The sequence below is a fragment of the Pandoraea sp. PE-S2T-3 genome (assembly GCF_002179965.1).
Taxonomy (GTDB): domain Bacteria; phylum Pseudomonadota; class Gammaproteobacteria; order Burkholderiales; family Burkholderiaceae; genus Pandoraea.
In genome coordinates this window covers 57,083-114,753 of record NZ_NGUQ01000013.1, presented here as the reverse complement: position 1 = coordinate 114,753, position 57,671 = coordinate 57,083, and the positions used below count along the sequence as shown (strand labels likewise).

50 protein-coding genes (2 of these 50 running past the window's edge) are annotated in these 57,671 nt (G+C 63.3%); 28 read left to right on the top strand and 22 right to left on the bottom strand.

Features of this window, described 5'->3' with window-relative positions; translation table 11 throughout:
• The 14 genes from CDV46_RS09695 to CDV46_RS09630 all read left to right on the top strand — a co-directional run.
• Nucleotides 1-324 carry the 3' portion of an ExbD/TolR family protein gene (locus tag CDV46_RS09695; RefSeq protein WP_058376287.1) on the top strand. 87 nt of this gene lie to the left of the window's left edge, so only the last 324 of its 411 coding nucleotides appear in the window; its start codon lies off the left edge, out of view; the stop codon is at nt 322-324.
• A complete protein-coding gene (locus CDV46_RS09690) occupies nt 324-1,136 on the top strand; it encodes a TonB family protein (RefSeq protein WP_087686251.1) in 813 nt (270 codons plus the stop codon). Before CDV46_RS09695 ends, CDV46_RS09690 begins: the two co-directional genes overlap by 1 nt.
• Before the next feature lie 133 nt (nt 1,137-1,269).
• Nucleotides 1,270-3,687, top strand: a complete 2,418-nt coding sequence (locus CDV46_RS09685) for a TonB-dependent receptor (protein WP_087722424.1) — start codon at nt 1,270-1,272, stop codon at nt 3,685-3,687.
• Between the two features lie 48 nt (nt 3,688-3,735).
• A complete protein-coding gene (locus CDV46_RS09680; protein ID WP_058376284.1) occupies nt 3,736-4,365 on the top strand; it encodes a MotA/TolQ/ExbB proton channel family protein in 630 nt (209 codons plus the stop codon).
• A gap of 526 nt (nt 4,366-4,891) precedes the next feature.
• On the top strand, nt 4,892-6,052 hold the full coding sequence (gene wecB, locus CDV46_RS09675) for a non-hydrolyzing UDP-N-acetylglucosamine 2-epimerase (protein WP_087722423.1): 1,161 nt from the start codon (nt 4,892-4,894) through the stop codon (nt 6,050-6,052).
• A 262-nt stretch (nt 6,053-6,314) separates the two neighbouring features.
• On the top strand, nt 6,315-8,465 hold the full coding sequence (locus CDV46_RS09670) for a hypothetical protein (RefSeq protein ID WP_176399045.1): 2,151 nt from the start codon (nt 6,315-6,317) through the stop codon (nt 8,463-8,465).
• A gap of 19 nt (nt 8,466-8,484) precedes the next feature.
• A complete protein-coding gene (locus tag CDV46_RS09665; protein WP_087722422.1) occupies nt 8,485-10,182 on the top strand; it encodes a glycosyl transferase family protein in 1,698 nt (565 codons plus the stop codon).
• A gap of 35 nt (nt 10,183-10,217) precedes the next feature.
• Nucleotides 10,218-12,908, top strand: a complete 2,691-nt coding sequence (locus CDV46_RS09660; RefSeq protein WP_254915986.1) for an NfrA family protein — start codon at nt 10,218-10,220, stop codon at nt 12,906-12,908.
• 38 nt (nt 12,909-12,946) lie between these two features.
• Nucleotides 12,947-13,969, top strand: a complete 1,023-nt coding sequence (locus CDV46_RS09655; protein ID WP_087722420.1) for an alginate O-acetyltransferase AlgX-related protein — start codon at nt 12,947-12,949, stop codon at nt 13,967-13,969.
• Between the two features lie 82 nt (nt 13,970-14,051).
• Nucleotides 14,052-15,098 (top strand): alginate O-acetyltransferase AlgX-related protein, encoded by a 1,047-nt coding sequence (locus tag CDV46_RS09650; RefSeq protein ID WP_087722433.1) that lies wholly within the window; start codon nt 14,052-14,054, stop codon nt 15,096-15,098.
• A gap of 90 nt (nt 15,099-15,188) precedes the next feature.
• A complete protein-coding gene (locus CDV46_RS09645) occupies nt 15,189-16,766 on the top strand; it encodes an MBOAT family O-acyltransferase (protein WP_087722419.1) in 1,578 nt (525 codons plus the stop codon).
• A 27-nt stretch (nt 16,767-16,793) separates the two neighbouring features.
• Nucleotides 16,794-17,033 carry an acyl carrier protein gene (locus CDV46_RS09640; protein ID WP_058376277.1) on the top strand — a complete coding sequence of 80 codons (240 nt, stop codon included), beginning with the start codon at nt 16,794-16,796 and terminating at the stop codon, nt 17,031-17,033.
• 30 nt (nt 17,034-17,063) lie between these two features.
• The gene (locus CDV46_RS09635; RefSeq protein ID WP_087722418.1) at nt 17,064-18,545 is read left to right on the top strand and encodes an AMP-binding protein; all 1,482 of its coding nucleotides are present in this window, start codon (nt 17,064-17,066) and stop codon (nt 18,543-18,545) included.
• Between the two features lie 2 nt (nt 18,546-18,547).
• Entirely contained in the window at nt 18,548-19,222 is a 675-nt protein-coding gene (locus CDV46_RS09630) for an alginate O-acetyltransferase AlgF (RefSeq protein WP_087722417.1), read from the top strand.
• Nucleotides 19,223-19,228: 6 nt separating this feature from the next.
• Here CDV46_RS09630 and CDV46_RS09625 read toward each other — a convergent pair whose 3' ends face one another.
• On the bottom strand, nt 19,229-20,191 hold the full coding sequence (locus CDV46_RS09625; protein WP_176399044.1) for a DUF4434 domain-containing protein: 963 nt from the start codon (nt 20,189-20,191) through the stop codon (nt 19,229-19,231).
• Between the two features lie 79 nt (nt 20,192-20,270).
• On the opposite strand from CDV46_RS09625, the gene CDV46_RS09620 reads away from it, so the two are divergent.
• On the top strand, nt 20,271-20,489 hold the full coding sequence (locus CDV46_RS09620) for a hypothetical protein (protein ID WP_058376273.1): 219 nt from the start codon (nt 20,271-20,273) through the stop codon (nt 20,487-20,489).
• Between the two features lie 75 nt (nt 20,490-20,564).
• Here the strand turns inward: CDV46_RS09620 and CDV46_RS09615 are convergent, their stop codons facing one another.
• The 3 genes from CDV46_RS09615 to CDV46_RS09605 are packed head-to-tail and all read right to left on the bottom strand — an operon-like array spanning nt 20,565 to nt 24,924.
• A complete protein-coding gene (locus CDV46_RS09615) occupies nt 20,565-21,704 on the bottom strand; it encodes an acyltransferase family protein (RefSeq protein ID WP_140413335.1) in 1,140 nt (379 codons plus the stop codon).
• Between the two features lie 5 nt (nt 21,705-21,709).
• The gene (locus CDV46_RS09610) at nt 21,710-22,681 is read right to left on the bottom strand and encodes a DUF6492 family protein (RefSeq protein WP_087722415.1); all 972 of its coding nucleotides are present in this window, start codon (nt 22,679-22,681) and stop codon (nt 21,710-21,712) included.
• Between the two features lie 47 nt (nt 22,682-22,728).
• Entirely contained in the window at nt 22,729-24,924 is a 2,196-nt protein-coding gene (locus CDV46_RS09605) for an exopolysaccharide transport family protein (protein WP_087686238.1), read from the bottom strand.
• 205 nt (nt 24,925-25,129) lie between these two features.
• Between CDV46_RS09605 and CDV46_RS09600 the strand changes: the two genes are divergently transcribed.
• The 4 genes from CDV46_RS09600 to CDV46_RS09585 all read left to right on the top strand — a co-directional run bounded on the left by CDV46_RS09600 (nt 25,130) and on the right by CDV46_RS09585 (nt 30,304).
• On the top strand, nt 25,130-25,846 hold the full coding sequence (locus tag CDV46_RS09600) for a polysaccharide biosynthesis/export family protein (protein WP_087686237.1): 717 nt from the start codon (nt 25,130-25,132) through the stop codon (nt 25,844-25,846).
• Between the two features lie 103 nt (nt 25,847-25,949).
• Nucleotides 25,950-27,242 carry a hypothetical protein gene (locus CDV46_RS09595; RefSeq protein WP_087686236.1) on the top strand — a complete coding sequence of 431 codons (1,293 nt, stop codon included), beginning with the start codon at nt 25,950-25,952 and terminating at the stop codon, nt 27,240-27,242.
• Nucleotides 27,220-28,926, top strand: coding sequence for a glycoside hydrolase family 44 protein (locus CDV46_RS09590; protein WP_087722414.1), 1,707 nt, complete (start codon nt 27,220-27,222; stop codon nt 28,924-28,926). The genes CDV46_RS09595 and CDV46_RS09590 overlap by 23 nt, the downstream gene beginning before the upstream one ends.
• A 1-nt stretch (nt 28,927) precedes the next feature.
• Nucleotides 28,928-30,304 (top strand): lipopolysaccharide biosynthesis protein, encoded by a 1,377-nt coding sequence (locus CDV46_RS09585; RefSeq protein WP_249277352.1) that lies wholly within the window; start codon nt 28,928-28,930, stop codon nt 30,302-30,304.
• Here the strand turns inward: CDV46_RS09585 and CDV46_RS09580 are convergent, their stop codons facing one another.
• Nucleotides 30,305-31,234, bottom strand: a complete 930-nt coding sequence (locus tag CDV46_RS09580; RefSeq protein WP_087722413.1) for an NAD-dependent epimerase/dehydratase family protein — start codon at nt 31,232-31,234, stop codon at nt 30,305-30,307.
• A 13-nt stretch (nt 31,235-31,247) separates the two neighbouring features.
• Entirely contained in the window at nt 31,248-32,951 is a 1,704-nt protein-coding gene (locus CDV46_RS09575; RefSeq protein ID WP_087722412.1) for an FAD-dependent oxidoreductase, read from the bottom strand.
• Between the two features lie 221 nt (nt 32,952-33,172).
• On the opposite strand from CDV46_RS09575, the gene CDV46_RS09570 reads away from it, so the two are divergent.
• On the top strand, nt 33,173-33,994 hold the full coding sequence (locus CDV46_RS09570) for a WecB/TagA/CpsF family glycosyltransferase (protein WP_087722411.1): 822 nt from the start codon (nt 33,173-33,175) through the stop codon (nt 33,992-33,994).
• Between the two features lie 82 nt (nt 33,995-34,076).
• Here CDV46_RS09570 and CDV46_RS09565 read toward each other — a convergent pair whose 3' ends face one another.
• The gene (locus CDV46_RS09565; protein ID WP_249277351.1) at nt 34,077-35,492 is read right to left on the bottom strand and encodes an undecaprenyl-phosphate glucose phosphotransferase; all 1,416 of its coding nucleotides are present in this window, start codon (nt 35,490-35,492) and stop codon (nt 34,077-34,079) included.
• A gap of 253 nt (nt 35,493-35,745) precedes the next feature.
• Nucleotides 35,746-36,261 (bottom strand): glycine zipper 2TM domain-containing protein, encoded by a 516-nt coding sequence (locus CDV46_RS09560; RefSeq protein ID WP_058376263.1) that lies wholly within the window; start codon nt 36,259-36,261, stop codon nt 35,746-35,748.
• 441 nt (nt 36,262-36,702) lie between these two features.
• On the opposite strand from CDV46_RS09560, the gene CDV46_RS09555 reads away from it, so the two are divergent.
• A complete protein-coding gene (locus CDV46_RS09555) occupies nt 36,703-38,181 on the top strand; it encodes an MFS transporter (RefSeq protein ID WP_087686231.1) in 1,479 nt (492 codons plus the stop codon).
• A 109-nt stretch (nt 38,182-38,290) separates the two neighbouring features.
• On the opposite strand, the gene CDV46_RS26785 is transcribed toward CDV46_RS09555, so the two are convergent.
• Together CDV46_RS26785 and CDV46_RS09545 are read right to left on the bottom strand one after the other, a co-directional pair.
• A complete protein-coding gene (locus CDV46_RS26785) occupies nt 38,291-39,082 on the bottom strand; it encodes a hypothetical protein (protein ID WP_140413334.1) in 792 nt (263 codons plus the stop codon).
• Between the two features lie 190 nt (nt 39,083-39,272).
• Nucleotides 39,273-39,746, bottom strand: a complete 474-nt coding sequence (locus CDV46_RS09545) for a CBS domain-containing protein (protein ID WP_087686229.1) — start codon at nt 39,744-39,746, stop codon at nt 39,273-39,275.
• Between the two features lie 609 nt (nt 39,747-40,355).
• On the opposite strand from CDV46_RS09545, the gene infA reads away from it, so the two are divergent.
• Nucleotides 40,356-40,577, top strand: coding sequence for a translation initiation factor IF-1 (infA, locus tag CDV46_RS09540; protein ID WP_058376259.1), 222 nt, complete (start codon nt 40,356-40,358; stop codon nt 40,575-40,577).
• Nucleotides 40,578-40,880: 303 nt separating this feature from the next.
• Here infA and CDV46_RS09535 read toward each other — a convergent pair whose 3' ends face one another.
• From CDV46_RS09535 to CDV46_RS09525, 3 genes are all read right to left on the bottom strand, one after another.
• Complete coding sequence (locus CDV46_RS09535) at nt 40,881-41,177, bottom strand: acylphosphatase (protein WP_087686228.1); 297 nt, start codon at nt 41,175-41,177, stop codon at nt 40,881-40,883.
• 177 nt (nt 41,178-41,354) lie between these two features.
• Nucleotides 41,355-42,467: a metallophosphoesterase gene (locus CDV46_RS09530; protein WP_087722431.1), complete on the bottom strand. Its 1,113-nt coding sequence runs from the start codon at nt 42,465-42,467 to the stop codon at nt 41,355-41,357.
• 142 nt (nt 42,468-42,609) lie between these two features.
• Nucleotides 42,610-42,930 carry a nucleotide pyrophosphohydrolase gene (locus tag CDV46_RS09525; protein WP_058379925.1) on the bottom strand — a complete coding sequence of 107 codons (321 nt, stop codon included), beginning with the start codon at nt 42,928-42,930 and terminating at the stop codon, nt 42,610-42,612.
• 461 nt (nt 42,931-43,391) lie between these two features.
• On the opposite strand from CDV46_RS09525, the gene CDV46_RS09520 reads away from it, so the two are divergent.
• From CDV46_RS09520 to CDV46_RS09500, 5 genes are all read left to right on the top strand, one after another.
• Nucleotides 43,392-43,745 carry a 2Fe-2S iron-sulfur cluster-binding protein gene (locus CDV46_RS09520; RefSeq protein WP_249277350.1) on the top strand — a complete coding sequence of 118 codons (354 nt, stop codon included), beginning with the start codon at nt 43,392-43,394 and terminating at the stop codon, nt 43,743-43,745.
• Nucleotides 43,746-43,806: 61 nt separating this feature from the next.
• Entirely contained in the window at nt 43,807-45,474 is a 1,668-nt protein-coding gene (ettA, locus tag CDV46_RS09515) for an energy-dependent translational throttle protein EttA (protein ID WP_087686226.1), read from the top strand.
• Nucleotides 45,475-45,612: 138 nt separating this feature from the next.
• On the top strand, nt 45,613-46,410 hold the full coding sequence (locus CDV46_RS09510) for a 3-hydroxybutyrate dehydrogenase (protein ID WP_058376256.1): 798 nt from the start codon (nt 45,613-45,615) through the stop codon (nt 46,408-46,410).
• Nucleotides 46,411-46,516: 106 nt separating this feature from the next.
• Entirely contained in the window at nt 46,517-47,698 is a 1,182-nt protein-coding gene (locus tag CDV46_RS09505; RefSeq protein ID WP_087722409.1) for a patatin-like phospholipase family protein, read from the top strand.
• 35 nt (nt 47,699-47,733) lie between these two features.
• Nucleotides 47,734-48,399: an HD domain-containing protein gene (locus CDV46_RS09500; protein WP_254915985.1), complete on the top strand. Its 666-nt coding sequence runs from the start codon at nt 47,734-47,736 to the stop codon at nt 48,397-48,399.
• A 136-nt stretch (nt 48,400-48,535) separates the two neighbouring features.
• Here CDV46_RS09500 and CDV46_RS09495 read toward each other — a convergent pair whose 3' ends face one another.
• The 6 genes from CDV46_RS09495 to CDV46_RS09465 form a co-directional block, all read right to left on the bottom strand.
• Nucleotides 48,536-50,386: a chemotaxis protein CheW gene (locus tag CDV46_RS09495; protein WP_087722408.1), complete on the bottom strand. Its 1,851-nt coding sequence runs from the start codon at nt 50,384-50,386 to the stop codon at nt 48,536-48,538.
• Nucleotides 50,383-50,910 (bottom strand): chemotaxis protein CheD, encoded by a 528-nt coding sequence (locus CDV46_RS09490; RefSeq protein ID WP_087686223.1) that lies wholly within the window; start codon nt 50,908-50,910, stop codon nt 50,383-50,385. The genes CDV46_RS09495 and CDV46_RS09490 overlap by 4 nt, the downstream gene beginning before the upstream one ends.
• Nucleotides 50,894-51,736 (bottom strand): CheR family methyltransferase, encoded by an 843-nt coding sequence (locus tag CDV46_RS09485; protein ID WP_087686222.1) that lies wholly within the window; start codon nt 51,734-51,736, stop codon nt 50,894-50,896. The genes CDV46_RS09490 and CDV46_RS09485 overlap by 17 nt, the downstream gene beginning before the upstream one ends.
• Before the next feature lie 62 nt (nt 51,737-51,798).
• Nucleotides 51,799-53,862: a methyl-accepting chemotaxis protein gene (locus tag CDV46_RS09480; RefSeq protein WP_087686221.1), complete on the bottom strand. Its 2,064-nt coding sequence runs from the start codon at nt 53,860-53,862 to the stop codon at nt 51,799-51,801.
• A gap of 1,132 nt (nt 53,863-54,994) precedes the next feature.
• Nucleotides 54,995-55,300: a hypothetical protein gene (locus CDV46_RS09470; protein WP_087686219.1), complete on the bottom strand. Its 306-nt coding sequence runs from the start codon at nt 55,298-55,300 to the stop codon at nt 54,995-54,997.
• A 174-nt stretch (nt 55,301-55,474) separates the two neighbouring features.
• On the bottom strand, nt 55,475-55,768 hold the full coding sequence (locus tag CDV46_RS09465; RefSeq protein ID WP_087686218.1) for a hypothetical protein: 294 nt from the start codon (nt 55,766-55,768) through the stop codon (nt 55,475-55,477).
• 221 nt (nt 55,769-55,989) lie between these two features.
• Between CDV46_RS09465 and CDV46_RS09460 the strand changes: the two genes are divergently transcribed.
• Nucleotides 55,990-56,526, top strand: a complete 537-nt coding sequence (locus tag CDV46_RS09460) for a VOC family protein (RefSeq protein WP_058376248.1) — start codon at nt 55,990-55,992, stop codon at nt 56,524-56,526.
• Nucleotides 56,527-56,567: 41 nt separating this feature from the next.
• On the opposite strand, the gene CDV46_RS09455 is transcribed toward CDV46_RS09460, so the two are convergent.
• From CDV46_RS09455 to prmC, 3 genes are all read right to left on the bottom strand, one after another.
• Nucleotides 56,568-57,176, bottom strand: a complete 609-nt coding sequence (locus tag CDV46_RS09455; RefSeq protein WP_058376247.1) for a UbiX family flavin prenyltransferase — start codon at nt 57,174-57,176, stop codon at nt 56,568-56,570.
• A 32-nt stretch (nt 57,177-57,208) separates the two neighbouring features.
• Nucleotides 57,209-57,523 (bottom strand): Grx4 family monothiol glutaredoxin, encoded by a 315-nt coding sequence (grxD, locus tag CDV46_RS09450; RefSeq protein ID WP_087686313.1) that lies wholly within the window; start codon nt 57,521-57,523, stop codon nt 57,209-57,211.
• A 119-nt stretch (nt 57,524-57,642) separates the two neighbouring features.
• Nucleotides 57,643-57,671 carry the 3' portion of a peptide chain release factor N(5)-glutamine methyltransferase gene (gene prmC / locus CDV46_RS09445; protein WP_087722405.1) on the bottom strand. 817 nt of this gene lie beyond the right edge of the window, so 29 of the gene's 846 nt are visible here — the last part of the coding sequence; its start codon lies off the right edge, out of view — the gene reads right to left on this strand; its stop codon occupies nt 57,643-57,645.

Genomic DNA, 57,671 nt, shown 5'->3' with positions numbered 1-57,671 from the left:
TTCGTGTTGCTCAGCATCAACGTGATCCCGTCGCGCGGCCTGTCGACCACGTTGCCGCAGTCGTCGAGCGCCGCGCAGGTCAATCCCGAGAAGCCCGTCGTCGTGACCATCACGCGCGATGGCGCATTGCAGGTCGACGGTGCCGACACCACGCTCGAAGCGCTCGGCGCACGCGTGAAGGAGAAGGCCGGCGACGTCGAGAAGGCGCAAGTCACGCTCAAGACCGATGAAGGCACGTTGATGCAACGTGTGATCGACGTCATGGATGCGTTGAAGGCAGCGTCGGTGAGCAAAATCTCGATCGCCACGCGAGCGAAATCGTAATGACTGCGACGAACGCCACCCCAGCTTTCTGGATGCCCACGCCGATCTATCGCCGCCGCGACTGGGTGGCGGGCGGGTTGACGCTGTTGCTCGCACTTGCGGCCACGGTCGGTCCGAGCCTGCGAGCGCTGACGCCGCCGCCAGGCGAGAAGCAGGCAGAAGTGCTCACCGAAATCGATCTCGCACCACCGCCGCCCGAGCCGCAACCGCAGCCGAAGGCGGAGCCGCTGCCTCAGCCCAAGCCGGAACCGAAGTCTCAGCCGAAGCCTGAGCCCAAGCCCGAACCGAAGCCCGAGCCGAAGCCGCAACCTCAGCCGCAGCCGCGTCCTCAACCGGCGCCGCAACCCACACCGACGCCAACGCCGACACCGCAGCCAGTCGCCGACAGCGCACCGGCGACGTCAAGCGCGACGCCGACAGCGAACACCGCGACCAACGCCGCACCGTCGACGCCTACCGCTGAGTCGAAGCCCGTACAGAAGGCAGCGGCACCGAGCAAGGGCGACCCCGACCGTGAGTACGAGCGGTCGTTGCGCGCGCTGGTGGAGTCGCGAAAGAAGTATCCGACGAGCCGTCAGGCCATGACCGAGAAACCCACGGGCACGGTCGAGCTGTGCGTGATGCTCGATCGCAGCGGCAAGGTGAAGGACGTGAACCTGACCAACGGTTCGGGCTCGCTGCTGCTCGACAACACGGCCACGCGACTCGTTGAGGGCACCACGTACCCGGCATTTCAGGACACCCACTTCGCAGGCCAGGCGCAACACAGGTTCTGCATGAAGCTCGATTACCAGCTCCCGAGCAATAGCTGAGGAGCGACCCAGGCAACACAGAAGTCCCGTTGCACTCACGCTGACCACGCGGCCCTGCGCCACGTGAAAAAAACCGCGGCGGCGTTTTTGCCGCAGCAATCCAGGCACCCGTAACCATAACGAATAGACCGAGATGAACGATCTACATACGACGGCCGGCAAGCCGTTCAAGCATCCCGCATTGCGTCTGTCCATGATCGCTGTTCACGTGCTGCTGCTTCAGGCTGGCGTCGCACACGCACAGAGCGCCGATACCAATGCCGCACCCGCCGCTGCCACGGCGTCCCCCAGTGCCTCGGGCACGTCGAACATCGGCACGGTGACCATCACCGGCGACGGCGACAACCTCGGCACCGGCCTCATGGTTCGTGAAGACGAACCGAAAACCCGCAGCACGGTCACGCGCGCCGAAATCGAAAAGGAACGTGCCACCGGCAACGTGTTCCAGTCGATCGGCCTGCTGCCGGGCGTGTCGACGTACAGCTACGACGCGTCGGGCCTGTTCGGTGGCGGTCTGTCGATTCGCGGCTTCAACTCCGACCAGATCGGCTTCACGATCAACGGCGTGCCGGTCAACGACTCGGGCAGCTTCGCCGTGTATCCGCAGGAATTCCTCGACAACTCGAACACCTGCGGTATGTCGGTGACGCAGGGCGCGACCGATCTCGACGCCCCGCACGTCGGCTCGACCGGCGGTAACGTCAGCATCGTCACGTGCGAACCGGAAAACGAGAAGCGCGTGCGCGTGTCGCAAACGGTCGGTGGCCTGAACCTCACGAACTCGTTCGTGCGTCTGGACTCGGGCCGCTTCGCGAACGACATGGCGAAGATTTTCGTGTCGTACTCGCACGCCGAAATCGACAAGTGGAAGGGTGAAGGCAAGGCCAAGCGCGATCACGTCGACTTCGGCTTCCGACTGGATCTCAACAAGGAAAACTACGTCACGGGTACGTTGAACTACAACCGTGCGATCAACAACAACATCTACAACCCGTCGCTCGCGCAGCTCAACCAGAACGGCTACTACGGCGACTACGCTTCGCAGTTCGCCGGTCACCTGCCGCCTGTGAAGGGCACGGCGCAGAACGAAGCGTCGCAAAGCCCGGCGTACTACAAGCTGTCGCAGAACCCGTTTGAAAACGTGATCGCGTCGGTCACTGGTGTGTTCCGTCTGACGCCGACCACGCAGGTGAAGATTCAGCCGTACTACTGGTATGGATTCGGCACCGGCGGCACGCAGCAGTACGTGCTCTCGGAAACCGGCTTCCTGAACCCGGCCACCGGCAAGACCGGTCTGGGCCGCGATCTGAACGGCGACGGCGACACGCTCGACAAGATCATCGTGGCGAACAGCAGCGTGACGCGCACCGACCGCCCGGGTATCACCACGACCGTGACGCAACAGCTCGGCAACCACCAGATTCAAGCCGGTGTGTGGTTCGAGCGTGCGGTGCACCGTCAGACCGGCCCGGCCGTGCTCGTGAATGCCGACGGTACCGCCAGCGATATCTGGCTGCAAGACAACCAGATCACCGGCCCGACGGGACAACCGTACGAATCGCGTAACTGGAAGACGGTGTCGACGTCGTGGCAGTTCTTCGCCGCCGACTCGATCTCGATGCTTGCCGACAAGCTCAACGTGACGGCCGGTTTCCGTACGCCGCACGTGCGCCGCGACTTCACGAACTTCGCCAACGAGGGCAGCAACTCGGGCACGTCGTACAACGTGGTCAAGGACTACAACGCGTTCCTGCCGCAGGCCGGCGTGCGTTACTCGATCGACGACGCGAATCAGGTCTATGCCAGCTACGCGATGAACTTCCGTGCGCCGCCCAACTTCGCGTTCTCGCCGACCAACGGCAACGTGACGTTCGTGAACGGTCAGGCGACCGTGACGGGCAACGTGAAGGCCGAAACGTCGAACGTGTACGACATCGGCTATCGCAACGAAAGCGGTCTGGGCGTGTTCTCGGGCTCGCTGTTCTACGTCGATTACAAGAACCGTCAGGCCACCGCGTACGACCCGAACCTGAACAATTCGGTCTACACGAACGCCGGTCGCGTGCGTAATTACGGCTTCCAGCTCGAATTCGGCACGGTGCCGTTCCACGGCTGGTCGGCGTACGCCTCGATCACGAACAATCACAGCCGCCAGCTCGACAACCTGCAAACGTCGGCGACGACCACGATGCAGACGTCGGGCAAGGATTACCCGCTGGATCCGTCGTGGCTGCTGGGTCTGTCGATTCAGTACGCCCAGCCGAAGTGGTACGTGCGTGCGCAGACGAAGTTCACGGCGCGCCAGTACGCCACGCTCATGAACGACGAAGTCGCACCGTCGTACACCACCGTGGATCTGGATGCAGGCTACCGGTTCAACAACACGTTTTTCTTCAAGAACCCGACCGTGCGCGTGAACGTCAGCAACCTGTTCAATCGCCAGTATCGCAACCCGTCGAGCGTGCAAGTCGGCGGCGGCAGCGGCACGGTTTATTACTACCTGGGCGCACCGCGACTGCTGTCTGTGTCGTTGTCTGCCGACTTCCAGTGAGGCGAGCCGCTGCTTTCGCACTCACGAATTTGAAAGAGGAACCTTCGTATGAACACTCAGGTGCTACATGATCTGTCGTTTTTCCTGATGTACGCGTGCCTGGTCGTGGCGTTGTTCATCAGCATCGAACGTCTGATTTTCTATCGCTACACGAACAAACACGCTCGTGAGCTTGACGCGATGCTGCTCGGCGAAGGCCGTACGCTCGACGATCTCACGCAACATCTCGAGAGCAATGACAGTGTGCCGGCCGATGCGCTGCGTGCACTGGCCAAGGCGCGCGCCGACGCTCATTCGCGTGAAGACATGGAGCAGCTCTCCGCTGCGCTGTATCTCGCGATGAAGTCCAAGCTCAAGCAGCGTCTGTGGATGCTCGACACGATCGTGACGGCGGCACCGCTGATCGGCCTGCTCGGTACGATTCTCGGCATTATCGATACGTTCTCGTCGCTCGCCGCGTCGGGGATCTCGGATGCCAAGGGCGTGTCGGCCGGTATCGGGACGGCGCTGTACGCGACCGCACTCGGTATCTCGACGGCGTTGTTCGTGCTCGTGTTCCTCAATCACTTCAACGATCGTATCGAGCGCATCGGCGATCACCTGAAGATCCTGCTCCTGCGTGCCGGTATTCAACCGGGTTCGCAAGACAATGTGGTGCGGTTGCAGCGGCAGGCGTGATGAAACGCATAAGACGGTGACCCCGTAGGTCAGGTCGCCGATCAGCCTTTGCCGTACCGATGTTCGCCCCGTGCGATGCCGTTTTCGCGGCCATTGCACGGGGCTTTTTCTTTTGTTTTGACGCCCGTCAACCCTTGATTTCCCAGTGAAAAACGCTGTTGCTCATGCGCGACAGCGAGAGGCACATCGCAAATGGGGGGACTGTATGGGGACGGTTGATCGATACCATCCGGAAAATCAAGTTCGCACTGTAGAAAAAACGAGCCGCTGAATCCGGTGCGAAACAAGTGGCAGGAGGAGGTATTGCGACACTGGCCGCACGGCCGGCGTCGTCTGTTGGTCTTCGCCGCGCAGGCAGCCGATACCAATGTATCGGACAACGAAGTACGTGTCATAGCGTCGCCACTACCATTCCGACCTCATGTCTGAGAGCCCCATGTCCGAAGTCCCCGGGGCGAGATAACGTCTGCACGCCATATGTCTTATGCCGTATGGCGCCAGCAGGCGATGACCGGAACACATAACGATGAAAGTCCTGTCGATCTTCGGTACACGTCCCGAAGCCATCAAGATGGCACCGCTCGTGACGGCGCTCGATCGCGAGCCCGGCATAGATAGCGTGGTTTGCGTGACGGGGCAGCATCGCCAGATGCTCGACCAGGTGATGTCGATTTTCAATCTCTCGGCCAAGTACGACCTTGAAGTCATGGTGCCCAATCAGACGCTCAACGGTCTGTTCTCGCGCGCCATTGCCCGGGTAGACGCTGTGCTCGAGGCGGAAGTGCCGGATTACGTGCTGGTGCATGGCGACACGAGTACAGCGTCTGCGTGTGCACTCGCCGCCTTTCATCGGCGCATTCCTATCGGGCACGTGGAAGCGGGGTTGCGCACCGGCGATCTGGCCAAACCCTTTCCCGAGGAAATGAACCGCCGCGTGGTCGATGCAGTCGGCAACTGGCTGTTCGCGCCGACGGCAACATCCCGAGCGAACTTGCTGGGCGAGAACCTTCAGGGCCGGATCGCCGTGACCGGTAACACCGTGATCGACGCACTGGCGACGCTTATGGAGCGGCTACGCGACGATTCGCCGCTGGCCAAGGAGGTCGCCGCGCGTTACCCGTGGCTCGACAGTTCGCGCCGTTTGCTGCTTGTCACAGGGCATCGCCGCGAGAGCTTCGGCGATGGCTTTCGCAATATCTGCGCCGCGCTCGCCGATATCGCCAAGCGCGACGACGTGCAGATCGTCTACCCGGTGCATCTGAATCCGGCCGTTCGCGAGGTCGTGATGACGGCGCTCGCGGGATTCGACAATGTGCATCTGATCGATCCGCTCGATTACGTCGATTTCGTCTGGTTCATGCAGCGCGCGTACGTGATTCTCACTGACTCGGGCGGTGTGCAGGAAGAAGCACCGTATCTCGGCAAACCGGTACTCGTCATGCGTGATGTGACCGAACGCCCGGAAGCGGTAGCCGCCGGCACGGTTGCACTCGTCGGCGCCAACCGTGATCGCATCGTCGAGGCCGTGACCCGTCTGCTCGATGACATCGCGTACCACGTGTCCTTCTCGCGGCGAGTGAATCCCTACGGTGACGGTCATGCCTCACAGCGCATCGTGGCGGCCCTTTGCGGGCGCACGGTAAGCGAGTTCGATCCGGATGCGCCGGCCACCGGCCTTGTGTCCTGACAGGCGGGGGACTCACGCGATGACTGCTCTGCCGACACCTGCGCTGCCACCTGTTCCGTCCAACCCCGCATCGCCCGCCCCCGCGGACCGTGCGCCCCACTACGGATATTCCATGCCGTTGCTCAACACATTGACTGCACGCCGCCGAATGACCCGCGACCTTTCCCGTTCGGTATCTTCGGTATCGCCTGCGACGCGTGCACCCCGTACGCCCCTGGGCCGCCTGCGTGCGACGACGGCGGGCGTGCTTGCCGTGCTCGGCATGTGCGCGCCGCTCGCGTCTCACGCCAGCGCACTGGGCGACGGCGTGCGTGCCCTTGGCTCGGGTGTGAATCTGCAACGCAGCATCGCACTGGCCGACTTGGGCATCACGGCGCCTATCGTGCTGTCGGGAGATGCGAGTCAGGACTTCTATCTGCCGGTGCCCAAGGGCTTGCCGCTTGCCGATGCGTCGATCACGTTCGACGGCCGCTATCTGAAGGGGGAGCCCGGTGCAGCGTCGGTGGTGCTTTCCATCGACGGCCAGCCCATGACGTCGCAGTCGGTGCCTGATGGCGACGGGCCGCTGCAACGCAATCTCGCGGTGTCGGCGCGTCCTCGCGACACCGGTTTCGTGCGCTTCTCAGTGAACTGGCACTCCCGCACGGGCACCTATCGCTGCGAGCCCGATCGCTCGATTGCGAACTCGGTCACGATCACGCCGCAGACGCGGCTGACCTATCGCATCGATCAGAAATCGGTGTCGAGTCTCGATGACGCGTGGGGCACGCTCCCCGGTGCACCGGCACTGCTTATCGCATCGAAGACGCTGGGTCAGGAAGCGTTCGACAGCGCCTGGCGTATCGGTGTAGCCCTTGAGCGTAGCGGCAAGCGCGTGCAGGTAAGGGCACTGCCCGCGGTGGGCGACGTTGTCGATACACGCGGCGTCAACGTGCCGGCAGCACTCGCCGGCGTGCCGGCTTTTGCCGCGCTGCGTGACAGCACCGCGACACACAAGCTGGCCAACGACGCCGAATTGGGTGCGTTGCTGGCAATGAACGCGCCGTCGGTCAGCGGTGACGTTGTGGTGGCCGACGCGGCGATGCGTGCGCGCCTCGCCGCTGCGTTCGACGCGCTGCAAGGTCAGCTCGCCTCGGATAGCGATGCCGCTGCGGCCTTCAAGGCATGGCGCGATCAGCGTGCGCCGCTGGCGAATGACGCGCTGGGTGCAAAGCAGATTCGCCTGCTGTCCATGGGCAGTCAGTCGGTGATTGCCATCGCGGGCGACGCAGGCGCGCAGGCAGCGGGGCTCTTCGACAACTCGCTGCGCCGTCTGTTGCTCTCGAACAATGTGACCGTGCCGGTCGCCCGCACGCCGGACATCGCGGACAAGCAGGTAGTGCGCTTGTCGAGCCTTGGGGGCTCATCGGATAGTTTCGACGTGCTCGCCCGCGGCGACTGGACCGTGAGCTTCCCGCTGGGTGCGGTGGCGTCAGACGGCCGCATGCCGGGCGAGATTTCGCTGTATCTCGCCGCTGCGCCGGGACCTGCGGCGTCAAAGCCGGTGGCGACGGTGTTCTGGAACGGCATTCTGCTGGCCGCGAAGCAACTCGACGCCAATGGCCGCCCCGAGCAACTCAAGGCCCGTGTGCCGGGCTACGTCCTCGGCGTGAACAACAACCTGCGCGTGTCGGTGCAACGTCAGCCGTATTCGGCGAACTGCGATGAAATTCCGCAGGCCTATCCGGTCAATGTGCTGCCTTCGGCGAGCTACATCCGCCCGGGCAAGGCCGAACCGGACGGCACGTTCGTGGGCTTGCTGCCGCTCATGGCCGGTAACCCGCAACTGATCGTCCCCGCGCGCTATCTCGAAGACGCCCCGGCCAATATCCGCCGCGTGATCGGTATTGCGTCGGCCAGCGGGCTCGCCCCGTCTCGCACCGAGCTGACGGTTGCTGCTGCCGACAAGAGCGTGAAGCCGGCCAAACCGTTCGTCGCGATGGAGGTGCCGATCGATGGCGCGAAGCCGACAGTGAGCGTGTCGGATGGCAAGCGTCTGGAAATCGGCGGCAAGGATGCCAAGTGGCTGGACATCACTGGTTTGGAGAATCTGTCGACCGCAGAGGTGGTGCGCGGCGGCGGTGAGGACGGATTGTTGTGGTACGCCGTCGGTGCGCCGCAGGTCGAAGTGGGTGAGCCGTTCCTGCTCAATCGCGGCAATCTCGCGATCATCGGGCCAGCAGGGCCGGTCGCGTGGATCGACAGCAGCAACCCCGATGCCAGCCTGCCGCCGGGCGCGGGAGAGAGTGCGTTTTACGAGTGGCGCCGCTATGTCTCGTGGGGCGTGCCGGCCGTTGCCATTGCCCTGTTGGTGCTGCTGCTGATTCTCGTGCTGGCGCTGCGCGCCGGTCGCAAGAAACAAGACAGCCATTGACCGGTAGAGACGCGCCGCCGTGATCTCCTCGCTCTATTGGCCGTATCTGGTCGCCGACTACTATCACGCGCTGGAAATTGCCAGCGCGGTGGTCGGTGTTCTCATCCTGCTATCGAGCATCGACGATCTGTTCGTCGATGCCTGGTACTGGGTGCGCCAGGTCTACCGCTCACTGTTCATCAAGCGACGCTACACGCCGTTGCAGGCGGCGCAGTTGCGCGACGTGCGAGAGCAGCCGCTCGCGATCATGGTGCCCGCGTGGCTCGAATTCGACGTGATCGCCGCCATGCTTGAGAGCATGGTGGGCACGCTTGAGTACAAGAACTACATGATTTTCGTCGGTACTTATCAGAACGACGAGCGGACCAAAACGGAAGTCGAGCGCATGCGCCGCCGCTATCGGCAACTGGTGCGCGTGGAAGTGCCGCACGACGGACCGACCTGCAAGGCGGACTGCCTGAACTGGATCGTTCAGGCGATCTTCAAGCAGAACCAGCAGCAGCCGGAGCCGTTCGCGGGCGTGATTCTCCACGACAGCGAAGACGTGCTCCACCCGCTGGAGCTCAAGTATTACAACTATCTGTTGCCGCGCATCGACTTCATTCAGTTGCCTGTGACGTCGCTGGAGCGTGAATGGTACGAACTTGTCGCGGGCACGTACATGGACGAGTTCGCCGAATGGCACACCAAGGATCTGGTGGTGCGCGAGAGCCTGTCGAAGATGGTGCCGTCGGCGGGCGTGGGGACCTGCTTTTCGCGCCGCGCCCTTGAAGAGCTCGCTGCCGAGACCGACAACCAGCCGTTCAACACTGACACGCTGACCGAGGATTACGACATCGGCGCCCGTCTGGCGCGACGCGGCATGAAGCAGATTTTCGGCAAGTTCCCGGTCGAGTATGTGATCAAGCGGCGGCGGATGTTCGGCTTTGGCAAGGAGAAGATCTCGACGATCCGCATGCCGCTCGGCATTCGTGAGTATTTCCCCAACACGTTCAGAACCGCGTACCGGCAGAAGGCACGCTGGACACTGGGCATTGGGCTGCAAGGCTGGGTGCAGGTCGGCTGGGCAGGTTCGCTCGCGACGAAATATCTGCTGTTCCGTGACCGCAAGGGGTTGGCGACATCGTTCATCGCCATCATGGCCTACGTGTTGCTGATCAACTTCGCGCTGTTCCTGCTGGCAGACCGCATGGGTTGGTGGACGATCTACTACCCGTCGATCTTTCCGCCCGGCGGCTGGGTCATGACGCTCATGAGCGTGAACGCCGTGGCGCTCGCGTTGCGTGTGTGTCAGCGCAGCTTCTTCGTGTATCACATGTACGGCTGGGAACACGCGCTCTTGGCCGCACCTCGCATGGTGATCGGCAACTTCATCAACGCGATGGCGGCTGCACGGGCGTGGCGATTGTTCATCGTGCATCTCATCACGGGCAAGCGTCTCGTGTGGGACAAGACGATGCACGACTTCCCGTCGACCGATCAGCTCACCCAGCAGCGTCAGCGTCTCGGTGAGTTGCTGCTGTCGTGGCAGGCCATCGACGAAACTAAGCTGGCATTCGCACTGGAGACACAGGCGCGCGAGAAACGTCCGCTCGGCGAAATTCTCATGCAACTGGGCTGGCTCGACGAAGCCACGTTGCATGAAGCCATCTCGTTCCAGCAGGGCGTGATCGCGCCGTCGCTGCCGCCTAACGACATTTCCCCCGCTGCGACATGATGCCGCCTTTCCGAACGCTTCTTCTCGTCACGGCCATGGCCTGCTGCTGGCCGGCCTCGGCCGCCATGGCGCAGGCGACGGCACACGCCGTCAAACCGTCTGGCGAAGCGCCGCTGTCCGGGCAGGCCTGGAAGTTGGCCGATCAGGCCTACAAGCACTATCAGGCGGGACGCTTCGAGCAGGCGGCGACGGCGGCCGCAGCCGCGGTTCGCCTGCGCCCCGATGTGTTGCGTCTTCGCATGCTGCTCATCTATTCGCTGCAACGCGCAGGCAAGATCGACGACGCCCACAAGGCCGTCGACAGCGCGCTCAAGTACGGCTTCGATACGCCCGCTTTGCGCGACGCGAATACGAATCTGAGCGGCGCACAGGCGGGCGGGCCACCACCGACGGAGGCTTATCGACGCGCTTTTCCGATTGCGACACAGGCGTACTCGGAATACAACGCGCAGCAATACGTGGAGGCGTCGACCCATGCGGAACAAGCGTTTCGTATCGATCCGTCGCGCGGCGAATGGGCATTGCTCTGGATCGCCGGACTGGAGTCACAGGAGAAGTTCGACGCTGGCGTGAGTGCCGCCGAAACTGCGATGTCGCTGGGCGCACCGAATACGTCGGATCTGAAAGCGCGTATTCAGGTGCTGCGGGCGCGCATGGCCGTGGACCCGGCGAGCGCCGGCTATCAGGCCATCATCGACAACAAGCCGAAGGACGCCATTCCGCTTGCGCAGGAGGCCGTGCGTCTGGCCCCCGAGGACGACAGCTATCGCCTGCTGCTGATTTCCGCGTTCATGCTCGACAATCAGTTGCCCGAGGCGGAAGACGCCGCCAGCAATGCGCTCACTCAGAACGACGAGAACACGGTCGCACTCGAGATGCGCGGCTATCTGCGACAGCTTCAGGGCAAGAAAACACTGGCTGACGCCGACTTCGACGAGGCCATCAAACAGGACTGGCTCGACGATGGGCAGGTGCGCAACGTTCGGCTTATCGCCGCCGATGCTGCCCTTGCGGCGGGCGATCATGCGCGTGCCATTGCGCTGGTGGCGCCGCTTGACGCGAAGGACGACGCCGTCAAGAAGCGTCTGAAGCTCGCGCGTTCCGGTGCGCGTGCGCCCAAGGCACTCACGCAGATCAATTTCCCGGCACCGATTCAAGACCCGCGCGAAACCCCCTACGGCACGGTCTACGAGTTGCTGCCCTACGACACGGTCGGCTACGGCGGGCCGTCGGCGCAAGCCTATGCCGCGTACGACCGCGAGGACTATCAGGAAGCGATCAAGCAAGCACGCCGTGCGGTCGAGCTTGATCCGAAGAGTCCGATCTACCAAAGCCTGCTGACGACAACGCTCGCTGCCGGTGACTCGGCGCAGACGAAGGAAGCGGGTGAGCGCATTGAGAAGGCGCTGGCGGAGAAGCCGGGCGACCCGGATTTGCTGATTCAGCGCGGCTACCTTCGCCAGCGCATCAACGAACCGGCACTGGCCGTCGACGATTTTCGGGCGGCGCGAGCGACCGGCAAAGCCTCGCCGGATGTGGTGCTCGCCGAGGGTTACGCGCTGTCGGCCGCCGGTCAAAAGGCCGAAGCCGAGACCACCTTCCGTCAGGCCATCGACGATTACGACGCCAAACGGTTATCGCTCACACCCGAGCAACTGCTGGACACGCGCAGCGCCATCGCCGATGTGTCGCGCCAGTGGGGCGCGACGGTCTCCGTGGGGTATCGCGGTGCGCGCCCGGCCGGGGGCAGTTTGGGCGGTGCGGCGATCTCGGTGCCGGGCAATGCCGTGTTCAGTACGGCAGAAGTGTTCTGGCGCCCGCGTGGCTGGTTGAACGCGAACAATCACGCCTTCGAAGTTTATGGCCAGTTGTCGAACACGCTGTACGACGCAGGCGGCAATACGATCGCGCAGACGGGCCTTGATCCTTGCAGTCAGGCACCCATCAACATCGACCCGACGTCGAACCGGGGCAGTTCGGGTTTTCCGACGACCGTGGGCATTCTCGGCATGCGCTTCACGCCGTCCACCGATCTCGGTCTGACGTTCGGTCTGGAGCGCCAGTTCCTGCTCGGATCGGCGACGCGCTCGGGCACCTTCCAGCCGCTGCGACAGGATCTTCAGTGCGCGCTCAATCAGCGTAACCAGACCGCGAACTACCACTCGAATGCAGGCAACGGCGGCTGGCAGGCGTACGCCACGTACGGCCACTACATCGGCAGTGAGCTGCGCATGGACCGGCCGAGCTGGTTCACGCTGGAGAGCTATGTGCAGGCCGGTTACTCGTGGCAAGACCTGCCCTCCGACCTCTGGCTCACGAACAACGATACCGGCGCTACCGATGCGCGCACGTCCGGCAAGGTCAAGCGGCGTCAGTACTTCGCTGCGTTCGAAGTGCGTGCAGGGCAAAGCTTCCGGATGGACCAGATCGACGAGCATCTCGTGCTGTATCCGTACGTCGTGCTCGGGGGCGATTGGCTGAAGAACGCCGACCGGGTCGAGGGGCTGCCGATCAATGGCGTAGACGACTATGAACTGCTCGGCAACAGCAGTTCGTGGTCGCTGGGGGCGGGCGTCGGTTTCAACGTCCGGTACTACTTCCGCTCGGACCACTACAACACGGCGAGGTCGTACGTCGACTTCGCTACGCAGTATCGCTTCAACATCGGCGGCGGGCAGGCGGATCGGGCGAAGGGCCTGTTCATGACCTTCACGCTGTCGTACTGATGCGGGACAGATTTCAATCGATATCGAGGAGTTGCAACATGACGCCGTACGCTTCCGAACCTCGCGCTTCGCGACGCCCATTGCGATATTTCTCCGCGGGCGTCGTACGTCGCCTGAGCCTCTGTGTGCTGACGTTTGCCTTGGGGGCTGCACAGGCGCAAGACGCGTCTACGCTCATCTTGCGCGGCAAGGACAACTGGCTGTTTCCCGGCTGGGGCAGCCTCACGCAAGTCGACACGCGCGGTATCGACGCGAACACGGCGCTGGTGATCGAGGCGCGCGACGCGCTCGCGGCACACAACATCAAGCTCGAAGTATTGTTGCTGCCGGACAAATCGCTGTTCTATCAGGACAAGCTGCCCGACGGCAAAGTCATGAGCCCCGAGGTCAAGGCGCGCTATACGACGATTCTGGGCAAGCTGAAGGCCGCAGGCATTTCGACGTTCGACGACGAGGTGATTCTGCGCCGCATCAAGGACGGCGGTCAGGATGTCTACTACCGCACCGATCAGCACTGGACGCAGGTCGCTGCCGATGCGACGGCGCAGGCGACGGCGGAAATGATCAGCAAGGACGTGCCGGAACTGTCGGGCAAGCCGGGCACGGGCATGCCGCTGGGCGGCATGGTCAACGACCGTCGCTATGGCGATCTGGCCGAACTGTTTTTGACGCCGGAAGATCGCAAGAAGATCGGGCGCGAGGTGTTTACGGTACGTCGCCCGTCCGACGGCCAGAATCTGCTCGACGATGCGCCGGCGCCGGTGCACATCACTGGCCACAGCATGATGCAGCCGTACTTCGGCTTTCCGCAGAAGCTCTCGAACTTGCTCGATCGTCCCGTCTCGGTGAACTGGAAACCCGGGAACGTCGGGCAATGGGTAATGCTGCTCGAATACGTCGAGTCGCCGGCCTTCAAGCAAACCAAGCCGCAAGTGCTCGTCTGGCAGATTTTCGAACCCGCGTATTCGCAGGGTCCGGATGCCGCCGGTCTGTGGGACAACGCCTCGATCATGACACCTGATGTCTGGCGCAAGCGTCTGAAGGCCGCATTGGGGAACTGAGCACGTGCCAGACATCAAGCCCCCCTTGTCGGCATCGGCGTCACCATCGTCAGTGCCATCGCACCGTCTGAACGCGCTCGTCATGGCCGCATTGCTTGCCGCAGGTCTCGCGTGGGGCGCGTGGACGCTCGCACACGCGCAACTCGATCGCGATCAACTGAATGGGTCCGCGTGGCTCGACGGGACGGCGGGCCATGCGCTCAACAAATCGTTGCGTTTGCCGGCGCAGGAGACGGTTGAAACGTGGAATGCGGCCGTGCGCTACCGGATGCTTGGTGACGTGGGCGAGCAGGTCGCGATGGGGTGCCCGCAATGGATGTTCTATCGCGACGGCATGCGACCGAAGCCCGGCACGAAGGATGCCGTGTTCGAGGATCGTTTGCGTCTCATGCATTACTGGCTCGGCCAGGTGCGCGAGCAAGGCATCAACGTGCTGGTGGTGGCGGTGCCCGACAAGGCGCGCATCGAGTCGTCGCATTTGTGCGGTCAGCCCGTGTCGGCGGCGATGCTCGCTCGCATGGATATTATGAAGGCGGCCTTGCAGCGCAATGGCGTGCCGTTCGTCGATCTGCGTCCGACGCTCGCCGAGCACGACCGGCCGATGTTCTTCCGCACCGACGTCCACATGAATGCCGAGGGCGCGAAGGCTGCTGCGGCCACCGTCGCGCAAGCCGGTCTGGCATTGCTGCCGGGCAAAGGCGCACAAGCGTTCGATGTCGGTACCCCCGCGCCCGCCCAACCGCGCGTGGGCGATCTGCTGTCGCTCTCAGGTCTTGAACATGCACACGACGGCTGGCGGCCGCGTCCCGATCAGGCATCGGCGCAGCACATTGCGCCGTTGCGCAGCGGCGGCCTGCTTGATGAAACACCACCGGTCGAAGTGATGCTCGCCGGCAGTTCGCATGGGCGACGAAGCAATTTCGCCGAATGGCTGGGCGTCGATCTGGGGCGCGAGGTCTGGAATATGAGTATGGACGGCGGTGATTTTGCCGGGGCACTGACCGTGGCGCTCAAGCAGCGCGCGCAGTGGCCCAAGAGCTTGAAGCTGGTGATCTGGGAGTTCTCGGAGAACGCGTTGTCGCTGCCGCTCAGCGACGACGAGAAATCCGTGCTGGCCCGTTTGCCCTGACGGGCAACGTCTGACGATACGACACGAAACAATACCAAACGATTCCAAACGATTCCAAACGATTCCAAACGATACCAAGCGCGATATCCGATGCTGTTCAACTCTTACCTGTTCCTGCTGTTGTTTCTGCCGGTGGCGCTGGCGGGACACTACCTCAGCGGTGCCATCAACCTGCGTCTCGCAGCGTTCTGGCTCTGCCTGACGTCGTTCGTGTTCTACGGCTGGTGGAACCCGCAGTTTGTGGCGCTGCTGGCCCTCTCGATTGCGTTCAACTACGTCGTGAGTCAGGGCGTGTTGCGCAATGTGGGGCGTGCGCGCGTACAGAACGCCATTGTCACCGTCGGCGTGGGTGTCGACCTGATTGTGCTGTTTCACTACAAGTACTTCGCGGCGCTGTTCGGCTTTCTGCACGATCTCGGCCTCACGCATTCCAGCGTCGATACGCTGGTGCTGCCGCTGGGAATTTCGTTCTTCACGTTCACGCAGATCGGTTATCTGCTCGATTGCCGTGCGGGGCTCGTCAAAGAGCGCAGCCTGCTCAGCTACGTGCTGTTCGTGACGTTCTTCCCGCACCTGATCGCGGGGCCGATCCTGCATCACAAGGAGATGATGCCGCAGTTCGCGCAGCGGGAGAATTACCGCTTCAAGGCCGAAAATCTGTCCATCGGCGGCATGCTGTTCGTGATTGGTCTGGCCAAGAAAGTGCTGCTGGCCGATGCGATTGCGCCCTATGCCGATGCGGGTTTTGCGTCGCCCGGCGACTTGCAGTTCTGGGCGGCTTGGGGCACTAGCCTGTGTTACGCGCTACAGGTGTACTTCGACTTCTCCGGCTACTCCGACATGGCGCTGGGACTGGCAAAGATGTTCGGCATCCGGTTTCCGCTGAACTTCAATTCGCCGTACAAGGCGACGAGTGTGATCGATTTCTGGGCGCGGTGGCACATCACGCTCACGCGCTACCTGACGTCGTACCTGTATTACCCGGCGGCGATGGCCATCTCGCGATACCGCAGTGCGCGCGGTCTGCCGGTGGGCTCGGAAGGCGCGCGCACACCGGCGGGCTTTGCGAGCACCATCGTCGTGCCGACACTTTTCACGATGGGGCTGGCCGGGGTGTGGCACGGTGCCGGCTTTCAGTTTCTGGTGTTCGGTCTGCTGCATGCCGCCTATCTGTCGGTCAATCACGGCTGGCGCATCTTCGTCGTCGGCCGTCGGCCCAAGTCACATGTCCCTCGCTGGCCGGCGCACGTCGCGTCGGTGGGATTGACGTTCGTCGCCGTATTGGTCGCACAGGCTTTTTTCCGCGCAAACGGCGTCCATGACGCCCTGTCGCTGCTGAGCGGCATGACCGGGCTGCGGGGTTTCGAAGCCTGGCCGTCGCTGAGCTATCTCGACGGTGCGAGCTTCGGCGACGCATGGCGTCTGCTCATCGGACACCACTTGCAACTGGCCTATGTGGTCGTGCTGCTCGGCATTGTCTGGTTCACACCGAATGCGCACCAGATTCTGGGGCGATATTCACCCGCCTTGTTCAAGGTTCAGGAAGCGGCACGCCGCTTCATGCGCTGGCAACCCAACCCGGCATGGCTGTCGGTCACGCTCGCGCTGCTGTTTCTTTGCCTGGTGAATCTCCATAAGGAAACGCGTTTCCTTTATTTTCAATTCTGATTTCGCGTCATTCGCGGGAGTCGTTTCATGAACATCAATGACATCGAAAGCAAACTCGCCGACATCGTCGGCAACATCGTGCTCACGCAGGTCGAACCCGACACGCTGCTAATCGATTCGGGGCTGGTCGATTCGCTCTCGGCCGTGGACGTGGTGCTGGCGGTCGAGCGCGAATTCGGCGTGAAGGTGCCGCCGTCGGAGATCGACGTGTATCTGCAATCGGTGCAGACGCTTGCGGCATTCATTGCCGAACAGAAAGGCGCCTGAGCGCCGGCCGCCTCGCCGGAGGGTTAGACCATGTATTTCGATTTCGAACGGCTGGCATTCGCCGACATTGCGCACGCGCCCGACGTGCCTGCGGTAACGGATCTGCAAGGCGCGCTCACTTGGGCGCAATTGCACGGCGCGACCGAACAATGGATGACGCAGGCCACGGCAGCCGGTGCGCTGCCTGATGTGCCGATGGTGATTTCGGGTCACAAGGAATCGGCCTTTCTCGTGGCGATGCTGGGGTGCCTGTGTCTGGGCGTGCCGTTCGTCCCCGTGGACGTCATCAATCCGGAGTCGCGCATTGTGCGCATCGGTGAGCTCGTACAAGCGCCGTTGCGCTTCGATGCGCAGTCCCGCGAGTTCGTACCGACGGGACAGCACGGGGCGGCGCTTGCAGAGCGCGGACTCGCCTACATCATGTTCACCTCGGGCAGTACGGGCGACCCGAAGGGCGTGCAGATCGGGCGCGAAAGCGTTGCGCTGTTCGCGGGATGGATTCGCGACGACGTGAAGCCGGGCCCGGCGCCCGCCTTCATGGACCAGATGCTGTTCAGCTTCGATTTCTCGCTGTTCAACTGGGTCGGTGCGCTGGCCACCGGTGGATGCTGCGTTTTGTGCCCGCGAGAGGTCATCGCCGACCGGGTCGCGTTTGCGCGTTATCTCGCGACGGCGCAAGTGAACGTGTGGGCGTCGACGCCGTCGTTCGTGCGCCAGCAGTTGCTCAATCCCGAGTTCGACCATGCGCATCTACCGGACCTGCGGATGTTCGTCTTCGGTGCCGAGTCACTCACGCCCACCGTCGCCGAAGCGCTTTGGCAACGCTTTCCCGAAGTCCGCGTCGTCAATTCGTACGGGCCGACGGAAGCCACCTGTTCCACGACTTGGGTGGAAATTGACCCCGCGCTGCGGGCGGCGGCACCGTTGCCGTTCCCGATCGGACGGGCCAAGCCCTATGCCGAGGTCTTCATCGACGACGGCGAGATCTGCATGGCGGGCGATCACGTCATGCGCGGTTATCTGAATCGACCCGATCTCAACGAGACGCGTCTGTTCCTGCATCGCGGCAAACGGGCCTACCGCAGTGGCGATCTTGGTGAGATCGATGCGCAGGGGCTCGTGACCTTTCGCGGTCGCCGCGACGATCAGATCAAGATGCACGGGTATCGGATAGAGCTGGCGGAGGTCGACGCGTCGCTCGCCACGCTGCCCGGCATTCGCGCGGGGGCTGCGGTCGCGTTGCGTCGCCCGGACGGCGTGATCGTGCGCATGATCGGCTTCGTGGAGCCGGAGACGAGCGGTCCGGTGGGCCTGCATCCGATCCCGGATGCACTGGCCGACTGGAAGGCCCTGCTGAGCCAGCGTCTGCCGCCGTACATGATCCCCACCGAGTTGCTCGTCTGTCACGGCTTTCCGACGACGAGCAGCGACAAGGCCGATCGAAAACAATTGGAGCGGATGTATCTGGCGGCGCGCATGCGCCCCGGCAATACCGCGAATACGGAGTCGTAAGAATGAAGATGTTGCGAACGATGGCACTTGTGTGTGCGATGACAGCTGCCGGTACAGGGGGGGCCAGTGCCGAGGGAATTTTTGCCCAGCTCTACGCTGCCCGGCCGCCCGCGGGTTCGTCGTTCGTCCGTGTGGTTAACCCGGGCGGCGCGCCGATGCGCGCACAGGTTGCCAAGGGGCCTGTTCAGACCCTCTCGGGCGAGAAGGTGGCGAGCACGTATGCCATCGTCAAGGGCAACGACGCGTTTCCGATCGTCATCGACGGGAAGCCCGCGGGCACGCTTCAGGTCGCGCCCGACACGTTCAACACGCTGGTGCCACGCCGTGAAGGCGGCAAGCTCACGTTCACGGTCCTGACCGACGCGGGCGGCACTGAAGATGGGCTCAAGGCCGAGTTGCGCTTCTACAACCTGAGCGCGCAATGCGCAGGCGGGCAACTCAGCGTCAGTCCGTCCGGCCCGACACTGTTCGACAACGTGGGGCAGGGCGCATCGGTGGCGCGTGGTATCAATCCGGTGAAAGCGACGCTGGTGTCCGCGTGCGGCGCGGTCTCGTCGAAAACGCTGGCGCTGCCCGCGTTGGCCCCGGGCGACCACTACAGTTTGTTTCTGGTGGGTACGCCCGGCGCACCGGTGTTGCGCGGACAGTTGAGTGCGACGGATCCTTATCAGCGCTGAGGCCGGTCAGGACAATGCCGCCTGCCATTCGCGCAGCAGCGCCTTCGAACCGGGGGTGTCGTCGAGCACCCAAGGATCGATGGCGAACGCAACCAGCCGTGTCGCGCCGTAGTGTCGTGCGATTTCCCATTGCCGTTTCACGCGGGAGAAATCAGCCGCCTTCGCGTTGAAGGTGGTGCCGTCGTCTTTCTCAGACGGCAGTTCTTCGAACAATTCGATGACCAGATCGAACGGCGCGCCTCTGGCGAGAAGCATGTCGTGCAGCGGCGCCAGCGCGGTGTAGTTCGACATGCCGGCGACGCCTACGCCGTCCTGAATCATCGGGTGCAGCGTGACGCGGTCCAGCAGGGTGCTCCACATGCCGGCGAGCGTGCCGGCCGTCGGCAGCCGGCTGAAATAGGTGGAAATCGCCGGGGGCTGGCCGCTGGTCGCCTTCGCAACGTCGGACATGCCGCCGAGCCAGGTGGCAAGCTTGTCCAGTCGCGCGGGGATGGCCCAATCGTACTGTTCCAGTTCGTAAGGCAGATACCAGCCGCGAAAGGCGGCATGTTTCGGCCACGCGGCCTGCTGCATATAGCGCGCAGCGTTATTGCCGGTGCGTTGCAGGAAGGTGGCAAGCGAGGCGTCGTCCGGGGCACCGATGGCGGTCCACCAGCGCTCGTCGTAGGGCACCCCCAGATGCACGCCCATGCCGAGCGCAGCGCTTTCGTCGAGGAGCGTGCGGATCAGGGGATCGGGGGCCATCCATGTGTTATCCGGCTCGCCGTCGATACCGGCCCACTGCACGAAGATCTCCTTGCAGCCGAGCGCGTGCGTGGCGGTGAGGCGCTCGCGCCATTGTTGGGGCGTCCATTCCAGATGGCTGCGCCAGAGCTGGACGAAGCTGCCGCCGAGTTCGGGCGGCGGTGTGCAGGCGGCGAGCGGCAGGCAGGCCGCCAGCGCGGCGGCTTGCAGAAGGCGGCGGCGCATCGGCGAGTGAGCGGACACTACCGGTACAATAGCGGTTTTACGCGTGGCGTCAGGCCGTGCGTGCCGTCGCGAATTCATCATGAGCAAACTCGCCCTCACTCTCAAGTTCAAGTGCACGAAGTGCGCCAAACCCGTCACGCTGTATTTGCAGAAGACCTCGGCGTGCTCACACATTACGCCGTATCAGGGTTGGTGCAAGTGCGGTCAGTTGATGCGTCATGCGACCGGCGACAAAGCTGCCGTGGCCTCGTTCGTCGACTCGATGGACCCGCTGTGGTCGCATCACCACCATCATTGAGCGACGCGTAACGCACGATACGCATCGTGCCTGTCAGGCGTCCCCGATGCGTCCCCTCACGTCCTTCCAGTCCACTCAGTTCACGGGTTTAACCGCCGAGCGCTTGTCCAGCCACGCCATGCGGCGCCGGATCAGCGTTTGCGCCGGGGCTTCAAAGCCGCGGTAGACCAGATGCGCCAGCACGAACACCACGATCAGGTAGGCCGCGAGGAACCCCGCGTTCATGGCCACTGAGGCGCTGGCGATGCCCCACTGCTGCAACACGATCACGGTCGTCAGTTGCAGCGGGAAGTGGATCAGATAGCTCGAATAGGTCGTGTTGCCCAGATGGACGATGGGCGCCGCCAGCCGGTCGGGAATCCACGGTTCGATCACCTGCAACAGCACGATCGACACCGGCGCGATGACCGTGGCCGCAAGATACTTCGTGCCGCCGAAAACGGCGCAAAACCAGAACAGCCCGGCATAGGCGGCGCAACACAGCGCAACCGCCGCGAGACGATGTTGCTCGATCACCGTGCGCAAGCGCTGGTAGATCAGGTGAACGGCGCCACCCATGAAGAAATAGAAGGCGCAGTAGACGATGTTCGACTCGCTGCCCTTGATCTGCTGGAGAATCAGCCAGCCCCCCGCCGCCGCCGACAGTCCCATGAGCAGGAGCGTCGAGACAAGGCCGATGCGGCAGAACCGCGCGAGCAGGAAGAAGGCGACGTAGATGACGATTTCCGTCGACACGCTCCAGACCGGCCCGTTGAACGAGTCGGTGTAAGGCGTGAGCCAGCCCGAGGCGAAGATCACGTTCACGAAGAAATCGTACGGCGTGTTGTACGGATACACGAAGTACGCGTGATTCTCGCGCACGTAGTACGCCTGAAGCGCCGCAACGGCGATCAGCGTGACGATGTGCAGGGGATACAGCCGCGAGAACCGGTTCAGGAAGAACAGGCCGCCGGACACGCTGCGCTCGGCGATTCTGCCGAGGTAGCGATTGAAGAAGATGAAGCCGGAAATCGTCCAGAAGACGTTGACCCCGAGCCAGCCGAAGTCATAGAACGGGTGCAGCAGCCCGTAAAGCGGCTCGGTGCTGCGCACCACGTCGATCGAGGCCGTCGCAGGTTGAAAGAAAAAGTGCTGGTAGTGCCAGATGAGTACCGCGAATGCACTGACAAATCTCAGAATCTCGATACCGACCAGCTTGTTCTTGCCACTGCTCATCAACCTCAGCCTCGCAGCTTTTTCAACATCTTGAGTCCGCGCCGCACCACAGCGGAGTAAAGCTCGGCGCCCTTGAGCACCGGGTCAACGTGGCGCTCGTAAGGCTGAATGGTAATCGGGAAATAAGGCGAGAGCTTGGCGACCACCTGATCGAGCGGAATCTGCGTGTTGCTTTGCACGACCGCGAAGAGGCCATCGCTGTCCGGCGCAAAGTAATGGGCGGCGTCCCACTCCTGCATCTTTTCGGCAAACCACACGCTCTCGGTCGCGTGCAGCGTGCGCTGCGGCGGCACGGCCTGCGTGTGATAGCGCTCCAGCAACCCTTCATGCTCGGCATTGAGCCAATACAGGGTGTATTCGGTCCAGTCGACGGCATAGTTCGCAAGCAGCACGCGCTTCCAGTCGGTGCCGTGCACGGCTTCGAGTCGCTGTTGCAACGACAGGCACAGCGTGCGTGAGAGCGTGGCAGGCGTCCACCAGACGCCGTCGCGCTCCAGGTGCGGCTCGACGTCGAGCAGTTTCGACGAGGCTTCCCAGTAGTAGGGCTCGACATTGCGCGGCTGGAGGTGCGTGACGGCACGGCCGTCGACGACGAGCGAATTCACGTCGAACGCATGGGTGGCGAAGCAATCCGGATCGAAGATCAGGAAGTACTCGGTCTCGATCCACTCCGGCGCATTGATCTTGATGATCTGCTGGCGGTGCCAGTTGCGAATCTGGTGACGTTGCGAGAATTCCGCGAACGCGCCCATATACAGCGATTCGTCGATGACCTGGATGGGGAAATCCGACCACGCCTTGGCATAGCCTTTGACCTCGTCGACTTCGTCGTGCGGCACGATGATGACGAACCGATGGAACAGATCCGGCGTCGTGAAGTGACGCAGCGACGAGAAGAGGATGTCGCAGCGGCCGATGTTGTCGGCGTAGTGTCGTCCCCGGGTCTTGATCGGCAGGATCGCGCTGATTTGTTGCATGGTCGTCGTGTCTGAGTCCGAATCCGAATCCGAGTCTGGGCCGGTGGCTAGAAGAAGCGGTAAATCGCTGCGGGGATGTACCCGCGGCGGTGCGTGAGCGCCACGCCGATCAAGTGTCCGCCTGCATCTTCGACCTGCGACTTGAGACCGGCGATGACCGGCTTGCGAGTCGATTCGGCACGCACCACCAGGACCGTTGCGTCCGCCAGCGATGCGTTTTCGATGCCGGTGAAGGACTGGCTCGACGGCGGGGCGTGCACGACGATGTAGTCGTGCGACTCGCGCAGCGCGTCGAACAATTGGGTCACCTGCTGCCACGAGGACGGAATGCCCCCGCTGCGCGGTTGCGCCACGACGATATTGTGACGATCGACGCGGGTAAATACCAGCGTCTCGAGCGTGCCCGTGTTGACGATGGCGTCGGCGCTGGCCGTATCGCTGCCGCCGCTACCGGCGCCATCTGGCCACGCCAGCAGGCCCTGAGCGTTGGGCTTGCCGTACAGCGGCGCACCCGGCGTCGAAGCGAAGTCGAGAATGGCGATCGGCTTGGCCGAGCGGTGTTCGAGTTCGACCGACAGCCCCTGAATCACGGCCGCCTGACCGTCGTTCTGGCTCGCTGCCAGCACCATGACGACCTTGGCGTGGGCGTCGGTGCTGCTGTTGATCGCCGCGATCATGCGGCCATAAGCCATGTAGGCCGGGCGACTGAGGGTTGGCTCGGCGGCCGCTGCGGCCGCAGGGCTTCCCGCACCCGCTGCTCCCGCCGCTGCGGCAGTCACGCCCGCACGTCGTTCTGCGCCCAGCATGACCGGCGCGTTCACCACCGGCAGCAACAGCGCACGTTCGACCTGTTCCGGGCTCAGGAACGTTTCGCGCAGGCTGGCGAGGATCAACACCGTCAGTGCCGAGATCAGCAGACCGGCGGCAACGGCGGCGGCGATCACCAGACTGGCGGCAACGCTGCGCTGCGACGGCGGGAACGGGGCCTGAATCACGCGCACGTTCGTGCCGTTGATCTGGCTGGCCTGACCTTGCTGCACGCGGGCCAGCTCGACCTGACGCGAGCGCTCCTTGAAGCTGTCGGCGAGGATGTCGCGGCGCGCCTGCAACTGGCTCAGCTGGCTCGAGACGTCGCTCAGGCCTTGCAGCTTGGTGCGCGTGTCCTTGATCTGCTCGTCGAGCGCCTTCTGCTGCGCCAGACCGCCCGCGATGCTGGCGTTCAGCACGGACAGACGCTCCTGCACCACGTCGTAGTAATTGTTATGACCCAGACGCGTCGCCGTCATCATCTGCTGCTTCTGGCTCGCGATATTCGCGCGCATATCGGCAATCTGCTTGTCGATGTTCTGCACGAAGGGCGACGTCGGCAGATAGCGTGAGGCGAAATCGGCGCGTTTGGTCTCGAGTTCCGACAGCGTGGTCTGCATGCCGTTCAGCGCACGGCTGGCTTCCGAGTCGTCGGTATAGATCGGAATGGTCGAGCGCACGTCCTTCGTCGAGGCCTGCATCGACTGAAGCTCGCTGCGGTCCTGCAACAGCTTGGCGTCGGTTTCCAGCTTGCGCTGCACCAGTTGGCTTTCGAGTTGCACCGCGCGCGAGGTCTGGTCGTCGATCTTGACGATGCCGTGCTTCTTCTGGAATGCGAGCAGATCGGCGTCGGCCGTGTCGAGTTGCTTGCCCACGTCGTCGCGCTGACTCACCAGCATGCTGACCCGGCCCGACGTGAAGATCGAAGCGCGCTGACGGAAGTATTTGTCGAGCAGCCGGGCCAGCGCATCGGCGGCCACCTTCGGATCGGTATCCGAATAAGTCAGCGTGATGGTGTTGGCGAGGTCGTTCTGCTCAATATGCAGCTTGCGCTCGAAACTCTGCAACTCGCGGTCGATGTCACGCTCGGTGGCAGCCGGTCCGAGCTTGGACAGGACGACATCGCGGTGCAGCTCCGGGCTGGCGAGAATCTGCGCTTCCACACCGTTCAACTGGCCGACCGGTGGCTGGAGCGCCACGCCGGCGTTGGCGTTGTTGGTCTGGTCGTAGTAGCCGGCGTTGAGCACCAGCAGCGTGGCTTGTGCGCGGTACGGAATAGGTACCAGCAGGGCTATCAGAATGCCAAGAGCGACGATCCCCAGAAATACTGCCGTCGCAATTTTTCGGTAATAGAAGAAGGTATTGAGATAGTCCCGGATCGTCAAATCGACGACAGCGGCGTGCCGGTCAGGCCTTGTTCTGGTCGTAATTGCCATAAGGGTGCGAGTAGCGGTAGCGTTGCCGGGCCATCAAGTGTGGCTTCAAGGCGCATATCTTACGGAAGATCGTCCCCCTAAAGTCTCCCAAGAAGCACTTTTTTCCCCTAAATCCGACAAACATTCTTCGCGCTTGGCGAGAACGCTCAAGTGCACTAGAGTACGGTCCAAACCGACCAATCCCGGCTTCCTGCCATCATTACCGATGAACATTTTCCGCCCGGCCTGCGTTCTGGCACTGATGACGCTGACAGCCTGTTCCCATACCTGGGTTGACACGAAATACCAGCAGCCGGCCAGTTTTGCGACGTGGGTCGACGCAGCACCGTCCCCCTACCGCCTGCTGCCGGGGGACGATATTTCCGTTGTCCTGCCGTTCAACATCGAGCTCAACTACAAGGGCCGCGTCGCGCCTGACGGCACGATCGCGATGCCGTTTGCCGGCAACCTGCCTGCCGCCGGCAAGACGCTTGCGCAGTTCGGCGAGACCGTCGACCGGGCGCTGGCGACCGGTGGCATGGTCGCGAATGCCCGTGCCCAGATCGCCGTCACCCAAACGGCCGCACACATCTTTGTGGGCGGCGAAGTCGGCAAGCCGGGTGAGTTGGCACTCACGCCGGGCATGAGCGTCATGCAGGCGATCATTACCGCGCAAGGCCTGCTCGACACGGCCCGCACCGGCGAGATCGTGCTGATTCGCCGCAGCCCGGACGGCCGTCCGATGCTGCGCACCATCGACGTCAAGGCACTGACGCAACAGGGCGACCCGGCGCAAGACATCGTGCTGACGTCCAACGACACGATTTTCGTGCCGAAGTCGTCGATTGCCGAAGTGGATCTCTGGGTCGACCAGTACATCAACAAGGCACTGCCGTTCAACAAGAACGTGAACTACGACATCAACGGCGCACGTTCCTTCTGATCGTTCATGACCGGCTGTCGCAGGGACACTGCGACAGCCGGGTTTGCCAAGCTTACTCACCGAATTCAACCGCTTCGTGACAGCCGGGTCGCACTCCCTCGAAATGACAGCCCGCCACGCCGATGCACCGGTGGGCGAACTGCCGCCCGTCTTTGCCGACAGCGCCTCGCGGTCCTATGTGATCTGGTGCCTGGTGCTGGTGCTGCCGATGTTCGGCCAGACCTTTCACTACATTACGGCGCTGTATCCGCTGTGGGCCTTGTCGAAAGCGTTTCCGGTGCTCACGCTGCCGCTGGTCCTGCGTCTGGGCAGTCAGCCGCGCTTCCCCATGACGCGGCAGGTGCTGCTGAGTTTCGCGTGGCTGCTGATCATCCCGAGCTTCGCGGCCGTCATCTATTTCAACGAGAGTTTCTTCGTCAGCCTGACGGCGCAAGTCAAACTGCTGCCGATTCTGTATTTCTTCTCGTTTCTCGCGCTGCTGCTCATGCTCAAGCCGACGCTGGGCGAGCTGGGCCGGAGCTTCGTGATTCTCGGTGCGGTCGTGGTCGGTGCGTTGATCCTGATGTGGCTGGTGGTGCCGTCCAGTTGGTACAAGGAAACCTACGTTTTCGGTCAGGCGCCGTTCTTCACCGCCGACAGCCGGGGACACCGTATCCGGATGTCGATGTATTTCCCGTTCATCCTGCTGTTCTTCTGCTACCGCCGCGCCTATTTCGAGCGGAGTTTCCGGTATCTCGTCGGCGTGCTCGTCGGACTGGCGGTGGCGCTGCTGATCGTGAAATCGCGCGCACTGGCCATCGGCATCGTGGCGGTGCTGGTCATCAACACCTTTGTGTGGGCCCGCCCGCGTGCGCGGATCGGGCTGCTGCTCGTGGTGCCCGTGGTGCTGGCGTCGGTGTTCTCGATGGGCTATCTGGCGACCATTTTCAGCGCGGGCGCCGAGACCGGCTTTGATACGCGCCGCATTTCCGCACAACTGGCGACACGCTTCCTCGGTAACGAGCCGATGCGCTGGCTGTTTGGCGTGGGCACCATCAGCCCCGCGAGCGGCGATAGCCTGATCGGTTACTTCCACCACTTCTTCTTTCTGGCGGACATTACCTGGCTGGGGATCGTGTTCGAGTTCGGCCTGATCGGTGCGCTCATCATCCTGGCCCTGCAACTGCGCGGACTCTTCTTCTACCGGCGCCTGCGCGCGGAGGTCGAAGACGACTTCCTCGGTGCGCTGTTCGACTATTTGAAGTTTGTTCTGCTGGCCTCGTTCTTCTACCCGCCGACGCTCGCGCCGGGCGAAACTGCCGTCATTCTGGCGATTTTTGCCTATATCTGGCGCGCGGGCGGCTTCGATCGGCGGGCCGATCCCCGGAGTTTCCATGCGCGTTTTGCGGCACCGTAGCCCACGCTCCCGTTTGATTCAACTGGCCGGGGTGGCGCTGCTGCTGTCCGCCGCAGCGTGCACCAAAGCCACACCCGGTGAGTTGCTGCCGGTCGCCATCGCGGTGGATGCGGCGGCAAACCGTCATCCGATCAATCCGTATGTCTACGGTATCAACTTCGGCACGACAGCGATGTTGCAGGACCTGCGCGTGCCGCTCAATCGCTCGGGCGGTAACAGCGCTTCGGCCTACAACTGGCGGCTCGACGCGCGCAACGCCGGGCGCGACTGGTACTACGAAAGCCTGCCGGTCAATCCCGCCGACATCAACGATCAGTTTGGCGACCGGTTTGTCGCGCTGACGAAGGCGGGCGGTGCGACCCCCATCGTGACGATCTCGATGCTGGGGCGCGTAGCCACGTTGTCGCGTGCCCGTGAGCGTCTCGCCAGTTTCTCGATCGCCAAATACGGTCTGCAACAGAATCACGACGTGGACGGGATGACCGACGCGGGCAACGGCATTCTGCGCGACGGTACACCGGTCGTGAATGATCCGAACGACGCCACGGTGCCCGATGACCCCGGCAGCCAACAGGCACGCGTGGCGGCGCTGGTGCAGCAGTTCGGGCCCGCGCGTGCGGGTGGCGTGCGTTATTACGCGATGGATAACGAGCCGAGCCTCTGGCAACTGATTCATAACGACGTGCATCCGACAGGCGCGCACGCGAGTGAGATCGCCGCCAAGGTGATCGCCTATTCGCGTGCCGTGAAGGCAGCCGACCCGGGCGCGCAGGTGATCGCGCCCGAAGAGTGGGGCTGGAACGGCTATCAGTACAGCGGCTTCGACCAGCAGCATTCCATCAAACATGGCTATGCGCAGGCGCCCGACCGCCAACGCGAGACCGGTGGCATGGCTTACGTGCCGTGGCTGCTGGCGCAGTGGAAGAAAGCGGGCCGTCCGGTCGATGTCTTCAGCCTGCACTTCTACCCGCAGAGCGGTGAGTACGAGGAAGCGCCCACCGGCAATTCGTCCACGATTGCGCTGATGCGAAACCGTTCCACGCGCAATCTGTGGGACCCGAATTACAAGGACCCGACGTGGATCAACAGCGTGGTGGCGCTGATCCCGATGATGCGTCAATGGGTCGACACGTATTACTACCCGGGCACGCCGATCGCCATTACCGAGTACAACTGGGGCGCGGATACACGCATGAACGGGGCGACGGCCCAAGCGGATGTGCTGGGCATTTTCGGCCGCGAAAAGCTGGATATGGCGACGCGCTGGGGCACGCTCGATCCGTCGATGCCGGTCTACAAGGCGATCAAGCTTTACCGCAACTACGACGGACACGGCGGTGCGTTCGGTTCGACCAGCGTGGCGGCCACTGTCCCCGATCCGGATACCGTCTCGGCGTTCGCGGCTTTGCGTGATGACGGCGCGATGACCGTGGTGGTCATCAACAAGCAACTCGATCGTCCCGCACAGACCGCGATTTCGCTGGCCAATTTTGCGGTCAGCGGCGCAGGCGAAGTCTGGCAGTTGGTGAACAACGAACTGACGCGCGCCCCTGACGTCGCGGCCACCGACGGTGCGCTGCGCGTCGATTTGCCGCCGCAAAGCATCAAGCTGCTGGTGTTGCGAGGCGCGGCGCAGCCTGCATTGAAGCCCGCAGGCAAGCCAACCTCGAAGCCGGCGAATTGATATGACCGACACGCGCCCGCCGCCCGCCAAGACCGGGGCTTCGATGATTCGCGGCAGCGTGATCAGCCTCGGCGTACGCCTGCTCGATCTGCCCAGCCGCTACGGTTTTCACCTGCTGATCGCTGCGGCGCTCGGCGTGGTCGAGACCGGCAATTTCTACATCGTGTTCAGCACGATGGTGGCGCTCGCCGGGTTTGGGCGTCTTGGCGTCGATCAGGCGCTGACGCGGCAACTCGCCATGGACGTGGCATCGGGGCAGTTCGGTGCCGTGCGCCCGACGATCCGCCGTGCGCTCTGGCTGGTGGTGCTCACCTCGGTCGCCGTGTCGGTGCTGCTCGCCGCCGGTGCCGCGCTGTTTGCCGACGATATTCTCCGCAAGCCGGGCCTCGCCTTGCCGCTCATGCTGGGGGCGCTCTCCTTCGTTCCGCAGAATCTCGGTGCCGCCGTCGCCGGGGCGCTCGCCGGGTTGCAGCGCGTGGGCTTCAGCCAGATGATTTATTCGTGGCTCTGGCCTGCCATCTTCTGCGTGGCCGTCATCCCGCTGGTTGTCACGGGCCACCTGACGGTGATCAATGCCTTGATACTGATTGCCGCGAGCTTCACGCTCACGGCGATTGTCGGTGCGGTGCTGCTCCGGCGGTTTCTGCGCGATGTGCCGAAGCAGACTCTGACGAACACCGCGCCGTCAGCGGCACCGCATCCTGCCGCCAAGGGGCTGCTCAAGACGGGGTTGTCGCTGTTCTCGCTCGAACTCACCAAGCTGCTGATCACCTCGGCGCCCGCCATCGTGCTGGGCATCGTCGCGTCGTCGCGCGAGACCGGTTTGTTTGCGCTTGCGTGGCGCTTGGCGCTCGTCGTCAATCTGTTGATCAGTGGCGTGACAGGCATGGCCGCACCGCGCTTCGCCAGTCTGTATGCGCGTCACGACACGCCGGGGCTGGAGCGCAGTGCGGCGCAAGCGATCGGGTTGGTGCTTTGTCTGGCGCTGCCGGTCACGGTGGCGATGCTCGTCATTCCGCAGCACCTGCTGGGCCTGTTCGGGCACGGCTATGACGATGGTGCGACCGCGTTGCGCGTGCTGGCGCTCGGGCAGATTGCCGCTGCGTGCTTTACTGCCATGCCGGAACTGCTCGGGATGACGGCACACACGCGGGCGCTTATGCGGATCAACGCCGTGTCGGTGGTGGTGCTGCTGGCCGGGTTGGCGTTGCTGGCACCGTCAGGCGGCAGCGTCGGCGCCTCGGCCGCCGCATCGCTGGCGATTGCCGTGAATGGCGCGGCCGCGACGTGGGCCGCGCATCGACTGCTCGGGGTGTCACCGCTCGCTGCGCTGCGGCGTTGGGTGACAGGTCTTCTCGCCCGGAAGGCGCGCGGCTAATTACGCGCGCGTGGCTTCTGCCTTGACGGCGTCGCGCCAAGGGGTCCAGTTGAGGCCAAAGGTTTGTTCGGCTAACTGAGCATCGAGGCAGATGTCTTGCTGCCAGAGCCGGGCGAGCGACGGCGGAATCGGCGGCGGCAGGTTTTTCAAGCCGACCTTGCGGCCTGCGATCTCGGCGATCTTGAGGGCAGGGCCCAAGAGCTTCGTTTCGAGCTTCAGTTGCTTTGCCCCGATGCGCTTGACCGGCGTCGCGCCCAGCGCTATCGCGTAAGCGGTGAAATATTCGTTCCAGCGCGGGGCCTCAGCCATGGCGAGGTTATACGCGCGCCCACCCGCGCCCGGCGTGCGCAGTGCACTCAGTGCCGCGCTCACGACATCGTCCACATGCACCAGATTGCTGTGCGCATCGCCCGCGACGCCGAGGTCGCCGAGACGGCCTGCGCGCAGCAACTCCGCGATACGCGCGGACCACTGCGGGCTGCCACCTCCGTAGACACAGCCCGGGCGCAACAGCGTGACGCTCGGCAGGCCTGCGAGCGCTTTTTCCGCTTCCACCTTCGCGATGCCGTAGGCGCTTTCACCCGCGAGTGTCGCCGTCTCATCGATATGTCCTTCGACGCCGCCATACACCGCCATCGAACTGAAATACACCACAGGCACCGGCGTGGTGCGCGCGTTCAGGGCATCGCGCAACGCATGCGCGTTGGCCACGATGGTTTCCGGTGAACCAGCCACGCAATTGACGAGACCGTCGACGTCTTCGAGGGCGGCACCGAGCGAGGCGGAGGAGAGGGCGTCGACGACGCGCAGCCCCGGGCCGGCGCGGCGCGAGGCGGCGACCGGTTCGGCCCAATCACTGGCGGCAAGTGCCTGAACGACGTGGCGGCCGATAAAGCCGGTCGCGCCGGTAACGAGGATGCGGGCTTTCATGTGGCGGACGGACTCACGAAGAAGTGGACGGACTGGCTGACGGCGGCATGGGCAAGTCGGAGACGTTCCCCTGCTGCTGGAGATGATCGGCAAGGCGCAGGGCCATCGCCACGATGCTCAGTGTGGGGTTGGCCTGCCCGGAGGTCGGGAAGACCGCAGCGCTCGCGATAAAGACGTTGTCGGTCTCGTGCAAGCGGCAATCGGCATTGACCACGCTGGTCTTCGGGTCGAGGCCCATGCGCGCGGTACCGATATGGTGGCCGCCGTAAGCGCCGTAGCGCGTCATTTCGGCTTCCACTTCGGACGGATCGTACGAGAAGCGGCCGACGCCGGTGCGTTCGACTTCCTGCGCGAGTGCTGCGAGTGTCCGGGTCACGGTCGCCACGTCTTCATCGCAGTAGCGCCAGTCAATGTGAATGCGGTGCTGGCCCAGCGTATCGACGGTGTCGCCCAGCATCACGCGGCTCGCCGGGTTCGGCGCTTGCTCGGCATGGAAGTCGAGACTGAAGCGCAGGTTGGCCGGGCGCACGATGATCGACGGGAATTTGCGGGCCGCCAACGTGCGCTTGAGCGTCCAGTGCGTCAGGAACCGAACGGTGTTCGGCGCATCGACGATGACGTTGCGCAAGTGCGCGAGCCAGTTCGCGAGCGAATTGTCGGGCGAGTCGCCATAGAGGCGCTTGGCGTATTCGTAAGGAACGATGGGGCGTGCGAGATACAGCGACGACAGAATGCCGCTGCCATGGCCCGCTTCGGGAATGCGCGGGTGGTGCAGCCGCGCGACGAAGTTGCCGACCCGGAGGTCGTGCTGAGCTTGCGGGCGCAAGGCGAAACGGCGGCGGCAGTAGATACCTTCGTCCGAGACTTCGTAGCCGTGGTACACCGACGCTGCTGCGGCGAGGTCCATCGTGCCGATGGTGCCGGCGATGTGGCACATGTAATAGCGGCCTACGACGTCGTGCGCATTGCCGAGGCCTTGACCGCTGGCACCCGGGCTATCGAGCAACAGTCGCGGGACTTCCAGACCGCCGGTGGCAAGTACGTATGCACGCGCGGCGACCGTAAAGACCTTGCCATCCAACGTGCGGACTTCGGCCGGGCCGACCAGACGTGCCGTGTCGTCGCGCTGTGGCAGGCGGCACAGGTTGGCGTGCTGCACGACGCGCACGCGTCCCCGGGCCAGACGCGCCCGATAGCGGCCGCCAAAATCGGTCGGACAACTGAATCGTTCCAGCGTATTCGTGGTGAACAGATCGCTCTCGAAGTTGCCGATCATCGGCGGCGACGGCTTCGTGAATGCGCGCTCGGCGGTGTAGGCGAACTCACCGGCCTCGCACAACGTATTGGCCTGTGCGTACCACGGCATCAAGTCGTCGAGGGCGATTGGCCAGCCGCTGTGCGGCATGTAGTCGCGCGCTTCGAAATCGATGGCATCGAGCGGCATGCAGCGTCCGCCCCAGAGCGTGGTCGAGCCGCCGAAACGGCGTACCCGGTAGCTCTCCGTAGGGGGATGAAGACGCGTGTCGGCGACGGTGCCGTCGTAGAGCGCCTGCGTGGCGGGCTCGGGGGTGTCGCTGCCGCTTTCGAGCAGGATGACGTCGAGTCCGCTGGCTTCAAGTGCCAGCGCAAGGGTGATGCCGGCGGCACCTGCACCGGCAATGCACAGGTCGGCTTGCAGGCAGGTGCCGGAAGGAATGTCGTGGGCGTCGAGAATCATCGTCTGCGGCAACTCGCGGCGTGCTTACGGCAGTTAGGGAAAGGGCAGGACGGATAGCCGCTGCGATGGTAGCTGATCCACGACGTCAAGACGACGACTTTCCGCAACAAGTGCGCGCGCGTGTGGCGAAAAGTGTCACTGACGTCATAGGCCCGCTGATACTATCGTGCCTGCCACCCGAACGGATCCGGCTTCGCCGGACGACAGGAATACGATAGGTCATGACCAGTGACACGGATCTGAACGCCGCACCCGTCACGCGCTCGCGCGACGTCTTCGAACCCAGCGTTGCCCTGTTCGGGCTGAATCTCGCTGCGGTGCCTTTCGACACCGCCGTCGATGTGCTCGCACATGCCAGTGTGCAGCGCGACGGGCGCGCGCGAATCGTAGTGACGCCGAACGTCGATCACATCGTGCGGCTCGATACACAGCCCGAGTTCAAGCGCGCCTATGCCACCGCCGACTATCTGTTCGCCGACGGTATGCCGATCATCTGGGCCAGCCGCCTGTTCGGCACACCGTTGCCCGGACGCGTGACTGGCGCAGATTTGCTTCCCGCGCTTTGCGACCGCGCCAGTGCGACGGGCGGCAAGGCAGTCTTTGTGGGCGGTCATCCCGAATTTGAAGCCCGAATTCGCGAAGGGCTCGCTGCGCGCTTCCCGGGGCTGGACTTCACGCTGATCGTGCCGTCGATGCGCTTCGATCCGACGGGCCCCGAAGGCGATGCGATTGCGGAGCGTGTTCGCGAGATAGCGCCCGATTTGATTTTCGTGTGCGTAGGCATGCCGAAGCAGGAGCGCTGGGCGATGGCCAACGCAGGCAACATGCCGGGTGGACTGATGCTGTGCGTGGGCGCTGCGATCGAGTTCGCCGCCGGGATGCAGCGGCGTGCACCGAAGTGGATGCAACGCACGGGCTCCGAGTGGATCTGGCGCATCTTGCAGGACCCGGGCAGGATGTGGCGGCGCTATCTGGTCGATGACCGGCGCTTTGTCGGCATCTGCTGGCGGCAGTGGCGCAGCATGGCGCGTAGCGGGCGCTAGGGCGCTAGCCGCTAGCCGGCGCAGCACGTGCCTGCGCCGAAGCGCGCGCAGGCACTGGCGCGCTAAAAGACTACAGCGCGGACTACAGCGCGTTGTGTCCGGTGACCATGACCGGAATAGTCTTGAGCAGAATCTTGATGTCCAGCCACAGCGACCAGTGAGTGATGTAGTAACGGTCGTACTCGACGCGGCGCTGCATCTTGTCGGGTGTCTCGGTCTCACCGCGCAGGCCGTTGATCTGCGCCCATCCCGTAATGCCGGGCTTCACGCTGTGACGCAGCATGTAACCCGGAATCAGACGCCGGTACATCTCGTTGTGCTCTTCCGCATGCGGACGCGGGCCCACGAGACTCATCGCGCCCCCCAGCACATCCAGAAGTTGCGGCAGTTCGTCGAGCGACGTCCGGCGCAGATGCCGGCCAAGTGTCGTGATGCGACTGTCGCCCGCGTGTGCCTGACGCAACCCGCCGGTCGCCGCTGCCGCCGCATCCTCAGGTTGGACGACACGCATCGAGCGGAACTTGCGCACGATGATCGGCTGGCCGCGTTCGCCATAACGGCGTTGACGGAACAGGATCGGACCCGGTGAATCGAGCCGTACGGCGATCGCGATGCCGATCATGACCGGCCACAGGAAAAACAGCAGCAGCGACGCCCCGGCGATATCCATGCCGCGTTTGATCATGCGCAGGAAGCCCTGCACGGTGATGTCATGCAAAGCGAGCAACGGTACACCGGCCAGATCGGTGCCGGTCAGCGGCAGATCGCCGGGGAAGCGGAACTCGGGCAGCAGGTAGATGGCAGCCGTCGAATCGTACAAGCGGTTGACGATGTCGGCGGTGAGTTCCTTGTTGTCCTGTTGCCCGATGGCGATGAAGACGATTTCGTAGCTGCTGGCTTGAATATGCGCCGCCGCGTCGGCATAACGGCCAAGGTAGGGCGGCAACACTTCACCGTCTTCCGGCTCGACAGGCGCGTCGTTGTAGTAACCGGCAACCTGAATGCCGAGAATCGGCGAGCGGCGCAGGCGCAGATTCAGCTTGCGCGCCTCGGGGCCGAAGCCGAAGAACGCCGCGCGGCGCTGATTGCCCGGGGCATTGTTGATGCTGTGGGCCGCACCGCGCAACGCGGCCAGCCCCAGCATCTGCAACGGCAGCGCGAGCCCCGCCCATTCGGCGAGCATGACGCGCACGTCTTCCGGACGGTCATAGGTCAGGAACAGCAGCACGATCATCGTGAGCAGCACCCGGCACCAGCGCATGGCGCCGCGGCCGAGCATCCACTTGGCATCGCGGGCGCTGGCCAGCAGATGGAAGCGGGCAAAGACGATGAAGGCTGCCACACCCAACGCGCTGACAAGTGTCAGGCCGTACGGGGTATAGGGGTTCTGTCCATTGAATAGCAGGACAGCAAAGAAGGCGCCGGCATTGAGTACTGCACTAATGCCGCCGACCACCGCCATGAAAAGCCGATGGTGATAAGTCGTCTGGGTCGACATGACGGATGCGAAGGGTTGCGGTAACTGACGGATTCGACAAAGTTCCGGAACGGCGCACAGCCCTCCGATGGTCGCGCGTATCTTATCAGGCCAAATAGTCTTTGCGTATGGCGCCTGACCCCTCGATCGACGCGACTGTGTCGCGTTTGACACGCCTTGAAAATAAAACGCCCGCCGGGCAAAACCGGCGGGCGTTTCACTGTAGCGAATCGGACTCGGCCCCTTGCAGGCCTTCCGATATTTCGTGCTTAGCTTAGTACGGATACACCGTGTCGTTGGAGACGGCAGCACGTTGGCCCTGTTGCACACGCAGCGGCGGGGCTTGGGTCACGGTGGCGACGCGGCCATCGTCCAGACGCACGGTAATGCGGTACAGCACGTTCGGCTGGCCCATGCCGTTTTCGATGCGGTTACCTGCGATGGCACCGACCACCGCGCCACCGATGGTGGTGGCCGTGCGTCCGCGTCCGCCGCCGATCGTGTTGCCGAGCAAACCGCCGGCGGCACCACCCAGCACCGTACCGAGAATGTTCGGGCTGTTATTCGCGCCGTTCATCTGCTCGATCGATTCGACCCGGCCATACAGCGCGCCCTGCGGTGCCTGCTGCGGCGGTTGCTGATAGCCCTGCTGGTAGCCCGGCTGTTGGTAACCCGGTTGCTGATAACCCTGTTGGTAACCGCCACCGTATTGCTGGCCCGGTGCGACGCAACCGGCGAGCAGGACTGCGGCCAGTGCCGCGCTGATTCCCGTAAGTGCTTTGATCTTCATTTTCAGTCGTTCCTCGTGAGCGTGAGGTAAATGCGCCGTCACCATGGAGGTCGGTGACTTCGCGCACTATGTGCCACATATCTTGCGACCACGTCGCGGAATGTAGGGTTCCGCAGACATTCGTGCTGTAAGAAACGGTAAGCATTTGTAATGGCGCCGAGCCCGGTGCGGCGCGGGTTCGCGCGGATCTCGCCGCTTTTGAAGCATGCCTCGATCATATTCCCATGGGGTGGGACTTGGGGTCATGCCCTGTCAATGCGGGTGGGGTGAGGGGAAGCCACTATATATGGCGGTGATAAGTGGATGATGTTGCTGGTAAATTCGCAAAATATGCCGGTTGGCGCGGGAATCGTCTAAGCATATAACCAGAAAGCACTTGGTTGACACGGTACCAAGCGGTAACATCGCGACCTTTCGTCCCTGCTTTCCCGGTTCCGCATCATGTCTGTCGACGTTTCCCTGTCTCCTGCCGCGTCTGCTCCCGCAGCGACTGCGGCATCTACGGCTGCCCGCCCTTCCGGCCCCGCTGTCATCCGCTCGGCGGGCGACGTAGCGCAGCTCGTCAACGAAGGCGGCGCGCGTGTCTCGAATGCCCGCTGGATCGTGGCCATCGCCCTTGGCGGTGTGTTCCTCGACGCTTACGATTTGGGCGCACTCGCTTTCGGTCTGAAAGACGTCGCCCGCGAATTCAATCTCACGCCTGCCGGCACCGGCATGGTCGCGTCGGCGATCACGTTCGGCGCCATCGTCGGTGCGTTTCTCGGTGGCTATTTCACCGACCGCATCGGCCGCTATCGCGTGTTCATGGCCGACATGCTGTGCTTCGTCATCGCGGCCATCGCCTGTGCGTTCGCGCCGAACGAGTACGTGCTCGCCGGTGCGCGCTTCGTGATGGGGCTGGGCGTCGGTATCGATCTGCCCGTGGCGATGGCGTTCCTCGCCGAGTTCTCGAAATTGAAGGGACGCGGCAACAAGGCGGCGCGCGTGGCGATGTGGTGTCCAACGTGGTACGCCGCGATCTGTGCGTCGTATCTGCTCGTGCTGCTGTGCTACTCGGTGCTGCCGTCGTCGCATAGCGCGCTGCTGTGGCGGATCATTCTCGGCTTCGGCGCGATTCCGGCGCTGGCCATCATCGCCGTGCGCAGCCGTTACATGAGCGAGTCGCCGGTGTGGGCCGCGAATCAGGGCGATCTGGAAGGGGCCGCGAAGATTCTCAAGCGGTCGTATGGCATCGATGCCGTGGTGGCTGCCGACGCCGAGCGTGTGACGGCCAAACGGCCTGCGGCATGGAGCAACTATGGGGCGTTGCTGCGCGGTGTGTATCTGCGCCGCACGACGCTCGCGACCATCATCGCGGTGGCCTCGTCGTTTGCGTATAACGCGGTGGCATTCGGTTTGCCGGTGATTATTGCGAGTTTCCTCGCGCAGTCGATGCTCACGACGATTCTGATGTCGCTGGCGCTCAACCTGCTGTTTGCGTTCACGGGTGGTTTGCTCGGCGTGCGTCTCGTGCCGAAGGTCGGTGCTTGGAAGTTGACCGTCATCGGTTATGCCTTCCAGTTGACCGCACTCGTCGGGTTAGCGCTGGTCGGCAAGCCCGCAGGCGGGGTGCAGGTGGCGTGGGCGTTGGGCTTTCTCGCGCTGTTCCTGCTGGGGCAGGGCTTCGGTCCGGGCGCGCACTCGATGACGTTTGCGTCGCTGAGCTACCCGACGTCGCTGCGCGGCGTGGGCGTGGGCTTCAATCAGACGCTGATGCGTTCGAGCTCCACCGTGTCGCTGTTCCTGTTCCCGGTGCTCGCGGCGGCGCTGGCGACCAAGGTCTTCTGGGTGATCGCGATCGCCCCGGCTGTCGGACTGCTCGCGCTGCTGGCGATTCGCTGGGAGCCGTCGAACTACGACGTCGACGCCGAAGACTTCTGATTCGCCTTTCGCGTCAGTCGAGTGGGCGCAGCGGTGGTCTTGCCGCTCGCCCACGGTGAAATTTTCTGCGACGTCGATTGCGAAGGTTTCTGCGAAGTTTTTTGATGTCTCAACGCATATCCGGCGAGAACAATCGTTCTCGCTTCATGAACGGGTCGATGTCTGCGGCCTGGTTGCGATAGCGCGCGCAGCGCTTCTTGCCATTCATCTCGATACATTCCCGGGTGCCCAGTGGGTTGCCGCCTTCGCGCGTCGCCGATGGGCCGCTGACGGACGAGCGTCCGCTACCCAACGCATTGTCGAACGCACGCTGCGCGGCCGATCCGGGGGCGTTGGCATCGTCTCCGGCACCGGCGGGGCGATGCGACTGATCGGTAATCACACGCTCGGCGGATGCCGCCGGTGCCGAGGCCCGCGAGGGAGGTAACTGACCGACACCCCGTGCGATGTCGGCGCGCCAGTCGGGTGGCGGTACGGTGAGTGTTGGCGGCGTGATGGCGCGAGGTGAGGGTGGTTCAGGTGTGATCGGTTTGGACTGAATGCTGGGTGTGGCGGGTGCCGTTTGTGTTCTCGGCGAACGGGCGGCGGGCGAGGTCAAGGATTGCGCCGGTTGAACGGATTTCGTGCTGGCCGGCGGGGTCACCGGCGCCGGTGTTGTTATCCAAGTCACCCGCATCGAAGGCCGTTGCGTGTCGTCGCGCAGGTCCGGCAAGTCAGGCAGCCATTCACGCAGTGCCATCCCCGCGAGCCCATGGACGACCAGCACGGCAAGCGCCATCCAGCCGATACGGCGACGCCAGCGCGCACGATCGATTTCGCTCGCACGGGGCGCGAAGGTTGCGAATGTCGGGGCAGCGAGGGAGGGGGCGATGGCGGGCGCGAATGGAGAGAGGGGCGGCAAGGTCAGGCGTCGCGACGCCAGGGGCCGTCAGGGAAGTGCATTCTGGCACACCCCCGTGTCGGGTCGCAGCGCAGGATGTTCGAGGCGAAATGAAAAGGGCGCTTCAGGGGAAGCGCCGGGAGGTTCAGGCGAGGTGCGAAGGCTCGTCAGCTCCGCCTTTGACGGGTGGCTACCGGCCCATGATTCGTGATCAGTTGGGGCGAGGTGTGCGGGTGGCAAGTGCGGCGCCGCCGCCCATGATGTAGTTTTCGAGCTGATCGATGGTGAACTGTTGCTCGGAGATGATCGCCTTGACCAGATCGCCGATCGACAGCAGGCCGACCAGTTCGCCGTCTTTCATGACCGGCAGGTGGCGAATGCGGTGCTCGGTCATAAGCGACATGCACTCTTCGTTGGTCTGTTCCGGGCTCACATAACGCACGGCGGAGGTCATCACGTCACGTACGGGGGTCGTGACCGACGTCCGGCCCATGAGCGCCACTTTTCGCGCGTAGTCGCGCTCGGTGAAGATGCCGATGATCGTGCGGTCGTCCTCGCTGACCAGTACCGCGCCGATGCGCGCTTCTGCCATCAGGGTCAACGCATCGAGTACCGAATCGGACGGGCGCACTTTATATACCGTGTCTGCCGACTTGGACTTCAGGATCTGAGCGACTGTTTTCATGGTCATCCTCCTGCGGGGTACGGGTACTTACAGCATAGTAGAGGCCACGTTGCGCGTCACGCCCGCGTTGTCCCGGAGGGCCGGCCCGGTGGAATGCCGGAGGAATCCGGGAGAAGCACGCTGGGAGGCGGGGGCGCTGGATGCCCCGAATGATGCATTGCGCCACAAGTTGACGACAAAAGCCTCCAAAATGGCACAATCCGGACAACTTTTCCCCACGAGCAACACAGATAGGGGTATCCTAGCGGGATCGGCGAAAATTCGCCGATCATCGCCTGACGATCGCGAAATGCTTTATCGGCGCCGCTGACAGCCTTGTCCTGCGAGCCGAATCACTCGCTGTGCCGATGGCGCGGACCGACCGGTCTCCGCCCTCCCGACACGCACTGCTCGTCATTGTGGCACTGCCGCAATGTGCCTTGCTCCTTCGAACTCTCGCCGCGTTTCGGTGCGCCGCCATGACAGTCATGGCAGGTCCGCCGGGTAGGCTCGTTTGGCTTCGATGGATGCCCTGCAACCCACAGGGCGTGGCGACGGTATTGGCGAACGAACCTTCAGTAACACCGGTGCTGCGCTCATCGCGAGCGGCACCTACAAGAGGACACGATATTGGCCAAGGAAGAATTGATCGAATTCGGCGGAAAAGTCGAAGAGGTATTGCCGGACAATCGCTTTCGCGTCACGCTTGAAAATGGCGTGGGCGTGATTGCGTACGCGAGTGGCCGTATGCAAAAGAACCGCATCCGTATTCTCGCGGGTGACCGCGTGACGCTGGAAATGTCGCCCTACGATTTGACGAAGGGCCGCATCAATTACCGTCACAAGAATTAAGGTCAGCGCTCAAGTCTGACCGGCGCGCCAAGCGTTGCCCGTCAAGGGCATAGCCATGGCGCGCATAGAAGCGATGCGCAGCGACTCGATGGTCGCTGCTCGTCACTTCGAATCTCTCAAATCCCCACTCGTTGCATCCCGTGTGTGCGGCCGCCATTAGCGCGTGACCGACGCTCACGTGGTTCGTTCACGTGGTTCGCTCCCGTTTCGTACCTGCGTCCTGTTGTTGCGCCTGTTGGTGCACACTTCTCAGCTTCCGCAGCTGCCCCAGCTTTCCCTGCATCCCCAGTACTTCCCGCTTTCTCAGAGCTGTTCGAAACGGTCAAAGCGACGGCCGGTGTATTCCACTTCGCTCTCGAAGTCGAGCACGCGTGCGGCGGGCGGGCCGCGCCGCATCCATTCCAGCATCTTGTCGACCTGCTCGGGCGTGCCTTGCACGACGGCGATGATGTCGCCCTCCGGCAGCGCCTGCACCCAGCCGCGAACGCCGATCAGATGGCCCTCGCGTACGGCGGCATGGCGGTACCCGACGCCTTGGATCTTGCCGCGCAGGCGCACGGCAACGGTTTCAAGCGCGGAGGCAGGAGGCAATGACTTCATGGCAGCAAAGACGAGTACGGAGATTGAATCGCGAAAACGACCGCAGGCGCGGCGACGGAATACGCGGAATGCGCAGAACGCAACGGAATGCGGTGGCGGAGGGCGATTGTAGCCTCATCGCGTGTCCGTGCCTGCCGAACGCTGCTCAAACGGCACCCAATCGTCACTGAACGCCAATCAGACCTTCCCCGGCACCAGCCGGATGCGCGTAATTTCGGACGGCGCCCCAAAGCGCTTGGGCGGGCCCCAGTAGCCAGTGCCCCGGCTTACGTAGATCGCCAGACGTCCCAACCGGTGCAGCCCATGGACGAATGGCTGCTGGAGCGGCACGAAGTACATCCACGGCCAGAACTGGCCGCCATGCGTGTGGCCCGACAACTGAAGATCGATGCCCGCTTCGGCCGCTGCCGGTGCGCTGCGCGGCTGATGCGCGAGCAGCACACGCGGCACATCCTCCGGCGACCCTGCGACAGCCGCTTGCGGGTCGGTGCGCTTCTCCGGATCGAAATGATGCGCACCGAAATCGGTGACGCCCGCCACCGTCAGCGCAGCCCCTTCGTGATCGAGCACGACGTGCTGATTTTCGAGCACCGTCAGGCCGATACGGCGTAGTTCTTCCACCCACGCCGGCGCTCCCGAGTAGTACTCGTGATTGCCTGTGCACACATAGGTGCCGTGGCGTGACTCAAGTCGGCCTAGCGGCGCGATGTGGTCGCGCAACGCGGGCACGCTGCCATCGACCAGATCGCCGGTGATGGCCACGAGATCGGGCTTCAATTCGTTGGTCGCGTCGACGATGGCGTCGATGTAGCGGCGGCGAATCGTCGAGCTCACGTGAATGTCGCTCAACTGCACGATCGTGAACCCCTTGAGTTCCGGCGGCAGATTGGCGATCGGGATATCGACGTCAACCACGCGCGCGAGCCGCCGCGCGTTGTAGAAACCCAGCACCGTCGAGGCGGCAGTCAGCAGCAACACGATGACGGCGGAGCGCGTCACGAGCTGCGCGTCGAGCACCGAGAACGCCATCGCCACGCCGAGCACCACATCGCGCAGCAGCGTGAGCACGAACAGCGATGAGAAAATGCCGACCGCCATCATGCCGGACCAGTTCAGCAAGGTGGCGAGCGGCTCGCGCTGGAGCGCCCGGCTCATCAAGCCGAGCGGAATCAAGACGGTGGAGGCGATGAGCCACAACGCGCCGACCACCTTCCAGCCCATGCCGACGGGCAGCGGCGTGAGCAGCCGCCAGCCGATATAGGCATGCAGCAGCGCGATGATGGCGAGCATCAGCCAGCGCGGACGCGCAGGCAGCGTGCGGCGCGACGACTTGCCCTGGCGGTGCGCCGGGCCGTCGGTCGCCCCTGACGGGGCACGAGACGCTTGTGAAGTTTGCGACATATCGGTGTCTGTAACGGAATTGGGGGAGAGACTACGCCGGCGGCGCCGGGTACTTCTGGGCATTCATGACGAGCTTTTCGGTCACGGCGCGATTCAGATCCACGCCCAGCACCGACGACAGACGCACGAGATACATGGCGATGTCGGCGAGTTCCTGCTCCACATGGCGTGCCTCGCTGCTCGCCATGACCGCGCTGGCCTCAGCGTCGGTATGCCACTGGAAAATTTCGACCAGCTCTGCCACTTCGACGGACAACGCCATCGCAAGGTTCTTCGGCGTGTGGTGCCGATGCCAGTCGCGCGCGTCGGCAAACGCGTGCAGCGCGCCTTCCAGCCCCCGCGTGTCGATCATACGGGCATCTTCGCGCGTGTCGGGCGATGCCACATCGGCAGGCGAATCCGGGGATGACGGCACTTGGCTCATGGACGGCTGAATAAAACTGAATAAAGTTGAATAAGTTGGCGGGATGTCTAGTCGCCGCCATCGCAGAGCGTCTGCGAGACTTCGATATTGGGGCGGCAGTTCAAAGCGCAATGGCGCAATGGCGCAAGCCGAATGACTGACGGGGGCCAAGATGCTGGCGATCGACATCGTCCGGGATGCCATCGGCATCGTACTCGCGACAAAAAGCCGCAGGAACGGGTTATGGTAGCGCGTTGATGCCAGACGCGCGCTGCACCCCGGGAAGGGCCGGCACATGGGCCGTCGGTGCTCATCGTCAGTTGCCATCACTTGCCAGCAGTGGCCGCAACGCCGCGTGAATCGCGAATCATCACCTGGCATCCTTACCTTCGATCACCAACCTTCACACCGTGGACAGCTTTACCTCCGAGCCGCCGGTTATCGGTGACCCCGCCGAACCGAGCACCTATCGCGTCACGCTGCTGCCCGCCGGCTGGCAGTTCGACGCCCCGGCCGACGTGCCGCTGCTGCTCGCCGCGCAGGCCGCCGGCATCAAGTTGCCGAGTCTGTGCCGCAACGGCACCTGCCGCGCGTGCCTGTGCCGCGTGCAGAGCGCGGGCGACCCAGCCCCGGCGTCAGTGGCTTACCGCATCGAATGGCCGGGCTTGTCGCGCGACGAGAAAGCGGAGGGCTGGCTGCTGCCGTGCTGTAGTTACGCGCGTGCCGACCTCACCATCGACGCGCCCGACGCTGCGCTTTGTTAAACTTGCCGATGTCTGTCGCTCGACGAGAGCGGCATAACCGTTTCAGGATCAGGAAAGCCGAATGGCACAGTACGTATTCAGCATGAACCGCGTGGGCAAGATCGTGCCGCCCAAGCGTCACATCCTCAAGGACATCTCCCTGTCGTTCTTCCCCGGCGCCAAAATCGGCGTGCTGGGTCTGAACGGTTCGGGCAAGTCGACCGTGCTCAGAATCATGGCCGGGGTGGACAAGGAGATCGAGGGTGAAGCCATCCCGATGGCGAACCTGAACATCGGTTATCTGCCGCAAGAGCCGCAGCTCGATCCCGAGCAGACCGTGCGCGAATCCGTCGAAAGCGGCATGGGCGAAATCTTCGAGGCACGTACCAAGCTCGAAGAGATCTACGCCGCCTACGCCGAGCCGGACGCCGACTTCGACGCGCTCGCCGCCGAGCAAGCCAAGTACGAAGGGATTCTCGCCGCCAGCGACGGCAACAACATCGAACAGGCACTCGAAGTCGCCGCCGACGCGTTGCGTCTGCCGCCGTGGGACGCCAAGATCGGCGTGCTCTCGGGCGGTGAAAAGCGCCGCGTCGCGCTCGCGCGTCTGCTGCTCTCGAAGCCGGACATGCTGCTGCTCGACGAACCGACCAACCACTTGGACGCCGAATCCGTCGACTGGCTGGAACAGTTCCTCACGCGCTTCCCGGGCACCGTGGTGGCCGTCACCCACGATCGCTACTTCCTTGACAACGCGGCCGAGTGGATTCTCGAACTCGACCGGGGTCATGGCATTCCGTGGAAGGGCAACTACAGCTCGTGGCTCGACCAGAAGGAACAGCGCCTGGAGCAGGAAGAATCGAGTGAGTCCGCCCGTCAGAAGGCGTTGAAGAAGGAACTGGAGTGGGTGCGCCAGAACCCGAAGGGCCGTCAGGCCAAGTCGAAGGCGCGTCTCGCCCGCTTCGACGAACTGAACAGCCAGGAATACCAGAAGCGCAACGAAACTCAGGAAATCTTCATCCCCGTGGGTGAGCGTCTGGGTAACGAAGTCGTCGAATTCAAGAACGTGTCGAAGGCCTTCGGCGACCGTCTGCTGATCGACGACCTGAGCTTCAACGTGCCGCCGGGCGCGATCGTCGGCATCATCGGCCCGAACGGCGCCGGTAAATCGACGTTCTTCAAGATGCTCACCGGCCGTGAACAGCCGGACAGCGGCGAAATCAAGATCGGTCAGACGGTCAAGATGGCCTATGTCGACCAGAGCCGCGATGCGCTGGATGGCACGAAGACCGTGTTCGAAGAAATTTCGGGCGGTGCCGACGTGCTGACCGTGGGCCGCTACGAAACCCCGTCGCGTGCCTATATCGGCCGCTTCAACTTCAAGGGCTCGGACCAGCAGAAGCAGGTGGGTTCGCTCTCGGGCGGTGAGCGTGGCCGTCTGCACATGGCCAAGACGCTGATTTCGGGCGGCAATGTGTTGCTGCTCGATGAACCGTCGAACGATCTGGACGTCGAAACCCTGCGTGCACTCGAGGACGCGCTGCTCGAGTTCGCCGGCTGCGTGATGGTGATCTCTCACGATCGCTGGTTCCTCGATCGTATCGCCACCCATATTCTGGCTTTCGAAGGCGACTCGCACGTCGAGTTCTTCCCGGGCAACTATCAGGAGTATGAGGCGGACAAGAAGAAACGCCTCGGCGAGGAGGGCGCGAAACCGAAGCGAATCCGCTACAAGCCGATCGCGCGGTAACGCAGGAAAAGGCGCCGCAAGGCGCCTTTTCTGTTTCATCTGACGTAATTGCTGAAGTCGTAACGCAAGACCCCCGACGTGCCGTGTGTGCGCGATGCGCCGCACGGCGCGCCATTTTGACGAATCAGGAGTGTGCAAATGAGCCAGTCAGTGAATCAGTTGAATGGAAAAGTCGCCGTGGTGACGGGCGCCGCCAGCGGTATCGGCAAGGAAATTGCGTTGACGCTCGCCAAAGCGGGCGCGGCGGTGGCCATCGCCGATCTGAACCAGCAGGGTGCCGACGCGGTCGCCGAGGAAATCAAGGCGGCGGGCGGAAAGGCCCTGGGCGTGGCGATGGACGTGACCAATGAAGAAGCCGTCAACAGCGGCATCGACAAAGTGGCGCAGACGTTCGGGTCCATCGACATCCTGATCTCCAACGCCGGCATTCAGATCGTGAACCCGATCGAGAACTACGCGTTCTCCGACTGGAAGAAGATGCAGGCGATTCACGTCGACGGCGCGTTTCTCACGACCAAGGCGGCGCTCAAGCACATGTACAAGGACGATCGCGGCGGCATCGTGATCTACATGGGCTCGGTGCACTCGCACGAGGCCTCGCCGCTGAAGTCGGCTTACGTCGCGGCCAAACACGCATTGCTGGGGCTGGCACGCGTGCTCGCCAAGGAAGGCGCCAAGCACAACGTGCGCTCGCACGTGATCTGCCCGGGCTTCGTGCGCACGCCGCTTGTCGACAAGCAGATTCCCGAGCAGGCGAAGGAGTTGGGGATCTCGGAAGACGAGGTCATCAAGAAGGTCATGCTCGGCGGCACCGTCGACGGCATTTTCACCACGGTGGACGACGTCGCGCAAACGGCGCTGTTCCTCGCGACCTTCCCGACGGCGGCCTTCACCGGTCAGTCGTTCGTGGTGAGTCACGGCTGGTTCATGCAATAACCGGAAGTCGGTTTGCTGGCCATCCGTCTGTTGCCAAAGCCGGATGGCCAGTGCCTTGCCTTAGCAGCACCGCGTGGCATCACGCCATTGCTTCAGGAGAACGGTCATGACGGCCAACCCGCCGAAAGTCCCCAAACGCGCCATCGATCTGCCGCCGTACGAGACGGTGGCGCTTGTCTTGCAGGGCGGCGGTGCGCTCGGCGCTTATCAGGCGGGCGTGTACGCCGGGCTGTACGAGTCCGGTATCCACCCGAACTGGATCGCGGGCATCTCCATCGGGGCCCTGAACACGGCGGTCATCGCTGGCAATCCTCCCGAGAAGCGTGTGGCGCAGCTCGAAGCGTTCTGGCGCACGATCTGCGAGCCGGCGGTATTTCCGCCGCTGCCTGCTCCCTTCGAAGCCGCCATTCTCAACGGACCGGAGTCGGGGCGTGTGGCCTACAGCGCGTGGCAGGCCTGGCGCGCACTGATCGAAGGTCAGAAAGGCTTCTTCATGCCGCGCTGGCCGCAGCCCTTGCCGACGGCGATGGGCGACCCGGCACATGCGAGTTATTACGACACGACGGCGCTGCGCGGCACGCTCGAGCGCTTTGTCGACTTCGATCGCATCAACTCGCGCGAGACGCGCGTCTCGGTCGGTGCGGTGAATGTGCACACGGGCAATTTTGTCTATTTCGACAACACGCGCGAAGTGCTGCGGCCCGAGCACTTCATGGCGTCCGGCGCGTTGCCGCCGGGCTTTCCGGCGGTCGAAATCGACGGCCAGTATTTCTGGGATGGCGGGCTGGTGTCGAACACCCCGCTCTCGGAAGTGCTCGGCACGTCACCGCGCCGCGACACGCTCGCCTTTCAGGTGGACTTGTGGAGTGCGCGGGGGCCGTTGCCCGATAACCTGAACGACGTCGCCGACCGGCAGAAGGACATTCAGTTTTCCAGCCGGACGCGATTCGTCACCGATAACCTGCAACGCGCGCAGCACTATCGCCGCGTGTTGCGTGAAGTGCTGGAGCGCGTGCCTGCCGAGGTGCGTGCGCGCGATCCGTGGTGCCATGCCGCGCAGGAGATCGCGTGCAGCAAGCGCTACAACGTCGTCCAGCTCATTTATCGCAACAAGGAATACGAGGGCCATTACAAGGACTATCAGTTCGGCCTCTCGACCATGCTCGATCACTGGACCAGCGGGCTCGACGACATGCGCCGCACCCTTGCGCATCCCGAGTGGCTGGCCATGCCGAGCGATACCTCCGGCTTCATCACGCACGACGTGCATCGCCACGAAGTCATCTGACGTCGCCGGCAACGAAATTTCCCACGGAATCGAATTTGTCTCTGCCTGACCTGTTTGCTCCCTGCTCGGCCACAGTCGCCGACGTGTTGCGTCACTACGATGGCGGCCATGCGACCGACGATGGCGCGCACGACGTGTCGCATCTCGCGCGTGTCTGGTGCCTTGCGAAAGAAATCGCCGCCGACGTGCCCGGTGTCGATCTGGAAGCGTTGGCCGTCGCCACGTTGTTGCACGATTGCGTGAGTGTCGAAAAGAACTCGCCGGATCGTGCACGCGCATCGACGCTGGCGGCTGACGTCGCCCGCAAGTTGCTGGTGAGGATGGAATGGCCGGCGGCTCGCGTCGAGTTGGTGGCGCATGCCATCGCGGCACACAGCTTCTCGGCGGGCATAACGCCGACGACGGATGAGGCGCGGATTTTGCGCGACGCCGACCGGCTCGACGCGTTGGGTGCCGTCGGCATCGCCCGCGTGTTCTATGTGGCGGGGCGTCTCGGCAGTCGCTTGTATGACCCGGTCGATCCGTTTGCGCAGCATCGCGAACTGGATGACGCGACGTACGCCATCGACCATTTCGAGCGAAAGTTACTGCATCTGACCTACGGGCTGAGCACCGCAGCAGGGCAGCGCATCGGACGAGAGCGGACCGATGTCATGCGCGCGTTTCTGACGCAGGTGCGCCGCGAGTTGGGCCTCGCCTGAGCCCTGCGCATTCAGCGCCGACGATCAAACGTCGAACATCAAACGCAAAGGAAGTCCGGCGAGCGCCTACCGTCTCGCGAACTACCCCTGCGGCGCGCCCCCCGACACGCCGCAGGGCCCTGCGTCAAACCCCCGTCTACAACGCGAGTGCTGTCTCCAGCCGCATTTTGAGCGGCTGAAGATCCAGCAACATGGCCGTACGCGCCGTGCCATCCGACGTCGGCAATTCCACCGCATCGCGCATGTCGTTGCGCATCTCATGCGTGGCCCGTCCGAGCAGCATCGCGGGCACCGGCAGCTTGTCGGCTTCATCCAGCGTCACGATGTTCTCAATGGCATCGACGAGCAGCCCGAACTTGTCCTTGCCGTGTTCGATCACCAGAATCTTGCGCGCCTGCGTGTCTTCCTGCGCGGGCATGCCGTAGAGCGCACGCAGATCGACAATCGTCACCAGCTCGCGGCGCAGATTGAGCATGCCGCGCACGAACGACGGTGCGCCGGGTGCCGGCATGACATCGGGCGAGTCGTGAATGATCTCGTGCAACTGGTCGAGCCGAACGGCCAGCATGTGTTGCAGGCGGAACGACACGTAAGCATGGCGAGTGCCGCGTGATGCCTTGCCCGCAGCGCCCGCTGCGAAGCGCGCCGGGCTACCGCCCTTTTGATGCGCTGCACCGTCGCCTTCGCGATACAGCTCGCGATGGCCGCGCGTGAGTTCAAGCACTTGCGAGTGCGTGAAGAGTTCGTCGGCATTGAGCAGCACGATGTCGCTGGCGTCTTCGCGGGTGATGCAACCTGCGAAGAGTTGCGCATGCGTCGTGCTGAACGACGGCATCGCCAGCAACTCGTCGGCGTAGTACGTCACGATGCTGTCCACGGCGTCGACCAGCAGGCCGAAATGCACGTCCTCTTGCTTGACGATCAAAATGCGGCGCGGGTCGGCGGCGGTGCCTGCCACGTCGGCATCCGGCCGGCACGCGTGCAAGCCGAGAAAGTGAGCGAAGTCGATGACCGGCACCACGGTGCCGCGCAGGTTCAGCATGCCGACGCAGAACACGCTGGCGAGCGCCGAGTTCTGCAACTCGGGGATGCGGATGATTTCGCGAATCGCGCTCATCGGCAGCGCGAGGCGCGAGTGCTCCACCGTGAACGACACGCATTGCAGCCGCTGACGTTGCTGGCGGCGCTGCGGTGCGCTCAGCGACTGACGGGCCAGCAATTGCGGCATGTTCTCGATATGCACGAGCGCACCCGGCGCGAGAATTTGCAGAATCCGATCGCCCCCGTCCAGCTTGATAGCCCCGGAAACCACCGGCGGCGCGGTGTGTCCGGCATCGTATTCGAAGCCGGTGCGCTGTGAGGCGCGTACGCGCAGAATCTCGCCCGTGGTATCGAACAGCAGCCCGACGCGCACGCCGTCGACATCGACGATGGCGATCTTCTCCGTCGCCCGCGCCAGCACGCCAGCCGTGCCCGAGGAGATCGACAACAGCGGCTTGAGATCGACAATCGGAATCAGCGTGCCGCGCAGATTGAACAAGCCCAGCAGAAACGGCGGCGAGAGTGGTACCGGCGTAATGCGCGACGGGTAATTCACCACTTCCTGCAAGGCGGCGATGGGCAGCGCGAACTCCACGTCACCCAGATGAAACGAGCCGAAGACTTCGACGTCGTCGGCAGTCACCGCGCGCCGTGCAGGTGCCGGGGCGGGCGACGCGACGGGGGCTGCCGTCTCCAGCGCCGCGCTGTGCACGCCGCTCAAGTCCTCGATGCCGTCGATGCCGTCGACGTTGATCGCTTCCACCTTGTCGTCACGGCGCTGCGTCGGTTCGCTCGCGATATGCGTCGTGACGGCCGCGCCCGCACCGTAACCGTACGCATTGCGACCGGCATAGCCCTGAAAGGGCGACACCGTCGGCGGCAGCACGGTCGTGCCGGCCAGCGCGTCTCGATGCAGAAAGGGAAATCCGGGTGTGCGTGCGTTCATGTGCCCCGTCCCACGAGTCGAAGCGCCGGGCGGCGCGGTACCTCGGTGGCACCGTTCGATCCGATCACGCGCACGAAATACGCGTGATGGGCGCAATCGATGGTGATTTGCCGCCCCACTTCGCCGCCCACTTCCACGTGCACGATCGGAATGCCGGTCTCGGCGATGAGCGCCTGCGCCATCTTGGCGTTGGCCACCCCGATCAGCCCGTGCCGGGCGGGCGGCTGGTGCGGCATCATGTTGCCGCCGCCCGCGATGACGGCTTCAATTTCGCTGCGCCGCGCGCCATCGGCTTTCATGAGCGCCAGCAACGACGGCACGGCTTGCGTCACGTACTTGGCGCCGATAGCGAGCGTGGGTGCCGGGGCTTCGGGCAACAGGCAGTGCGCGAGACCGTACAGGCCGCGCGAGCGCCACATCAGCGCGATGCCGACACATGAGCCGAGCGTCGCGCGCAAGACGTCTTCGCCGCGCCCGATGCGCACTTCGCCCATCAACACCTGAATGTCATGCGATGACCCCATTCGGCGCTCCCTGATTTCGGTAAATGAGCGGTTGTTCGAACCGGTAGCCGGTCGACAGCCGCGAGAGCGATTCCGACTCGCCCACGATGAGCACGCCTTCAGGGGAGAGCGTGCGGCGCACGTTCTCGAGCACCCGCTCCTGATCGGGGGCTTCGAAGTAGATCAGCACGTTGCGCAACATGATCAGATCGAACGCCTCGCGGCGCGCCATGCGCTGATACAGGTTGTGCTCGGCAAAGGTGATGTGAGCCCGCAGTTCGGGCACCACGGTATGTCCGCCCACGCTGGGCCGGAAGTACTTGGCGAGCAGGCCCGGGCGTTGCTGCTTCAGGCCGTCGATGCTGCGCCCGCCGTAGTTGCCTGCCATCGCCACGGCCAGCACCTGACTGGAGATGTCGGTCGCGTGAATCTGATACTGGAAATCCGGATGCCGCACGCGGAATTCCTCGCAGATCATCGCCGCAGAGTAGGCCTCTTCGCCGCTGGAGGCTGCGGCCGACCACATGCGGAACGGCCGGCCCGGCTTGCCCTCCTGCCAGCGCGGCAGAAAGTGCTGCGCGAAGTAGTCCCACACGCGCGGTGTGCGAAAGAACGTGGTCTCGTTGGTCGTGACCAGATTCACGAAGTTGCGCACTTCGTCCGGCGTGTTTTCCAGCAGCGCGAGATAGTCGCGATAACAACGCAGTGAGAGCGTGCGCAGGCGCGGGCGTAGCCGCCCCTGCAACATCGTCCACTTTTTTTCGTTCATCGAGATACCGGTGTGCCGGTGCACGGCGCGCAACAAGGCGAGCTGGGTACCGGGGTCGGCGTCGGCTTCGATTTCCATGTCGTGCTCTCCGGAGGTACGGACGCGTCAGTCGTGACAGATCGAAGGAACGGGGTGCGGCGTCAGACTTTGAAACGGGAGACCGTGCGGTCGAGTTCCTCGGCCTCACTGGTGAGCCCGGCGGTGGCCTGCGCGATGGTCTCGCACGCCCCCGCCGACTTCTCGGTCTCTTCGGCCACGTGCTGAATCGCGAGACTCACTTCACGGGCGGCAACCAGTTGCTCTTCTGCGGCACACGAAATCTCGGAGATCGCCTGCGTGGTGCGCGATACGCCGCCGACAATCTTCTCGAACGCATCGCCCGCCTGCTTCGACACTTCGCTGCCCTGTGCCACGCGTTTGGTCGACTCGTTGATGAGTTTGGAGATTTCCTTGGTCGCTTGCGACGAGCGCTCGGCCAGCTTGCGCACTTCGTCGGCCACGACCGAGAAGCCCAAGCCGTGCTCACCGGCACGCGCGGCTTCGATGGCCGCGTTGAACGCCAGCAGGTTGGTCTGCCCGGCGATCTCGCCGATCACCTTGACGATCTCGCCGATGTCTTCCGAGGACTTGTTGATCAACTCCATCGCTTCGACCGAGCGGGCGATGGCGCGCGCGCCGGTCTCCGCTTCCTGCTGCGTGGCCTTGGCGAGCTGATCGGCACCCTTGGTGTTGTCGGCAATCGAGTTGATCGATGCGGTCAGTTCTTCGATCGAGGCATTCATCTCTTCGACCGTGGCACCGAGCGCCTGAGCGCCGGTCGCTACGGTATTGGCGCGGTCCGCGATGTCGCGCGAGGCGCCCGAGAATTCGCCGGCCGAGTTCACGACCTTGCCGATCACGCCGCGCAGGTCGTCCATCATGTGGCGAATGCCTTCGGCCAGTTGATCGATCGGGTCGGTGCCGTTCACGGCGATGTCGCCGGTCAGGTCGCCGGCAGCCGCGCGATTGACCGTGTTCAGCAACGCGGCCACCTTGCGTTGATCGTCTTCGGCGCGGCGCTTCACGCTAGCTTCGAGTTCGACTTGCTGCGTAATGTCGGTCGCGAACTTCACCACCTTGTAGGGGCGGCCGTTCATGTCGAGAATCGGGTTGTACGTTGCCTGAATCCAGACTTCGCGCCCGCCACGGCCGATGCGCTTGTAGCGGCCCGAGTCGAATTCGCCGCGATTGAGCTTCGCCCAGAACTCGCGATACGTGTCGGACGCGGCGTATTCCGGCTCGCAGAACATGCGGTGATGCTTGCCCTTGATGTCGTCGAACGCGTAGCCGAGCGTCTTGAGAAAGTTGTCGTTGGCGGTGATCACCGTGCCGTCGAGATTGAACTCGATCACGGCCTGCGCGAGATCCATCGCGCGCACCTTGCCTTCGAACTCCGCCGTCTGACGACGCTGTGCGGTCACGTCCGAGGCGAACTTGACCACCTTGTACGGGCGTCCGCTGGCGTCGAATACGGGGTTGTAGGACGCGTGAATCCAGATCTCACGGCCGCCTTTGCCGATGCGCTTGTACTCGCCGGTGTCGAATTCGCCGCGATTCAGACGTGCCCAGAAGTCGCGGTAAGCCGCCGAGTTGGCGTACTCCGGCTCGCAGAACATACGGTGATGCTGGCCCTTGATCTCGTCGAGCGAGTAGCCGAGAGCTTGCAGAAAGTTGTCGTTGGCGTTGAGCACGGTGCCATCGAGCTGGAATTCGATGACGGCCTGCGACACGCCGATGGCGCGCACCTTGCTCTCGAATTCCGCTTGGCGCGCCCGGTCGGCCGTGACATCGGTCGCGAACTTGATGACCTTGTAGGGCACGCCGTTCGCATCGAACACCGGGTTGTACGAGGCGCGAATCCAGACCTCGCGGCCGCCCTTGGCGACCCGCTTGTATTCGCCCGAGTCGAATTCCCCGCGCCCGAGCTTCGCCCAGAAGTCGCGATACGCTTCTGACGCGGCGTAGTCCGGCTCGCAGAACATGCGATGGTGCTGGCCCTGAATTTCGTCGAGCCGATAACCGAGTGTCTGAAGGAAATTGTCGTTCGCGTGCATGACGCGGCCTTGCAGATCGAACTCGATAACCGCCTGAACGCGGTTAAGTGCGGCACTGATGGCCTGTAGTTCCTGTTGTTCCATCTGGAATTCAGGCGTGGCGATTTCCATGACCTTCTCCCTGATACGCTTGCCCCGGCGCGTGTCGTGCGGCCGTCACGAAAAGGATTTTTTGCGTCGCCCAGGAGTTGACGCGCACTCCTCTATAGACGCGATTACGACAGTTGGAAAGTCAACTTGAGATTGGTGGCTACCCGCATGTTGTTTTTGCCTTGAATGGCAAAATCACCCGGTAAGCCGCGCCGAATAAAGATTTAAAGATAAATGAAACGGGCGCAAAGTCGACGCTGTTATAGCGTCAATACATTTCAAACGCACAGATGAAATGGCAATACGAGGGGTTTTGCACGGAGAAGGTGCAATGGAAGTGGCTGAGCAGGCTGTCGGAAAAAAGACCCCCTCCCGCGTCAGACGCGGGAAGGGGCTGACATCCAAAGCCGCTCTCTTCGGGGCAATTGAGAGGGCGGCACACATTACTATGCAATCGCCGTGCCAGCGGCCGCATCAAGCGCAAACCCGCGTCGTTATTGGGTTCTCAGAGAGCGGCCGCTGACCGGGGGCGGAGATGTTACGGCGTTGTACGCCGCATGTAACGTAACAAAGTGCGACACTTCCCCCGTTTGGCAACCTTCGCTTACACGGCTTACAGACGCGTGATGGGCTTCATATCGGGCCAAAGATATAAAGGAATCGAACGGACTCGCGTTCCCCTCGTTCCTTATCATCAGGAGTCAGATCATGAAGTTGCTTGTTGCCGCGCTGCTTGCCGTCACGCTTGCCGGATGCGTTGTTGTTCCGGCCCGGCCGTATTACGGGGGTTACTACGGACACCCGTGCTGCTATCGTTATTGATTCGCCTGACGAAATAGAGAACGTCGTTCGGGATTTAATTGGGGAGCCAAAACGCGACAAAACGCGAAATTCAACGCATCGAAATTACACGCGATCAATTAATGCTTATTCATCGGTTGATGATGAGACAGGCGCGATATGAATCACGCCTGTTTCATTTGAATTTCGCATCGGCCGAGAATTGTTCGCCGTGAAAAATAAAAAGCCCCGCAAGCAAAATATGCGGGGCTTTTTGTTGGCAATTCATCGCCAATTCACCGTCAAATTATCGGGTATTCACCGTCAAATTAAAGGTAGTCGCGGTGCCGGCTTGCGGCATCGGCTTGCGAGATTAGCGGCGATAGCCGTCGTGGCGGTATCCATCGCGGCGATCCCAGCCACGGTCGTGATGCCAGTGGCGCGGGGGCGGTCCGCGCCAGTAATGCGGACGCGGTCCGTAGATCACCGGCGGAGGCGGTGCCACCATCATCGGTGCGGGTGCGGCGTAGACCGGCGGTGCGACGTAGACGGGGGCGGGGGCGACGATGGCCGGCCCCGGAATGCCGATGTTTACCGAGACATCGGTGCGTGCGAGTGCGCTGCCCGAGACGAGCGCAGCCGCCATCCCTGCGGCAGCGATCCAGTGTTGATGTTGCATCTGATCTCCTTGTTTCATCACGTCCAATTTTAAGGAACGTGGTCCCACGGCGGTGCAACCGCAGGACTACAGATGTAACAAGGCGTAAGGAAACCTGCGATAGCGGCCGAAAATCTATCGGCCGCTATTCACGACGACATCGATGCGTCGTCGGGTGTCATCCGCGATCGACGGCTAACGCCAGTCGTGATCGCGTGGTGCGAGAAAGCTCGGCGGGCGTCGTCCGCGTTGTTCCGACGTGCTGAAGTACGAGGGGCGGCGTAAATCTCGTGTGTCGTTCGGCGAGCGCCAGTAGGGCGTGCGCGGGGCGCCGAGCAGATCGCCCGGGCGGTGCGGCGAGAGCGGTGGCATCGAGGCCGGCCATGCCACCTGGCGCCAACGGGCACCCACGGGCACGACAAGCACGAGCATCACGAATACCAGCGTCAGCACGGCGTACAGGACAACAGGCGAGAATGCGGTCTCCATATCAAACTCCGTTCGCGAAAGTGTCACACCACGGGGGACGCGCCTTGGCACGCAAAGTGTGGCGTTTTTACTATAGTCCATGCGGCTGCGGCTGACACTCGGTTGTCGGGACGCGGGTTGCAAGACTACACTACAGACGCAGTTCCCCGCAGGCCCGCCCGCCGGTCTGCGCCGGCAACGTTGGCGAACCACTCGCCACCTCAATGTCCGGGAGGTACGCGATGAGTCCGTCCACCAGTCAGGCCGTTCTCGAACCCAGCACTGCCGTCACCTCGTCGGCACCCGTCACACCTGTGGCGATCGATCACGTCGCGTATCCCAGCTACGACGCGGCGCTCACACACAGTTTCTACGTCGACGTCATGGGCTTCAGGCTCGCGGGTGCGCAAACCGGCATGAGTCGCCTCTGGGGCAAACCGTACCTGCTCGTGAGCTATCAGATCGCCCCCGGCGAAGCGGTGGCCTTCTTCAATTGCGACGGGTTGGCGCCCGTCTCCCATCCCGATACCCCCGCGAACCAGATCCATCACGTGGCGCTACGCGTGCGCGATCTCGATGCTCTTGAGCGCTGGAAATCGCGTCTGACGGCGCATGACGTGGCGTTTGTGGTCGAGCGTCACGGCGACGGCGAGCATCTCTATCTGCTCGATCCGAACGAGGTCATGCTGGAATTATGTGTGGCGACGCCGGAATCGGCGGCGGGGCAGCCGCAAGGGGCGCTCGATACGTTGCAGCGCTGGCTGGATGGTGTGCGCTGATTGGCTCGTTCAGTCGCTCAGTCGTTCAGTCGCTCAGCCGCTTATGCTTCGGCGTCCTTGCCGAGTCCGGACCAACTGGTAGAGACCTGCGGCGCAAGGCCGAAGAGGTCGAGCACGCGCCCGACGGTGTCGTCGACCATGGCGTCGAGCGATTCGGGGCGGTTGTAGAACGCCGGCAGCGGCGGGTAGACGATGCCGCCCATTTCCGTGACAGCCGTCATATTGCGCAGATGCGCCAGATTGAAGGGCGTTTCGCGCACCATCATGACGAGGCGGCGACGCTCTTTGAGCGTGACGTCAGCGGCGCGGGCGATCAGGTTGTCCGACAGGCCGTGGGCAACGCTCGCGAGCGTTTTCATCGAGCACGGCGCGATGACCATGCCGGTCGTGGCGAACGAACCGCTGGCAATGTTGGCGCCGACTTCACGCACGCTGTGGTACTGGTCGGCGAGCGCCTGCACGTCCGATCGTTCGAGCCCCAGTTCGTGACGTAACGTCAGCCAACCGGCGCTCGACACGAGCAGATGGGTCTCGACGCCGCCGAGCGCACGCAAGCGCTCAAGCAGGCGCACCCCGTAGACGGCACCGGTCGCGCCAGTGATGGCGACGATCATGCGCGCGGGGCGCGGCGCGCCCGTCGAGACGGTCATCAGGCCGGGATCAGGCGGAGATCAGACGGCGATCAGGCAAGCTCAGCGATGATCTGCTTGAGTTCGCCGCTTTGGTACATCTCCATCATGATGTCCGAGCCGCCGATGAATTCGCCGTTGATGTAGAGCTGCGGGATGGTCGGCCAGTTGGCGAATTCCTTCACGCCCTGACGGACTTCTTCGTCTTGCAGCACGTCGACCGTGAACAGGTTGTCCACGCCGCAGGCTTTCAGGATCTGCACGGCGCGGCCCGAGAAGCCGCACATCGGGAATTGCGCATTGCCCTTCATGAAGAGCACGACGGGATGGTCGGTGACGATTTGCTGAATACGTTGCTGGGTAGTCATGGTGGAAAGCCCGTGGGGATGCCGGAAAATCGGCGTGTCCGCCATTTTAGCGGTTTTCCGCCGCGCTCGTTGGTGCGTGCCCTCCGGGTGCCCTTTGCGGGTGGCCCGGGCTGCCCTCGTCAGGCGCGGCGCCCGCCCGTAGTGCGCT

Bases quoted from the DNA above. Each gene is read 5' to 3' on its own strand.
- CDV46_RS09460 (WP_058376248.1), top strand. From the start codon at position 55,990: ATGAGTCCGTCCACCAGTCAGGCCGTTCTCGAACCCAGCACTGCCGTC.
- CDV46_RS09680 (WP_058376284.1), top strand. From the start codon at position 3,736: ATGAACACTCAGGTGCTACATGATCTGTCGTTTTTCCTGATGTACGCG.
- CDV46_RS09555 (WP_087686231.1), top strand. From the start codon at position 36,703: ATGTCTGTCGACGTTTCCCTGTCTCCTGCCGCGTCTGCTCCCGCAGCG.
- CDV46_RS09645 (WP_087722419.1), top strand. From the start codon at position 15,189: ATGCTGTTCAACTCTTACCTGTTCCTGCTGTTGTTTCTGCCGGTGGCG.
- CDV46_RS09590 (WP_087722414.1), top strand. From the start codon at position 27,220: ATGCGCGTTTTGCGGCACCGTAGCCCACGCTCCCGTTTGATTCAACTG.
- CDV46_RS09505 (WP_087722409.1), top strand. From the start codon at position 46,517: ATGACGGCCAACCCGCCGAAAGTCCCCAAACGCGCCATCGATCTGCCG.
- CDV46_RS09480 (WP_087686221.1), bottom strand. From the start codon at position 53,862: ATGGAAATCGCCACGCCTGAATTCCAGATGGAACAACAGGAACTACAG.
- CDV46_RS09685 (WP_087722424.1), top strand. From the start codon at position 1,270: ATGAACGATCTACATACGACGGCCGGCAAGCCGTTCAAGCATCCCGCA.
- CDV46_RS09585 (WP_249277352.1), top strand. From the start codon at position 28,928: ATGACCGACACGCGCCCGCCGCCCGCCAAGACCGGGGCTTCGATGATT.
- CDV46_RS09650 (WP_087722433.1), top strand. From the start codon at position 14,052: ATGGCCGCATTGCTTGCCGCAGGTCTCGCGTGGGGCGCGTGGACGCTC.
- CDV46_RS09525 (WP_058379925.1), bottom strand. From the start codon at position 42,930: ATGATCGACACGCGGGGGCTGGAAGGCGCGCTGCACGCGTTTGCCGAC.
- CDV46_RS09565 (WP_249277351.1), bottom strand. From the start codon at position 35,492: ATGTCGACCCAGACGACTTATCACCATCGGCTTTTCATGGCGGTGGTC.
- CDV46_RS09635 (WP_087722418.1), top strand. From the start codon at position 17,064: ATGTATTTCGATTTCGAACGGCTGGCATTCGCCGACATTGCGCACGCG.
- CDV46_RS09660 (WP_254915986.1), top strand. From the start codon at position 10,218: ATGGCCTGCTGCTGGCCGGCCTCGGCCGCCATGGCGCAGGCGACGGCA.
- CDV46_RS09595 (WP_087686236.1), top strand. From the start codon at position 25,950: ATGACAGCCCGCCACGCCGATGCACCGGTGGGCGAACTGCCGCCCGTC.
- CDV46_RS09560 (WP_058376263.1), bottom strand. From the start codon at position 36,261: ATGAAGATCAAAGCACTTACGGGAATCAGCGCGGCACTGGCCGCAGTC.
- CDV46_RS09670 (WP_176399045.1), top strand. From the start codon at position 6,315: ATGTGCGCGCCGCTCGCGTCTCACGCCAGCGCACTGGGCGACGGCGTG.
- CDV46_RS09580 (WP_087722413.1), bottom strand. From the start codon at position 31,234: ATGAAAGCCCGCATCCTCGTTACCGGCGCGACCGGCTTTATCGGCCGC.
- CDV46_RS09605 (WP_087686238.1), bottom strand. From the start codon at position 24,924: ATGGCAATTACGACCAGAACAAGGCCTGACCGGCACGCCGCTGTCGTC.
- CDV46_RS09510 (WP_058376256.1), top strand. From the start codon at position 45,613: ATGAGCCAGTCAGTGAATCAGTTGAATGGAAAAGTCGCCGTGGTGACG.
- CDV46_RS09615 (WP_140413335.1), bottom strand. From the start codon at position 21,704: ATGAGCAGTGGCAAGAACAAGCTGGTCGGTATCGAGATTCTGAGATTT.
- CDV46_RS09455 (WP_058376247.1), bottom strand. From the start codon at position 57,176: ATGACCGTCTCGACGGGCGCGCCGCGCCCCGCGCGCATGATCGTCGCC.
- CDV46_RS09620 (WP_058376273.1), top strand. From the start codon at position 20,271: ATGAGCAAACTCGCCCTCACTCTCAAGTTCAAGTGCACGAAGTGCGCC.
- CDV46_RS09485 (WP_087686222.1), bottom strand. From the start codon at position 51,736: ATGGAAATCGAAGCCGACGCCGACCCCGGTACCCAGCTCGCCTTGTTG.
- CDV46_RS09465 (WP_087686218.1), bottom strand. From the start codon at position 55,768: ATGGAGACCGCATTCTCGCCTGTTGTCCTGTACGCCGTGCTGACGCTG.
- CDV46_RS09600 (WP_087686237.1), top strand. From the start codon at position 25,130: ATGAACATTTTCCGCCCGGCCTGCGTTCTGGCACTGATGACGCTGACA.
- CDV46_RS09535 (WP_087686228.1), bottom strand. From the start codon at position 41,177: ATGAAGTCATTGCCTCCTGCCTCCGCGCTTGAAACCGTTGCCGTGCGC.
- ettA (WP_087686226.1), top strand. From the start codon at position 43,807: ATGGCACAGTACGTATTCAGCATGAACCGCGTGGGCAAGATCGTGCCG.
- CDV46_RS09630 (WP_087722417.1), top strand. From the start codon at position 18,548: ATGAAGATGTTGCGAACGATGGCACTTGTGTGTGCGATGACAGCTGCC.
- CDV46_RS09470 (WP_087686219.1), bottom strand. From the start codon at position 55,300: ATGCAACATCAACACTGGATCGCTGCCGCAGGGATGGCGGCTGCGCTC.
- CDV46_RS09575 (WP_087722412.1), bottom strand. From the start codon at position 32,951: ATGATTCTCGACGCCCACGACATTCCTTCCGGCACCTGCCTGCAAGCC.
- CDV46_RS09570 (WP_087722411.1), top strand. From the start codon at position 33,173: ATGACCAGTGACACGGATCTGAACGCCGCACCCGTCACGCGCTCGCGC.
- grxD (WP_087686313.1), bottom strand. From the start codon at position 57,523: ATGACTACCCAGCAACGTATTCAGCAAATCGTCACCGACCATCCCGTC.
- CDV46_RS09490 (WP_087686223.1), bottom strand. From the start codon at position 50,910: ATGGGGTCATCGCATGACATTCAGGTGTTGATGGGCGAAGTGCGCATC.
- CDV46_RS09640 (WP_058376277.1), top strand. From the start codon at position 16,794: ATGAACATCAATGACATCGAAAGCAAACTCGCCGACATCGTCGGCAAC.
- CDV46_RS09610 (WP_087722415.1), bottom strand. From the start codon at position 22,681: ATGCAACAAATCAGCGCGATCCTGCCGATCAAGACCCGGGGACGACAC.
- CDV46_RS09495 (WP_087722408.1), bottom strand. From the start codon at position 50,386: ATGAACGCACGCACACCCGGATTTCCCTTTCTGCATCGAGACGCGCTG.
- CDV46_RS09690 (WP_087686251.1), top strand. From the start codon at position 324: ATGACTGCGACGAACGCCACCCCAGCTTTCTGGATGCCCACGCCGATC.
- CDV46_RS09545 (WP_087686229.1), bottom strand. From the start codon at position 39,746: ATGAAAACAGTCGCTCAGATCCTGAAGTCCAAGTCGGCAGACACGGTA.
- CDV46_RS09625 (WP_176399044.1), bottom strand. From the start codon at position 20,191: ATGCGCCGCCGCCTTCTGCAAGCCGCCGCGCTGGCGGCCTGCCTGCCG.
- CDV46_RS09530 (WP_087722431.1), bottom strand. From the start codon at position 42,467: ATGCTCGCCATCATCGCGCTGCTGCATGCCTATATCGGCTGGCGGCTG.
- CDV46_RS09655 (WP_087722420.1), top strand. From the start codon at position 12,947: ATGACGCCGTACGCTTCCGAACCTCGCGCTTCGCGACGCCCATTGCGA.
- wecB (WP_087722423.1), top strand. From the start codon at position 4,892: ATGAAAGTCCTGTCGATCTTCGGTACACGTCCCGAAGCCATCAAGATG.